Source organism: Roseateles koreensis (assembly GCF_028595305.1).
Classification (GTDB): Bacteria; Pseudomonadota; Gammaproteobacteria; order Burkholderiales; family Burkholderiaceae_C; genus Paucibacter_A; species Paucibacter_A koreensis.
Genome location: NZ_JAQQXS010000018.1, coordinates 1 through 57,671 on the forward strand (window position 1 = coordinate 1; position 57,671 = coordinate 57,671).

Here is a 57,671-nt window from a genome sequence, read left to right on the forward strand (position 1 = left end):
CCAGCCCTCCCACCATCAAGATCTCGCCATGCGCGAAATTGATCAGGTTGATGATCCCGTACACCATCGTGTACCCCAGCGCCACCAGCGCGTACATGCTGCCAAGCACCAGACCATTGATGATCTGTTGCATAAAAGTTTCCATAGCCGGCTTCCTTTAAAAATATATCTGTGGCACAACGCCATGAGCAACGTGCTGATTTGCGTCAAAGCTTGCAATCGACGTGCCAAAAGTCACAATGCGCGGGTATACACCGAGTGCCCTCCAGCGTACACACCCCCGGCCGCGCCGCGCCGCCCCAGGCCTAGAGCGGAAAACCACACCCCCGCACGCCGACATGGGCGGAATTCAGCACGACTTGCCGCCTACGCCCGCCCAAATGTCCGACGCAATGCCTGGACATGCCTCCCATCAACAGGCGACAGCCGCGCCAGCTTTAGGCACACTGCGGGCCTGATGAGCAAGCAGGCCCCTTCCCTCGTACCCCGTATGCCCCGCATACCCAGGCCCGCGCTGTCCGGGCTGGTGCATCGCCTGAGCCACCCCAGCACGGTGGCCGGCATGGCCTTGGGGTTGATGGCCTTGGGGCTGGCCATCGGCCATCACGTGAGTGAGCAATCAGGCATGGAGCAGTTGGCCGCCGTTGCGGCCGAGCGCCTGGAGTTGTACGCCGCGAGCCTGGAAGCTGAATTGGCCCGTTACGACTACCTGCCCCGCCTGATTGCCATCGACAAGGAATTGATGACTGCCCTTGATCGACCGGGCGACGCCGCCTTGCGCCAACGCTGCAGCCAAAAGTTAGCCCGCATCACGGCCCGCGCCGGCCTGGGCCTGATTTTCATCATTGACGATCACCAACGCATCGTTGCCTCCAGCGAAGACTACGCCAGCCCGACGCGCACGGCCGAAACGCCTGCCGATGCCATCATGCGTCGCCTGAGCTCGCATATTTTGGCCAGCAGCGCGCCCTTCTTTGCCGCGACAGAGGCCAACGCCAGCAGCGATTACATCATGGTGCAGCGCCTGCAACAGGGCGAAAGACCTGCCGGCCATGTGGTGGCGGTGCTCAACCTCGCCCCCCTCGAAGCCACTTGGGTGGACCAGGGCTTGCGCTCACAGGGCGAGAAATTGCTGGTGGTGGACAAACATGACGTGGTGATCATGTCCTCCGTACCGGGCTGGAAATATCACTTGATGAAGCCCATTCCATCCGCCGACCGCGACGCCCTGCGCGCAACCGGCCTGTATGCCGGTTCGCTGGACGCCACACTGGGCATCGCGACCGAAGACTTATCGCACCAAGACACCAGTTGGGTGCGCGTGCCTGCCCCGGATGCGCCCACAAACACTGCACAAACCGTCGAGCTCTTGGCCCAAGAGCGTGCGGTAGTTCCACTCGACCTGCGTCTGGTCACCCTGTCGGACCCCACGGAAGTCTGGCGCCATGCCCGTTTTGCGGCCTGGGGCGGCGGCGCTGTCGGGGCCAGTCTTGGGCTTTTGATGCTGTATTTGGCGTACCGCCGACGCGTTCTGCAGCAACTGTTTCGAGCGAGCGAAGCCCTCAAGCGCGCCCACAGCGAGTTGGAGTGTGAAGTCAGTGAACGCACGCAAGAACTGCGCACCAGCAACGACGAATTGAAACATCAGATTGCCCAGCGCCTGAAGGCCGAAGGCGAATTGATTCAGGCGGGCAAGCTGGCTGTGTTGGGGCAGATGTCGGCCGGCATTTCACACGAGATCAACCAACCGCTCACCGCGCTGCGTGCGCTGTCTCGCAACAGCTTGCTCCTTATTGAAAAAGGTCGCAGCCAGACCGTGGCGGAGAACTTGCGTGCCATTGACGATATGGTGGAACGCATGACCCGCATCACGCGGCAACTCAAGAGCTTCGCCCGAAAAACCGAAGCGGCACAGGCCCCTGCCACCTTGGGAAATGCCATCAAAGGCGCCCGCCTTCTGCTGGATCACCGCATCACGGCCGAGCAGGTGACCCTGGACATCGACATCCCCGACACCCTGCGCGTGACGGGTGATGGCAATCGTTTGGAGCAGGTGCTGGTCAATTTGATGGGCAATGCGCTGGACACCATGCAAGCGTGCCCGCAGAAGATCCTGCGCATCAGCACCCGCCCGGACGGCCCGCGCGTTTGGGTGTGCATCAGCGACACCGGCCCCGGTTTACCGCCTCACCTGATGGCTCGGCTGTTCGAGCCCTTCTTCACCACCAAGCCCGCCGGGCAAGGCCTGGGGCTGGGGCTCGTCATATCGTCGAAAATCGTGCATGAGTTTGGCGGGCAGTTGTTAGCCTACTCCAATGCGCCCGACGGCCCCGGCATGCGATTTGAATTTGATTTGGAACGGAGAGACTGATCCCCATGTTCGAGGGCTACAAGATTTTGTTCGTCGAAGACGACCCCCCGGTGCGCGCCAGCCTGACCCAGACCCTGGAGTTGGAAGGGCTGGAGGTTTGCGCCTGCGCCAGTGCTGAAGAGGCCCTCCCCCATATCCAGGCTGGCGCGCAGATCGTGGTGGCCACCGATGTCCGCCTGCCCGGCATGGACGGTTTGAGCTTGCTGAAGCATGCCGTCGCGATTGACCCCGACATCCCCGTGGTGCTGGTTACCGCCCACGGGGATGTGGCCATGGCTGTTGACGCTATGCGCGCGGGTGCCTACGACTTTCTTGAAAAGCCGTTTGCGCCCGAACGCTTCGTCGACACCCTCAAACGCGCCCTCGAAAAGCGCGTTCTGCGCGTGGCGGTGGATGAATTGCGGGGGCAACTGCAGCGCCGCAGTGGCGTGGAGGCGGTACTGCTCGGCAATTCGCCGGCCATGCAGCAGGTACGCGCCCAAGTGCTCAATCTGGCGAACACCTCGGCTGACGTGATGATTCTGGGCGAAACCGGCACAGGCAAAGAATTGGTCGCCCGATGCCTTCACGACCAAAGCAACCGGCGCGACCGCAACTTTGTGGCCATCAATTGCGGCGGGCTCCCGGAGGCCCTGTTTGAAAGCGAATTGTTCGGCCACGAACCCGGCGCCTACACGTCGGCCGGCAAACGCCGAATCGGAAAAATAGAGCATGCCAACGGCGGCACACTCTTGCTGGATGAAATCGAAACCATGCCCATCAACCTGCAGATCAAACTGCTGCGGGTGTTGCAGGAGCGCCGGGTGGAGCGGCTGGGGTCGAACGAAGAGTTGCCGATCAACGTGCGCATCATTGCCGCGACCAAGGCCGACTTGCGGCGATTGAGCGAAGAAGGCAAATTTCGCGGCGACTTGTACTACCGGCTCAATGTCGCCACGCTGCAATTGCCCCCGCTGAGCGCCCGCCGGGACGACATACCGCTTCTGTTCGAACATTTTGTCGGGCAGGCTTGCGCACGGTATGAACGCCCCGCGCCTGAGTTGTCACCCCAACGCCTGCGCGAATTGATGGCGCACGACTGGCCGGGCAACGTCCGTGAAGTACGCAATGCCGCTGACCGCTTTGTGCTGGCGATTCAAAGCGACGAAGGCAGCCAGCCCCTGGATGCTCCCACGCCAGGACACAGTCTGGCGGAACAAATGGATTTGGTCGAAAAAGCCTTGATCGAACAAGCCCTGCGTAAATGCCAGGGCCGTATCCCGTCCGCCATGGAAATGCTCGGCACCGCCAAGAAGACGCTGTACGACAAGCTGCACCGTCACGGCATTGAGTTAGATCGTTTCAGGGAGCCGCCGCGCGACAGTCACCGATAAGCCGCAGGATCAGCGGCGTCGGTGGGTTTTTGAATCACGCGTTTGAAAGCCTCACTCATGCCCAAGTTGAGATTGAATCCGCGCGATGGAATGACCGACTGAAACCACTTCTTGTAAATGGCCTGGATCTCGCCACGCTGATACAGCCCGAAGATGACCGCGTCAACCAAGCCCTTGAAAACAGGGTCACCATGAGGGAGGCCGATGCCATAGGGCTCAACCGAAAACGCCTCGTCAGAAATAACGAACTCCGCAGGATTGGGCGCGGTGATTTTCGCCATACGTAACAGCACATCGTCCATGGCATAGGCAACCGCGCGATCGGTCTGCAGCAGACGAAACGAATCCCGGTCATCAAGCCCCACCAGGATCTTCATGTCCAGTTGACGACTCTGGTTGATCTGGTGCAAAAACTGGATGCTGGTTGTCGCAATGGTGGAGGCAACCGATTTGCCCCGCAAATCCTCCAAGCTGTGCACCGGGGCGGACCGCTTGGACATGATCCGGCTTTCTGCCACAAAGGTGGTCAGAGAAAACGCCTGCGTCTTCTGGCGCTCTATGGTGTTGGAGGTCACGCCGCACTCAAGATCGACCGAACCGTTGGCCACAAGAGGCATGCGCGTTGCGGAGGTGACGGGCAAAAATTTAAGTTCAATATCCGGAAGATCCAGGCGTTTTTTGATGGCGTCGACCACCAACAAACACAGGTCCAACGAATAGCCCGTGGGTTTGAGTTTTGCGTCGAGGTATGAAAACGGTGGCAATGCCACCCGGTAGCCGATGACGACCAGCCCGGCATCATGAATCTTTCGCAGCGTGAGCGACTCCGAAAGCACTGTGCTTACGGCATTCGCTCCATTCACTGCGGACGCCCCCGGCGCCACAGCGCTAGGCGCCGCAGACACACTCGCTGAAGCGCCGCCCGCGCCCTGTCCATTGGTACCCAAACCAGCGCCATACGCGCAGGAAAAATAAGCGCCCGCCGCAATCGCAACGAGCAGGCTACGCGTTAGGCAAGCAATCAAAAAATATCGAAACAAAGGAAACAGCAACGAGCGAGATGAGTGGCAGATTTTCATTCAGCCGCACATTGTCGCCAGGTCTCGGTCCGCCACAAGGGCGAGTGCCCCAATTGCCAACACTTCAGCGAAATGCCAGCGCTAACCCATGTTGACCGTCGCTAGCCCGTGCTCACCAATTTGCGCAGACGGGCTAGGTCTTCCACGGTGTCAACGTCCACCAGCACGCCGGGATCGTCCACCTCAACCGGTTGAGAGGGATAGCGGGCAACGATTCGCCGCGCACCTTCATCGCCATGTAAACCCACCAACTCAGAATAGAGTTCGGCACTGAACCCGACGGGATGGCCTTGGCGACCCTTGTACTGCGCAAAGGCCACGGCGTAATGCGTTAGCGCATCGGCAACTGCCAAGATGCTGCTAGGGCGCAGCAAAGGCATGTCTGCCGGCATGATCAACCATCCCTCGGCATTGCCACTGGCACTGACCCCCGCCGCAATGGAATGCCCCATCCCGACGGGCGCCGGGCGCCCCTGCTTGTCGAAGTCGGGCAACACCACCAAATCAGCCGGGGTAACCCAGCGTTGAACTGCCGCCTGCAGCTTGCTGGTAGTGACGACAACAACTTGCAAACCCGTCGCAACGGCGTTGCGCAAACTGCGCGACAGCACGGTGTCAACGGTCGCGTCATGGGCAGGGTCCGGCGCGAGCACAAGGCCTGCGGCAGCAAGCGGGAACCCCGTGGCGGACGGCTCACCAAGGCGCTGAGCCAACTTGTGCCCTTCGCCTTGAAATCGAATGCCTCGTCCGGCCGCCAAAACGACCAGCGCAGGTTGCGCTTTTTTCATCCCTGCACCTTGATCCCTGTATCTCTCCCGACGCATCGACCAGTCGAACCGCCAGCCTGACACGCACGCACAGCATGCCCCCGTGATTGACATCACGGAACTGGGGCCATTACCTAAGGTATTTCACGTGCCAGCGCATTGGCAACTGAAGAGCCAGGCACGCGATGCAGCGAAAAACACAGCATACTTGCACCTATGAGCAAACTATCTGACATCCGCAAAAGTTACGAACAAGGCGAGCTGGATGAGCACCTCAGCGCGGCAGAGCCGCTGGCGCAGTTCCAACTCTGGCTGGACGAGGCGCTGGCCAGCAAAATTCCTGAGCCCAACGCCATGACGGTCGCAACGGTCGGGCCGAATGGCCATCCCTCGACCCGCATCGTGCTCATCAAAAGCTATGACGCCCGAGGCATCGTGTGGTTCACCAACTACGACAGCCGCAAAGGCCGGGAGTTGGCCGAAAACCCAAACGCCGCGCTGCAATTCCATTGGGTGGAACTGGAGCGGGTGGTGCGAATCGAAGGGCGCGTCGAACGCGTTGACGCCGCGGAGTCCGATGCCTACTTCCATTCACGCCCCTTGGACTCGCGCCTCGGCGCCTGGGCGTCTCCGCAAAGCCAGGTCATCGAAAGCCGGGCCGTTTTGGTCAGCAATGCCGCCAAAGTCGCCCTCACCCAAGGATTGAATCCCGAACGCCCTCCACATTGGGGCGGCTATCGCCTGGTGCCGCAGCGTTGGGAATTTTGGCAAGGGCGCAAATCGCGCCTACACGACCGCATTTGCTACCGGGAAGCTGACGGGCGTTGGATCAAGGAACGCCTGGCCCCTTGAGCGCGTACTCTCCCCGTCATCTCGACACAGGCCTTAGAACCGGATCTGAATACCAGCATGCAGAGACCGCCCCGGCAAGGGGCTGAGATCACGAATGGTCGGCACCGAGGTCGCGCTATATGCCAGCCTGTTGGTGAGATTGTCCAGTTTTAAGTACCACAAGGCGTCAGACTGCCCCAGCATGAATTGCCGGGCGATGCTGGCCTTGAGCATGCCGTAACCGGCCGTTGGCGTGTCCAGCGCCGGCACCCGGTCCTGGCGGGCAACCAAGTGCCACTCCACACGGCCCGACCACGGCCCTTGCTGCGCCTCCACCGTAAAACTGGCGCGCAGCGGCGCAAGCCTTGGCAACGGCTCACCGCTGGCCTCATTGGTGCCACGCACGCCGTCGAGTTGGGCGGAGAGTGTCAGCAGCGCCCCCGGTGCCACGGCGGCAAGCTGAGTCGCCGGCACACTCCAACGTCCTTCCAACTCGAACCCTTGCAGCAAGGCCGGCACCGATTTGAAGGCGTACACAGGCAGGGTGCTACCGCCGTCCTGCGGCAATTGTTCACCCGTTGCAGCCAGGGCGATATAGCTGGAAAACTTGGTGCGGTAGACATTCAGGCGAAGCAAGTTGCCTGAGGCCTTCCATTGCACGCCAAAATCCAAGCCATTGGCTTTTTCAAGCCCAAGATTGATGTCGCCCCGCTCGTAAGCACCGCTGGCCACATGTACACCATTGGCATGCAGTTCGTAGAACATGGGCGCGCGCTCAGTGCTGTTGAGATTGGCGCTTAGGCTCAAACCTTGAGCCACCTCAGGCAACTGATAACTGGCACTGAGCGAAAAACTGTGCGGCTGATACTTGCTGAGCAGGGGCGCGCCAAATTTGGCCTCGACCCCGGCGGCATCGCCGTCCGCGTCGATACGCACAGACTCAGCCCGAGCACCTACGGACAATGCCAGTGGCCCCGCGTCAAGCTCCTCCAGCACGAACAAGGCGCCATTCTCCGTGCGCGAACTCGGCACCAGGGCTTCAGCACCCAATGCCGAAAAATTCGACTGATCCCACTGAACGCCCACCAAGCCATGAACCGGCCCAAGCGGGCCGTGCTGGGCTTCCACGCGCAAATCGGTCCCGGTGCTTTTGAACATCGTGCCGACGGCGCCAGACCCTTCGATCTCTTTATGTTCGTAATCGCTGCGGCTGAGCTGCCAGGTCACGCGCTGCAGCAAAGCCTGGCCGTCACCGGCTTGAGCCCGCCATTCACCCGCCGTGGCCACCCGTTGGCGCTGCATATTGATCTTGACGTCGGGCTCGACCGTAACCCCGTAGTCATTGCGGTAGTCGTCCAGCGAGACCCCGACATACCCATGGGCAAACACATAAGAGCCCCCCAACGCGCCCCCATGGCTGTTGGCCGCTGAGTTGCGCACATGGTCGGTGAGCCCATCCACACTGGTAAAGCTCGGCGTGGCCTGATCGCCCGCGCTGCGCGCCGCGAAATCGGCATGCCAGGCCCATCCCGACTGACCTTGCGCTGAGCCGCCATCCAAAACCAAAGCGCCATTGCGCTCATTGGCGGCCCCCCCGAGGCGAAATTCAGCTGCGCCCCCCACACCCTGGACGAGTTTGCGCGGAATACGGTTGTCCAGCGTGTTGACCACCCCGCCAATCGCGTTGCCGCCGTACAGCAGGGCCCCTGCCCCGCGCAGAACTTCCACCCGGTCGATCACCAGGGGGTCGATTGGAATGGCGTGGTCGAAGCTCAAACTGGACGCATCGACCGACGCGCCCGAGTTGCTGAGCATGCGAATCCGGTCTCCGTCCAGGCCCCGAATGGTCGGGCGATTGCTGTTGGGGCCAAAATAACTCGAAGCCACACCGGGCAGGCCGTCCAGCGTTTCGCCCAGCGTTGAAGCGCGGCGCAGGATCAGGGCATCGCCTTCCAGGACATCAACAGCCTGCGCTTGTTCTTCATGCTGCAGCGGGTTTCCAGTCAGCACAACCCGGTCCAATTTTTCAGCGCTGGCGCCTGAACTCGATGCGCTCAAAGCCCCAGGCGGCGGGTTGTTGGGCTCGGCTTGAACAGAGATGGCCATGAGCCCGGCAAAAGAAAGGCACAACAGGCTGGCGCCGACGGCCAAGGGCCGGCGCGCAAATAAGGTCGTTTGCATAAAAATCTCGGTGGCGGCTTTGAGCGCGTCGCTCAAAGCCGCAAACAATGTGCTGCCCCTCATCACAGATGTGAAGACAAAGGGCCCTGACAGCGTCAAACCGAGAGAGGCGGGCCCCGTGCGCCGCGTTTCCAAAACACGGCAGGACTTGCATTGATGTACGCGGGCATTGCATGCGCCAGCACAGCCGACGACGGCGGTGTTACCACGGCATCAGCGCCCGGCATATGGTCATGAACCATATGGTCAAAAAGCTGACAAAACGCGTCGCCGGCCTGGTGACCCCAGAGATTGGCCTGAGGAGCCATGCCCTTGGGCGTCAGAGACTTGTCGCCCGCCAGCTCATCTACTCGCTCCGCAGCGTCAAGGGACAGTACCGCCGCGTGGGCCACCCGGTGCCACAAACCCAGGCCTTGCGCACCCAGCAAACAAAACGCGCACAGCAACGCCAGCCAAAACTGGCGGGAGGCTTGCGGTTGATGGCGGGCGGCGGCTTGCATCGTTGCTGGAATGAAATCTCAACTATCGTTCAACAGCGGCGAGCCTGTCACCGGCACGCTCGTTGCACAAGCCGCTTATTTTGCCCGCATCTTCATGACAATACGAAAGCTCAGGGCAAGCCGCTTTGGTAACCCGTTATCAACGTGCGCGCTCAATCGCGTAACAAACGCTTGAACGTGCTCGTGAACTTGTCTACTTTGGCAGCGACCACAAAGGCGCAGTAGGCCTGCTCGGGATGGTTGGCGTAGTAGTGCTGGTGATAGCCTTCCGCTGGCCAATAGTTGCGCTCTGGCATTAACTCGGTCACCACTTGACCAGGGTAGGCCCGCCGTACTTCAGCCAGCACTTGCTGTGCTTCGGTCAATTGCGCATCCCCATGCACGTAGATGCCCGAGCGGTATTGCGAGCCCACATCCGCCCCTTGCCGATTGAGCGTGGTGGGGTCATGAATCGCAAAAAACACGTGCAACAAGTCCACCAAGCTCACCTGGGCCGGGTCAAAGTCGATACGCACCACCTCGGCATGCCCGCTGTTGCCGCTGCAAACTTGCTCGTAACTGGGGTCGAGTGACTCGCCGTTGCAGTACCCCGACTCGACATGCGCCACCCCGCGAACCCGCTCAAACACGGCCTCAAGGCACCAAAAACAGCCCCCTCCCAGGGTGATGCGTTGCAAAGGCGTTGGCAGATCGTTCATGCGTCGGGGTCTTTCCTGGGGGGGAGTCAATCAATGGCCAGTTTGAGTTCAGCCATGGGCTTCCAGAGGGCATCTCCATCATCGCTCGTGTGGAGTTTAGGGGCGGCCACAAAAATGCGCTGGTTGGGAAGGCCTTTGGCGATGAGTGCATCACGCACGGCGACGCCACGGGCCACACTCAGCGTCCGTGCCGTTTCAGCGTTAGCTGGGTAACTAGGCAACAGCAGCGCTCGCATCTCGTCGCCAGAAATATCTTTGGCAAACCCCAGCACATTGCGCGGTTTGTTGGGCAGCTTGGTCGCCTCATAAACCAGCTTCAACAAGCGGGCGCGGTCAGCGTCGCTGAGCACCAAAAAACCTGCAGCTTGAGCGTCCGCACCAGCCGTCTGGCGGCGCTGCAACTCAAGCCTGCGCTGGGCCAGCATGGCCGCATCCAACTGCGCCTCTTGCATGGCCAGCCGTTCACGCGCCAGGTCCACTTCACCCACGATGGTCAGGTTCAAGGTTGGCCGGTCGATCAGCATGCGGGCAATCTTGTCCAGCACTTCGGGCGATTTGGGTATCGCACTACCGGGCAAAAATTCAATCTGGCTGTGATCAACGCCACCCTTGCCCGCCAGCAAGGAGAACGGCGAGGTCAGGGCCTTCCCGATCAAATTCAAAATCAGCTTGCCGATCACCCCGCCCACGCTGAACTGCGGGTCGTTGAGGGAGCCTGAAATTGGCAACTCCACATCGATCACCCCATCACTGTCTTTCAACAAAGACACCGCGAGACGCACCGGCAACTTGGTGGCATCCGGGCTGTTGACGGCATCCCCGAAGGTCAACTGATTGAGGATCAATTGATTGTTTGCCTGCAAGGCGCCATTGGCCTCGATCTTGTAAGCAACCTTGCTAGAGAATTTGCCGCGCTCGATGGCATAGCCCGCGTACTTCTCCGAGTAAGGCGACATCGGCGCAAGTTCAATGTCTGTGGCTGAGGCCTTGATGTCCAGTGTCAAAGGCGCCCCCAAAGGGTTGAGCGCGCCATCGATTTCCAAAAGACCGGTGCCAGCCACCCGCCCGCGCAATTGCAGCGGCGCCATCTCGGGATTGCCACTGCGCACGGCACCCAGACTCCCCTCCAACTCGGTCAGCTGAGCACTGTAGTTAGGACGCACAAAATGGTCGGCAAAGTCGACCCGACCTTTACGGACAACGGCTTGGCCCAAGCTGATTTGCACAGGCAGCCCTTGAGCCGATGCTGCGGATGTTGCTACCGAAGCAGTCGCAGGACCATTCGCGCTGGCCAGCGCCGGGCTACTCGCTGCGGCAGGTTGGCCGCCGCTTGACGCTGGCGCGCTGGCCTTCACATCGCGCAGATTGAAGCGCCCATTCTCATTGATCAGCAAGCTGGCGAAGAAGTCGTTCAGGCGCAGTACCTTGATCGCCAATTCAGGTGGGGCGCCCGGCTTCATCTCGAACTGAACGCCGTCCAGATTGAGCGCTTGCCAGCTGAGTAAGTCAGGGCTTGATTCACCGCTGCCGGCAGCCACACGGCCCTGGTGCGCGCTCAAATCAGCCAGCAGCAAATCGCCGCTCACGCTGGCCCGCCAGTCCTTGGCCACTTGGCGAACGTTGAAATCACCCCGCCAGCCCAGATCAGCCCGTTGCAACTGCAGATTCAAGCCGGGGTCCATATAGGCATCCAAGAGTTGAATGGGCAGGCGCTCGGCTCGCAATTTGCCACTTGCCGCCAACGGCGCCAAGGACAGACGACCATCCCACCGGAAATCTCCCGCGGGCCGAGCGGACGCCTGCGCGAGCTTGGGGGTCGCCTTCACACTGGCATTGGAACTGGCACGCCCACCGTTGACAGGCGCTTGTCGCGCCAGGCTGGCTCCGCCCAGGCTGAAGCTCAGCTGCGCACGGCTGGCGCCCACCGTCTTGGGCCAAGCCAGCGGCCCCAAACGCAGCTTCAACTGATCAGCGACCAGGCTGGCCACGCCCGCCGGTGCCGCAGCGTCCTGAAAACGCACCAATCCCCGGTCGACCTGCAGGGCCTGCAAGGCCACTTGCCATTCTGCGGACTTGCCAGAAGCTGGCTTGACCGGCTGAACCGAAGTCGCCACTTGGGCTGCATTTGAACCGGGAGCCAGCGACTCGTCAGGACCCGACAATCGCAGCACGGAGCGGCTGCTTGCCGGTGTTTTGTGCGCGCGCCGATCTACTGCGGACGGGGTCGACGCCTCGGCCACCATTGAATTCTCGGCACGCCCCACGCGCCGTCGATCGGCAGCGTTAGGCGACGGCACCAACGCCTGCCAATTCCAGGCCGAATTTTTGGCACGCGCAAGAGAAACCTGGGGGGCATCGACACTCAGGGTGCCCAGATTCACTAACCTGTCGGCGTAATTCAGATCCAGATGGTCCAAGCGCAGCGCCGCCAACCGCAAAATAGTGTCCGCCGGCGAGGCATGCGGATCGGAGAGCGCCAAGGTGCTCAACTCAAAGTCACTCATCTGCACCGTCAAGCGGCTCAGCGGCTCCGCCGCCAGCGGCTGCGGTACCGCCACGCTCACCTGACCTGCAGCGAGTGCTCGCAACTTCACCGGCAACTGGGCCGACCAATAGGGTTCAAACCATTGCAAGGCGAGTTGCGACCACTGCATGCCAAGCTTCAAATCATCAGGGCTCACGCTGCCTTCGCCCTTGATTGCGGCCGACTCGGCAATTGCGCTGGCATCAGCGCCCCCCGCTTTGCCACGGCCTCTGGCACCCGCTGCCTCAACGACGAGCGGCTGAATTTGCATTGAAAATTTCAACGCGGCAGGCTTTTCCAAAGGCCATTGCATTCCACTGAGCGCAATCCTCAGGTCCTTGACTTGCAGACGAGACGCCCCCGGCACGGCGGCGTCGGCCCAGCTCATGCCGCTGTCGCTCAGGGTGAATTTCGTGACGCTGAAACCCCAGGGCATTGACGCGCCAGCGGCGGCGCTCGGCGCCGGCTTGGCAACCGCTGAGGCACCCCGCCCGGCTTTGCTGACCCCACTGCCCCCGGCAGCAGGTGGCACAGGCAACCAGACAACGCCGTTGGCATCGCGGTTCAAGGCCAGTTGCAGTCCTTGCCAGTTCACTTCACCCAGAGCGATTTTGCGTTGAACTGGCTGAACATCGTCCAGAGCGATGTCCAATTTTTGCCACTTCAGCCAGGGCTCACCCGTGGGCTTTTGAAGCACAAATTCGCGCAAACCAAGCTGCCCTCGAATGTCCACCTTGGGCGCTTGCTTGGGCGGCTGCCTGAAATTCAGGGACAGGTCGGCATCTACCCAACCGCTCACCAGTTGTAAGGGCAGGGATTTGGGTAGATAGGCGATGTAAGGCGTCAAGTCCAGCGCATTCAGCTTGAATGAAAGTTGCGCCTCCCGCTGTTCAGAGAAGGGCAATGCGGCGCCTTCGCTACCAAACGACACCCCGTTCAAAACACCAGACACAGCAGGTTGAACCTTGACCGCAATGTCCGCATGGCGCGTCGAGACAAACGGCAAACCTACATGCAACTGCTTCAACACATGCACACACCCGACCGGCTGATCGTCCAACACCAACTCGCCGTCGGTGACCGAGATGTTGTAGATGGCCAGGGCCAGCGGCTCCGACGAAGGTTTGGCGGTGGAGGGGCCACTGAACTTGGTGATCAGGTCGTCCACGTCATAAGCGCCGGGCCCCGTGCGGCTCACATGCAAAACCGGGTGGGTGACCGAAATCTCCTGCACCACGGGGCTGAAATACCAAAGCGACCGCGCCGACAAGGCCAGATCAAGTTTGCCCAGCGTGAAAAGTGGCTGGCTTTGTCCGGGCAAGCCGGCAATCTGGACATCATCCACGACAAGCCCCAAACGCCAGGGCTGGACGGACACGGCGCCAATCTTGACTTCACGTCCCAAAGCCTCGCCAGCCGCGCGCGCGCCCATTCCCTGGATCAAGCGAGGTAGGGCGAAAACACTCAACAGCAGCAAAATCACGAGCACCGTAAACAACCCGATGAGCCAGCGTTGCCAGGATTTCATGCTTGAGTGAGTGGGAGTTTTTGCTTGTGTGGGCACGTCAAAGAAATTTCGCTGATCAAGAAGAAAATGGCTCACGATGCCATGCTCGCGGCCTGCTGCTGAGGCTATTTCCAGCCCCACGACGGCGCGCTGCGATGATCGGGTTGCCGGATATCGCTTACGCATAACTCCAGCCCCAATCGCCACAGGGACAATCATGCCAGCGCCCTACATCATTCTCGGAATTTTTCGTGAACCTATTCAACTTCGCTCAAGATTTAAAGCCATTATTCTTGACGCTGCTGCTGCCACCGACCCCCTTTCTCGCCCTGCTGTTGCTGGGCGCCGTGGCGATGCGGCGTGGCCGCTGGCCAAGCCGACTGGCCCTGGGCCTCGGCGCTTTGGGCATTTGGCTCAGTTGCACGGAAGGATTCGCACAATTCTTGGCAGAGAAGTTGATCCACGTTCCGCCCCCCTTGAGTGCGGAGGCACTCGAGGACTTGAAAACCCAAGCCAAAGGCGAACGAAAAGTTGCAGTCCTTGTGCTCGGAGGGGGCGCACGCAATCTATCGCCGGAGTACCATGCCCCCGCCCTGAAACCCATTACCGAAGAGCGACTGCGATACGGCGCCTGGGTGGCCAAAACAATTCAAGCCCCACTCGGATTTTCCGGGGGGATTGGTTGGGGTGCGGCGCACCTGCGTATCGCGGAAGCAGTTGTGGCGCATGAGTCCGCCCAAAACACCTACGGCGTCCCGCTGCGCTGGTCTGAAAGCCGCTCGCGCGACACCCGAGAAAATGCAGAATTGACGCTGCCTATGCTTCAAGCAGATGGCGTGCAGACAGTCATCCTGGTCACGCATGACCTGCACATGCGCCGGGCAATGCGCGCCTTTTCAAAAGCCGCAACCGGCCAATTCACCTTCATCGCCGCCCCGGTCGGGCTCCGCAGAGAAACCGAATTTTCTTGGCAAGATTGGTGTCCAAGCGAAGAAGGCTTGCCCCGAGTCCGCTACGCGGTCTATGAATGGCTGGGGCTATTGGCTGGGCATTGAGCGGTGTCGCCATCGCCCTGTGCATTGAATGCGCCACTCAGCAGTTCCGGCAAGCGCGCCACGCTCATCCTGAAGCCGCAGGCCTGAGCATGCCCGCCGCCGCCTAAGCTTTCGGCCAAGGGAATGCAATCAAAGTTGCGCTGTGAGCGCAGCCCGCATTTCACCGCACCGCCCTGCCCCGCACTCCACATCAAAGCAAAAGTGCCGGATTTCGCTGACAGCAAATCCCCCACGAAGCTGTGGAACATGCCTGGGGCATTGACCATCAAGCCCTCAATGCCATTGAATGTCAGCGGCTGGGCTCCTTCGGCCAAGTCAAAACACAGCTTGCGGTATTTCTCGTCCATCGCAGCGCCACGCGCCATGAAGGCCGTCAACTCCGCTTGATTGAACGCCGAGATTTCCTGCCAACGAACAAACTCCCTGGGCTCCATGTCCAGCGCCGACAAAAAGGCGCCGCTCTCGGGATACTGCCAAGCCCAAATGTCCCGGTCTTCGATGTAACGCACCAGATCGGGCAAAGGCTGTTCGGGATGGAAGAACTCCCATGCCAAACGCGCACCCGACTTGCTCATGTCAAAGTGAACCACGCCGCAGCGGCAGCGGAAGCCTGTGAGCTTTTCAGCCGCGCTCTTGTGATGATCCAAGAGCACCAACTTGGCGGCACTCGCATCGATACCGCTCAAAATTTCAGCGGAAAACGAAAAGTCGAGCACATAGACCGCCCGCCCCGCCACAGGCGGCAAATCGGCCAGCGTCTGAACCTGTCCGTGATCAAGCCCAATAAATTCGGCGTTCCCCGCGTAATAGATCCAGGCTGCAAGTGCCGCCGCAAAGCCATCGGAACAGCCTTTACCGTGGAAAAGAACCAAAGGCCTGGGGTCATCAAGGCACGGTGCGAGCAACAACTGCAGAGGAAGAATAGATTTCATAGGGCGTGAATTGTCACCGCACTTGACCCTCACCGGGTGTCTCCAGGACGAACGGTTGCACTCAACCCCAAGAAGCCCAAAAGCAGCCTGGTTACTCGCCCCCCATATATGCCCCCAAGGCCCATCGGATACCCGCAGCGTGCGCCGCCTGGAAGCGCCATCACCCAGCGTGCGCACCGCAACCTGGGCGTGCCTCTGCGGTCAGTAGGCTTTGCCGCAGTACGTGGTCGAACATCGCTGTGAAGTCTTCAACGGGGCGCGCTGCGATCGCCTCACGTCGAACGCAAACTCCGAAAACGGGTTCACGATCACCCAGAGCTGAACACCCACCATACCCTTAAGAATTCGACTACTGTCAAGTCTTACACACCCTATTGGGGGGGGGTTGGCTAAATTCTGGAACTCCATATCAAAATAGAAATCGTGTAATTTCGCGCAGGTTAATTTAAAATTTTCTGGAAAATTATAAAAAATACCCCCACTACAGATCGCTGATCTCGAGTATAACGTGCTGCCAAAGGGCACATCAGACTCAGGAGTCGGCCACATTTGTGGCGTGATCATTCTTCTCTGAATACTTTATTAACTAGCTTAAATAAATAGGTAGATGGTGGAGGCGATCCATGTTGCCACCCTCCTTTTCTCTGCAACGATGGTAAGCAATAACATTTCTTGAGTCTCAACCTGCTTGTATCGATTCCAGAAAATTTTTTGCCGCCTCAATTTTATATCGATGAGGATTCTCTGAAGATTATTTTGTTTCCTGAAGTAAATACAGCTTCGAAGCGACTGACCTTGCTTAAACTGGCAAGTTTAATCGGCAATATAAATACTTTAGATTTACTAACGGAAACCATTTCAGGAACCAATTGTTTTAGAACCAAGGTGGGCGCGGCAAAAGCTGCAATGGCGCTTATGCCGATTGAGTCTCATGATTCATTCAAGGGAAGCCTCGGCTTCGATCCAACCTCGCTGGATGTGTCGATCGCATCTGGATATGGACGTGAACAAACAATTCCTCGTCAGATTTGAAAATATCTGACTCTGAAATTTGATGCCACCTCCATTCAATTCAGTCGCAATGACTTCATTTGTACTTTTTTCCACCTATTCAGGGCATTATGCGAAAATCTTTAGTTTCCTGGATAAAGGCGGTCTTCAGTATCTCGAAGGATGTAGTACTGAATACTTGCCCAACTTTGATGGCAACCCCTCTGGAGATTGGAGCAATGGTTTCATTGTTGGCTGCCGACGGCATTCGTCAAATTGATGATCAGACATGGAAGGATCTAGATCTTGATTGTTTTACCAAGCGCGCCTCACAAGATTTGAGCGTTACCGGGCAGATATTCCTGCACCTGCGACTTCGCAACGGAGGCACAGTGGAGGATATTGCCCGCTTTCGTACCATCTTAGAGTGTTCGATAGATGTTCCTGTATTCTTGGATATATTCACCAAGATGCGTGCTGCTCCCGTTAACATCTGCACTCCACTTTTTGTCTCGAATTTTTTCGCTGCCCCTGCATTAGGCAGGTTAGCGTGGATTCCCATCCCGCTGCTAGCCGCCTCTATGTTGCTATTAAAATTCTCGCTGTTTGGCTGGCTGGGTGTGGTATGTTCACTCACCTTCTCCGCACTCATTTCTATTCGACTCCATCTTTCGATGAAGTCTTGGCATCAGCAGCGAGAAGTACTTTTGAACGCAATTGTCGCAGCTCGTCTGATTAGAGTTCAATTACCTGGTGAAATACTGTCTCGATTGAATCTACCCACAGAAAATCAGCTTGACGAATTGCAGAGTCAATTTCGTTCGACTATCTGGGGCCGTTTTGATGGCGTAGCGGAGTACGCCAACCTTCTATTTCTTACTCAATACACGGAGATGTACCGCCAACTAAAGGCCATCAAAGTTCAAAAACAAACGTTTCGCGAACTTGTAAAATCGCTCAGTGCCTTTGAGGCTGACTTGGGTATCCTAAATGACGCACAGAAGAATAGTTTGACTCTTTCTTTGGTTGGTTCGGCAACTCTGGATCAGATTGTTCTATGTGGCCTCCAAAACCCTTTGCTGCCATCTGGTGCGCCCATGTCTATTGAGTTTAATAACAAAGGAATGTTACTTACAGGCAAGAATGGTATCGGCAAGAGCACACTTTTGCGAACGATTGGCATCAGCGTTGTACTTCATCGAGCCTTCGGCGTTGCGTATGCAAACCAAGCTCGAATTGGCTGTAATTTTGTGATGAGCAGTATGCGTATTGATGACAGCCTAGTTTTTGGCGATAGTTCTCATGTTGCTGAAGCCAAAAGGATTCGGGACATGATTGCGTTTGACGGCGCTGAAAACGGTTGTTTGTACATCATCGACGAAGTCTTCAATGCGACGAATTATATCGAGGCCGTTGCAGCAGCTGTCCCGGCACTTTATCGCCTGGCGAATCGCGGGCTTTTGTTAGTCTCGACTCATAACCTTATTTATGTACCTCTTTTACGCGGAATTCTGCAGCCGATGAAACTAGAAGCTGCGCATGACGGTTTCCGCATTTTGGAGAATGGCGTCATGGGTGAGACCAATGGACTCGACATTCTTGAGGAAATTGGCTTTGATGAGCGCCTTGTTCGGCAATCTCGGCTGCTAGCTGCTAGGCTAGAGGAGATGCTGGTAAATCCAGACGAAGCACATTTGCTCACCATTGGTAAACTTGTACAGCGCTGAACATGCCCCTCGCGCGCAGCCAATCCACCAAACTTAAACCATTCCTGGACATAATATATTTTGCAAGCTGTTGATTTATTTGAATAAATTTCACTCAACAAGATTGCCTCAGACGGTTTTAATACTGTGAATTCATCCCGTGCCCTACGCTGGAGTTGTTGGATCGCATTCATTCGGACGAGTTCGCGCAATTGGCGCGGCACCCCAACTAGAAACAAGGCAAAGGACAGCCGCAAGGACTGCCCGTAGCTCCAAGAAGATTACGCTGTACTGTGCGCACGCCATTTTTACTTCAAGCTTCTCGGCCAGGATCAGGACTCATTCCTCGTCCATGAGAACGTCTACCTGATCGAGGCCGAGGATGATGATCAAGCCACTAAGGCAGCGGCTGAGATTGGCAAGAACAACGAAGATGCCGGCGACGATGGGCACCTTGAACTCAACGAGCAAAAAGCGGCTTATCTCTTTGCTGGCATCCGAAAGGTCATCGAGGTAGAACCGAGCCCTGTCCCGGCAAGTGCAGCGGGGCTGATCGGGTTGGAGTTGAGCTATTCAGAGTTCGAGGTCGATACCCTAGACCAGGTTCTCGCTCTTGCCTGTGGCGACATGATTGAAGTCTTGTACAGGGAATGATGTTCACACCCAAGGCATCCGCCTCGAAGTCGCGCAGGACGTTCTGGGCGCACTTCTCGCCCACTAGTCCGAAGCAGCGGCGCAAGCGCTGGAGGCCGCAAACCCCGAACCCGACCATCTGGCCGAGATTAAGGTCAAGCAGCGCAAATTGCGCGCCCTGCCCTTGGGGCCAGTTACCCGCAGAGCTACCCACACGCATGCTGGATGTATGGGCGTCGATATGACCCTATGCGGACAAGAAAAAGGCCCTAAGTCGTTGATTTACTTAGGGCCTTGGTCGTTTACGCACCTATGCGTGCGGGTAAGTGGTGGAGCCGGCGGGAATTGAACCCGCGTCCGCAAACCATCACCGGGCAGTTCTACATACTTAGCCGTCTGATTTAAATCTCACGGGCCAGATCGCGCAGCGGCACGCTATCTTTCCCGCCAGTCACTTAATCTCGTTCTGTACCGAGTAACCCGATCCAAAACCAGCCCATGTGAATGACTTCTCAGCCTGTTGTCTTACGACTTGGGCCCGGCCCATGGGCCAACCGTTGAGAAGCTCACGCGCAATTAAGCGGCGAGTGCGAACGTAGAGTCGTTTGCAGTTACTTTGTTTCCAGTGGTTTTACGAGCGAACTGGTGCTCGGTATGCCCTACTCCGGATCCGCATCCACGTCGAAACCTGGTCGGCCCCAGAACTTGCTATTTTAGGCCAGTCCGAGCACTTGCAAGAGCTCAAGAGGACTGGAAAGCACAATATCTGCGCGCCAATCGGCAATTGAGGCGCCATTTCCGAGATAGCCCCACGCTGCTGCAGCGGTTTGCATCCCTGCAGCCCGACCCGCAACGATGTCCCGCTCGTCATCACCAACGTAAATGCAGCACGCCGGAGTCACGTCCGCACGCCGCGCGGCCTCCAACAAGGGGGCCGGATGAGGTTTGGCATGGGGCGTGGTATCGCCGCCAATGATGACGCAAGCGTGGGTGTGCAAGCCCAAGGCCGTGACCAAAGGGATCGCGAATCTTTCCACTTTGTTGGTCACCACCCCCCATGGGAGCCCCGTCTGATCCAAGGCGTGGAGCATGCTTTGGACATGGTCAAACATGGCGGTTTCACGGGTCAAACGTTGTTCGTAACGATCTAAAAATTCTTGTTTGAGTGCCTCGTATTCGTCGTGCTCAGGCGCGACGTTGAGCGCCGCACCCAGCATGCCGCGCGCGCCAGCCCCCACAAGGGGGCGCAATGTCGCCAAGCTCAGGGGTGCCAAGCCACGGATTTGGCGCATTTCATTGGCAGCACCCGCCAGATCTGGGGCACTATCGACCAAAGTACCGTCCAGATCGAACAGCACCGCAGCCACGCCTGAAGGTTTGAACGCCATCGTTTGCGCTGCCTCCGCCATATCTGCCGACTCGCCGCCCCGTCGAACCGTCATACGATCACCGGTTTACGACAGGCCAGCATGTAGTTGACGTCGGTATCGGCCCCCAGGCTGTAGCGCTGGGTGAGCGGGTTGTAAGTCAGCCCGCGGCTGCTCTGCAATTCAAGCCCGGCGTCGCGGCAAAACTGAGCAAGTTCAGAGGGGCGAATGAATCGGGCATATTCGTGCGTGCCTGCGGGCAGCATCTTGAGCATGTATTCAGCACCCACAATGGCCAACATGAAAGACTTCAAGTTGCGATTGAGTGTGGAGAAAAACACCCAGCCACCGGGTTTGACCAAGTCAGCGCAGGCCTGAACGACAGACGCCGGGTCTGGCACGTGTTCCAGCATTTCCATGCAGGTCACCAGATCGAAGCTGGCGGGGCGCTCCTGTGCCAGTGCCTCCACCGCAATTTCACGGTACTCCACACCTTCGGTTCCGGCCTCCATGGCATGCAACTGCGCGACCTTCAAGGGCTTGGTCGACAGATCAATGCCCAAAGTCTGAGCGCCGCGCCGCGCCAGTGAGTCGCTCAGGATGCCGCCGCCGCAGCCCACATCCAGGGCCGTTTTACCCGCGATCGAGGAATGGCCGGCGATCCAGTCCAAGCGCAGCGGATTAATTTGGTGCAGCGGCTTGAATTCGCTGTCGACATCCCACCAGCGGTGGGCCAATTCGCCAAATTTGGCGAGCTCTTGAGGGTCAGCATTGATCATGGTATGAATGGTAAACGAAGCGGAACCGTTGGGGCTTCACGAATAAAACACCGGGTCGCGCCGCGTTGATTCAACAAAGGTCAGGCAAAAAAAAGCCCCGCATACGCGGGGCCTTGCCGTGCAAAACGCCCGAAGGCGTTTGCAGACTGATTACTTCGTGCGGGTACCGACGACTTCGATTTCCACGCGACGATTCTTGGCGCGGCCTTCCTTGGTCTTGTTGTCGGCAACAGGAGCCTTCTCGCCCTTGCCTTCGGTGTAGACGCGGTTCTTTTCAGCACCGGCGCCAACCAAGTAGGCCTTGACAGCTTCAGCACGCTTGACCGACAGCTTCTGGTTGTAAGCTGCAGTGCCAACGGAGTCAGTGTGACCCACGGCAATGATGACTTCCAGGTTCAGACCCTTGGTCTTGGCCAGCAGGTCGTCCAGCTTAGCCTTGGCTTCGGGTTTCAACGTAGCCTTGTCGAAGTCGAAGAATGCGTCAGCAGCGAAAGTCACCTTCTCGCTGACCGGAGCCGGGACGGGCTTCGGTGCGGGAGGAGCCGGAGGAGCCACCACTGCAGGAGGAGCAACAGGAGCCGGTGCCTCGACCTTCGGGGCAGGCTTCAGTGCGCCGTCGCAATCGGCCGCTGCCGTAGCAGGCGTCCAGTTGGCATCGCGCCAGCAATATTCATTGGTGCCGTTTTTCCAAACGGTGCCATCAGTTGCGCGCCAGTTGTCGACCGTTTGCGCGAATGCGCCAGACGCAGCAAAAGCAGCGACCACAGCGACAGACATCAGCGACGCCACTCGATTCAATTTCTTCATGATTCTCCTCTCAAGGAATGCCGCAGTTGCCCTGCGAGTGCCCAGTAAGTGCTTGAACAAAACCTTAGATAGATCCGCTAATGCGGGTTTCTCCTAGGGACTCATCGATTGTGCCATAGGGCACCGATAGCTTCGTATTGTGGCGGCCTGAAGTGAATCAGTTGGCGAGAATGTTGCGCTGCTGCTACAGCCGCAGGCCTTTAGAATCCACGTTCCCGTCCTCTAACGATGCAGGCTCACCTGATGGGTGTGGCCGCGCACAAGCGCATGACCCAGTTCGCCAAGGAAACATTGCCCATTAGCCTCGAAGAGGAAATGCGGCGCTCATACCTCGATTACGCGATGAGCGTGATCGTCGGACGTGCTCTCCCCGATGCTCGCGACGGCTTGAAGCCGGTGCACCGTCGTGTGTTGTTCGCAATGCACGAGTTGAACAACGATTGGAACCGGCCTTACAAGAAGTCGGCCCGTATCGTTGGCGACGTGATTGGTAAATATCACCCGCACGGCGACACCGCCGTTTACGACACCATCGTGCGTATGGCGCAGGACTTTTCTCTGCGCCACATGTTGGTGGACGGGCAAGGCAATTTCGGCTCGGTGGACGGCGATAACGCCGCAGCCATGCGGTATACCGAAATTCGCCTGGCCAAAATCGCTCACGAGATGCTGGCCGATATTGACAAGGAAACTGTCGATTTCGGTCCCAACTATGACGGCTCGGAAAAAGAGCCCCTGGTGCTGCCGACCCGCTTGCCTAACCTGTTAATCAACGGGTCGACCGGCATCGCCGTGGGTATGGCCACAAACATCCCGCCGCACAACCTCAACGAGGTCGTGGATGCCTGCCTGCACGCGCTGAAGAACCCGGACTGCTCGATTGACGAGTTGATGGAAATCATCCCCGCGCCCGACTTCCCCACCGCCGGCATCATCTACGGCCTCTCGGGCGCCCGCGATGGCTACCGCACCGGCCGCGGCAAGGTGGTAATGCGCGCCAAGGTGCATTTCGAGGACATCGACAAGGGCAACCGCCAAAGCATCATCGTTGACGAGATCCCCTACCAGGTCAACAAGAAGACCTTGTTGGAGCGCATCGCCGAGCTGGTGCACGAGAAGAAGATCGACGGCATCAGCCATATCCAGGACGAGAGCGATAAGTCCGGCATGCGCGTGGTGATCGAGCTCAAGCGCGGTGAAGTGCCCGAGGTGGTGCTGAACAATCTGTACAAGCAGACGCAGCTGCAAGACACCTTCGGCATGAATATGGTGGCGCTGATCGACGGTCAGCCCAAACTGTGCAATTTGAAGGATCTGGTTACGGTGTTCCTGGAGCACCGCCGCGAGGTTGTCACGCGCCGCACGATTTTCGAGTTGCGCAAGGCCCGCGAGCGCGGCCATGTGCTGGAAGGCCTGGCCGTTGCGATGGCCAATATCGACGAGTTCATCGCCACCATCAAGGCATCGCCGACTCCGCCGATTGCCAAGGCAGCACTGATGAGCAAGAGCTGGGACTCGTCCCTGGTGCGCGAGATGTTGGCGCGTGCCGAAGGCGAGACCGTCGGCGGCCGCAATGCCTACCGTCCAGACGGATTGGCGCCTGAGTTCGGCCTGCAGGGCGATGGCCTCTACCGCCTCTCGGAAGACCAAGCGGGCGAGATCCTGCAGATGCGCCTGCAACGCCTGACCGGCCTGGAGCAGGACAAGGTCGTTGGCGAGTACAAAGAAGTGATGTCGCAGATCGCCGACCTGCTGGACATCCTGGCCAAGCCGGCCCGCGTCACCGCCATCATCAGCGAAGAGCTGATTCAAGTGCGTCAGGAATTTGGCCAGACCAAAATCGGCGCACGCCGCAGCGCCATTGAGCATAACGCCCAAGAGCTGGGGACTGAAGACCTCATCACGCCGACCGATATGGTCGTGACACTCTCGCACACCGGCTACATCAAGAGCCAGGCTTTGAGCGAGTACCGTGCCCAGAAGCGCGGCGGGCGCGGCAAGCAAGCCACCCAGACCAAGGACGACGACTGGGTCGACCAACTCTTCATCGCCAACACGCACGACTGGATTCTGTGCTTCAGCAACCGCGGCCGTGTCTACTGGCTGAAGGTTTGGGAAGTGCCGCAGGGCTCGCGCAACTCGCGCGGCAAGCCCATCGTCAATATGTTCCCGCTGCAGCAAGACGAAAAAATCACTGTCGTGCTGCCACTGACGGGTGAGTTCCGTGCCTTCCCTGAAGGCCATTTCATCTTCATGGCCACGGCCCTGGGTACAGTCAAGAAGACCTCTTTGGAAGACTTCGCCAACCCGCGCAAGGCCGGCATCATCGCCATCGCCCTGGACGACGGCGACCACCTGATTGGTGCCGCCCTGACCGACGGCAAGCATGACGTGATGCTGTTCAGCGACGGCGGCAAGGCCGTGCGATTTGACGAGGACGACGTGCGCTCACTGGGCCGTACGGCTCGAGGTGTGCGCGGCATGATGCTGGAACCTGAGCAGCGCCTGATTGCCATGCTGGTAGCCGAGGACGAGAACCAAAGCGTGTTGACCGCCACGGAAAACGGTTATGGCAAGCGCACTGCCATCACCGAATACACCCGCCACGGACGCGGTACCAAGGGCATGATCGCGATCCAGCAGACCGAGCGCAATGGCCGTGTGGTGGCCGCCACCCTGGTGCGCGCGGAAGACGAGATCATGCTGATCACTGACCGTGGCGTGCTGGTACGCACCCGTGTTTCTGAAATCCGCGAACTGGGCCGTGCCACCCAGGGCGTCACTCTGATCGCACTGGACGACGGCAGCAAGCTTTCCGGCCTGCAGCGTATCGTCGAGAACGATGCCAACGACGGCAACGCAGCAGAAGCCAATGCTGAAGACGCCGGCGATAACACCCCCACCAACGATGCGGCCGATACGGCCGGCGACGACGCCACCAAGGAATAAGCTTGAAAACGAAATCCACGAAGATCATCGTCGCCATCAGCCTGGCCCTTTGCGCCAGCGCGAGCTTTGCGCAGGCGGCCAATTCGACGTCATCAGCGGCAAAAAAAGAGCTGATAACCAAACTGCTGAATATGCAAAAGCCCAGCTATGACATGCTGGCGCGCAACCTGATGCAGCAACCCATCGGCAATCTGATGCAGGGCGCCAGTGCCGCCATGCAGCAAGTGCCGCCGGAAAAGCGGGAAGCAACGGCCAAGGCCATCGAAGCAGACGTCAAGAAATTCGTCGACGACAACACCCCGCTGATTCGCGACAAGGCCGCCAAGCTGGCGCCCTCCACCGTTGGCGCGGTACTGGACGAACGCTTCAGCGAAGATGAGTTGAAGCAGTTGTTGGCTTGGCTGGAATCGCCGGTGAACAAGAAGTTCGGCGAGTTGAATGTAGAGATGCAGAAATCTCTGGCCGACAAGTTGCTGGCCGATTTGGGCCCGACACTGGAAACCCGCTTCAAGACACTGCAGCAGGCCATCGGTAAGCAACTGGGCGTCAGCCCGGCTGCAGCGGGCGCATCTGGCAGCACCGCCAAGCCCGCCAAGAAGTAAGCCGTTTTGGAGTGGCCGTACCGCTGCGGCGGTACGGCCCGTCTGGTTTCACCCCGTTAAGCAGCCCTTTTTAAGCCCATGATTCAGCGTCCCTTCAATTTTTCGGCCGGCCCGGCTGCCCTTCCTGAAGAGGTTTTGAGCCAGGTCGCCGCCGAGATGCTGAACTGGCATGGCTCGGGGATGAGCGTGATGGAGATGAGCCATCGCGGACCCGAATTCACCTCGATCTGCGAAACCGCCGAACAAGACCTGCGCGACTTGCTGCAGGTGCCGGCCAACTTTCGCATCTTGTTCATGCAAGGCGGCGGCTTGGCTGAAAACGCCATCGTGCCCATGAATTTGTCGAGCGGCGGCGCCGTTGACATGGTCGTCACCGGTTCCTGGTCGACCAAGAGCGCCGATGAAGCTAAGCGTTATGCCGACGTGGCCATCGCAGCCAGCGGTGATTCGAGCAAATTCACCCGCATTCCTGATCCCAGCACCTGGGCCTTGCGCAAGAATGCAGCCTATGTGCATGTGTGCAGCAACGAAACCATCGATGGCGTGGAGTTTCATGCCCTGCCAGACCTGAAAGCGCTGGGCTGCGACGCACCGCTGGTGATCGATTGTTCGTCACACCAACTGTCCCGCGGCATCGATTGGGCCAAGGTCGGCCTGGCCTTTGGCGGCGCGCAGAAAAACATCGGCCCTGCGGGTTTGACGCTGGTGTTCGTGCGTGACGATCTGCTGGGCCGCGCCCTGCCCGTCTGCCCATCAGCCTTCAACTACAAAACCGTGGCGGCGGCGCAGTCCATGTACAACACGCCGCCGACCTTCTCCATCTACGTGGCGGGCCTGGTGTTCCAGTGGCTGAAGCAATTCAACTACGCCGGCAAGACCGGTGTGGCCGCCATTGAGCAGCGCAATATCGACAAGGCCAACTTGCTCTACGGCGCACTGGATCAATCGAATCTGTTTGAAAACCGCGTGGCGGCTGACTGCCGCTCACGCATGAATATCCCGTTCTACCTGCGCGGCGACTACAACACGCCGGAACTCAATGCGGCCTTCCTGACAGGAGCGAAGGCGCGCAATCTGCTGCAACTCAAAGGCCACAAGTCGGTGGGCGGCATGCGTGCATCGATCTACAACGCCATGCCCCTGGAGGGCGTACAAGCCCTGGTGGCATACCTGAAGGACTTTGAGGCACAACATGGCTGATACCCCCGCTGGCGCTGGCAGCGCGCCGGCCCCCGACCTGCTCGCCCTGCGCGACCAGATCGACGCGCTCGATCAGCAATTGCTGGATGTTTTGAATCGCCGCGCCAAAGTGGCGGAGTTGGTGGGCGAAGTGAAGCGCCGCGAAGGCACGCCCTTCTTCCGCCCCGACCGGGTGGCGCAAGTCATCGAAAAGATCAAGACCGCCAACCCCGGCCCGCTCAAGGGCGAGCATGTGGCCGCCATCTGGCGCGAGATTATGTCGGCCTGCCTGGCTTTGGAGTCCCCGCAGCGCGTGGCCGTGCTGGGCCCGGTCGGCACCTTCTGCGAGCAAGCCGCGATTGAATATTTTGGCGGTGCGGCCGACCTGATCTACTGCAACAGCTTCGACGAAGTGTTTCACGCCACCGCCAGCGGCAGTGCGCAGTATGGCGTCGTGGGCGTTGAGAACATGACTGAAGGCGTGGTCACCCGCTCGCTCGACCTGTTCCTGCACACACCCACGCACGTTGTAGGCGAAGTCAGCCTGCTGATCCGCCATGCCCTGATGCGCAAGGACAATTCCTTGCAAGAGATTGAGGCGGTATTGGCGCACCCGCAGGCGCTGGCCCAATGCCAGGGCTGGCTCAACAAACATTTGCCCAATGCCGAGCGCCGAGCGGTGTCCAGCAACGCGGAAGGCGCACGCCTGGCCGCCAGCAACCCCGCCTGGGCGGCGATTGCGAGCGAGCGAGCGTCCACCATTTTTGGCCTGCACGTCGTCGCCCACGCAATTCAGGATGAAGCCTACAACCGCACGCGCTTCGCCGTGATCTGCCTGCCCCAGACAATGGCTGCGCCACCTGCCACCGGGCGCGATTGCACCAGCCTGATCGTGTCGGTGACCAATCGCCCCGGTGCCATGCACGATCTGCTGGTGCCGCTAAAGACGCATGGCGTGTCCATGACCCGGCTGGAATCCCGCCCTGCGCGCACCGGCCAATGGGACTATTACTTCTACATCGACCTTGACGGCCACCCGAGCCAGCCTAACGTCGCAGCTGCACTGGCTGAGTTGCGTGAGCTGTGCGCCTTCTACAAGGTCATTGGCGCCTACCCCTTGAAAGCCTGAGGCGGCCGCGTATGTACAAGCAACTCGGCGTGATCGGATGCGGCCTGATGGGCGGCTCGTTTGCGCTGGCCATGAAAAAGGCCAAATTGGTGAAGCGCGTGGTGGGATACAGCAAATCGCCCTCCACCACCGAAGCCGCCAAGCGGCTGGGCGTGATTGACGTTGTTGCCGAATCGGCACTGTTGGCCGTGGCAGGCTCTGACGTGGTGTTGCTGGCCGTGCCGGTGTCAGCCACGGAGGCCACCTTGAAAGCCATCCGCGACCTGGTCACGCCGCAAATGCTGATCATGGACGTGGGCTCGACCAAGTGCGATGTATCGGAGGCGGCACGCAGCGCCCTGGGCGACCGCCTGCCCAGCTTCGTGCCCGCCCACCCCATTGCAGGCAAGGAAAGTGGTGGTGTCCAGCACGCAGAGGCCACGCTGTACCAGGGCCGACAAGTCATCCTGACACCGCTGCCTGAAACCCTGCCGCAGGCCGTGCAGGCGGCCACCGACATCTGGTCCAGCCTGGGCAGCCAGGTGCTGAAGATGACGCCCAAGAATCATGACGCGGCATTTGCCGCCGTGAGTCATCTGCCGCATCTGCTCGCCTACGCGTATTTTCAGTCGGTAGCCACCCAACCCGCTGGGCGGGATTTTCTCAGCCTGGCCGGCCCCGGCTTTCGCGACTTCACCCGCATTGCGGCGAGCGAACCCGCCGTCTGGCGCGACATCCTCATGGCCAATAAGGCTGAGGTGCTGGTGCAGGCCGGGCGCTTTCGCCAGACACTGGACGCGCTGGAAGCCCTCATCAAGGCAGATGATGCCAACGCCCTCGAAGCCCGCATCCGGCTGATCTCCGAAGCCCGTGCCGAATGGCAGATGGGCGCCCCCCGCCTGCCCAAGTAGCCCCTTCGACGCAAGCCAGTTTGCCCTGCCGCTTGCGCCACAACCCTCGCTCGTCATGTTCAAGATTCCATTCCTCGATCTGCCCCCTTTGCGAAGCGCTGGCGGTACCGTCCGGCTGCCCGGCTCCAAAAGCATCTCCAACCGGGTGCTGCTGCTGGCGGGCCTGTCGGAAGGCACCACGCATGTACATGACCTGCTCGACTCCGATGACACCGCGGTGATGCTGGCCTCGCTCAAGGAGTTGGGTTGCGATTTGCGCACCGACACCGACGGTGTGCTGCACGTCACTGGCATCGGCGCGCAACTGCGCACAGCCGACACCAAGCTGTTTCTCGGCAACGCCGGCACTGCCATGCGCCCGCTCACCGCCGCCCTGGCCCTGCTGGTAGCCACACAAGGTGGGCAATTCGAGTTGAGCGGCGTGCCACGCATGCATGAGCGCCCCATTGGAGATCTGGTGGATGCCTTGCGGGGGCTCGGTTGCCAGATCGAATGCACTGGCCAAGAGGGCTACCCGCCGCTGAAGTTGACCGGCCCGTCTGCCTTGCAGTTAGATCAGCCCGTGCGCGTGCGCGGCGATGTTTCCAGCCAGTTCCTGACCGCCCTGCTGCTGGCCCTGCCCCTGGTGGCGCAAGACCGCCCGGTGGTGATCGAGGTGGTGGGGGAGTTGATTTCCCGCCCCTACGTTTTCATCACCCTGGCGTTGCTGGCCCGGTTCGGCATTGAGGTCCAGCAAGAAGGTTGGCAACGTTTCACCATCCCCGCGGGTTCGCGCTACCGCTCGCCGGGCGCCGTACATGTGGAAGGCGACGCTTCATCCGCATCCTATTTCGTGGCTCTGGGCGCGATTGCCGCTACGGGCGATCCCCTGCGCATTGAAGGAGTCGGCCACGCCAGCCTGCAAGGCGATGTGCGCTTTGTTGAAGCGGCCCAAGCCATGGGCGCCCGTGTGGAACAAGGCCCCAACTGGCTTGAAGTGCGACGCGGAGCGTGGCCGCTGCACGGCATCGACCTCGATTGCAACCACATTCCTGATGCCGCCATGACCCTGGCGGTGATGGCGCTGTACGCCGACAGCCCCACCACCTTGCGCAATATCGCCAGCTGGCGGGTCAAGGAAACCGATCGCATTGCCGCCATGGCCACCGAATTGCAAAAACTCGGCGCCCAGGTGGAAGAAGGCCCCGATTGGATTCGCGTGCATCCCCTGCGCGACTGGCAGGCCGCCAGCATCCACACCTACGACGACCACCGCGTGGCCATGTGCTTCTCGCTGACCGCCTTCAATGGCCTGGTGACGCCGAATGCCGTGTCAGTGCGCATCCTCGACCCGCAATGCGTGGCCAAGACCTTTCCGGACTATTTTGAAACCCTGTTCGAGGTGGTGGAAGCGCACGCCGAAGACATCCCCGTCATCACCATCGATGGCCCCACCGCCTCCGGCAAAGGCACATTGGCAGACGTCGCGGCCCACGCGCTCGGCTATGTGGTGCTGGACTCCGGCTCGCTCTACCGGGCCTGCGCCCTGGCGGCCGACCGCGAAGACATCGACCTGAACGACGCCAACGCCGTGGCCGCCATCGGCGCCAATCTCAATCTGAGCTTTAAACGCGGGCGCGTCTGGCTGGATGAAGACGACATCACCGACGCCCTGCGCCTGGAAGCCACCGGTTTGATGGCCTCGCAGGTGGCGGCCCATCCGGCTGTGCGCGCGGCCTTGAATCAGTTGCAGCTCAACTTCCGCCGCCTGCCGGGCCTGGTGGCGGATGGGCGCGACATGGGCACTGCGGTATTCCCCGACGCCGCCTTGAAAGTGTTTCTCACAGCCAGCGCGGCCACGCGCGCCGAGCGACGCCATAAGCAATTGATTTCCAAAGGAATTTCGGCTAATATCGAAAGCTTGCGTCAAGATTTGGAAAATCGGGATGCGCGCGACAAAAATCGCGCCGCCAGCCCGCTGCATCCGGCACTTGACGCCCGGATGCTCGACAACTCGCTGCAGACGATTGAGGAATCGGTCGAACTGCTGCTGAATTGGTGGGCTGAAACAAGACCTTTTGCTGCTCAGCGTTGAGCGAGAAAGGTCGGTTGGGGCTGAATAGGTATCGATGATTCGAGAACTCAAGGCCCCAACCAACAACGCCGCCCGACCCTTTGGCCGGGTGGAGTCATCAACCTTAACCCGCAAGACGCTCCAACGACTTGCACCCACCGCCTGCGAACAAACGCTTGTTGCAGCAGGTCCAGGAAACCTCATGTCCCAAACCCAAACCGCAGCTTTCGCTCCTGACTCTTTTGCCGCCATGTTCGAGGAGTCGCTGCAGCGCTCCGACCTGCGCGCCGGTGAAGTGATCTCGGCCGAAGTCGTGCGCGTTGAGCACAGCTTTGTGGTTGTGAACGCCGGCCTCAAGTCTGAAGCCTACGTGCCAATCGAAGAATTCAAGAACGACCAGGGCGAACTGGAAGTTCAAATCGGCGACTTCGTTTCCGTGGCCATCGACGCCATCGAAAACGGCTACGGCGACACCATCCTGTCGCGCGACAAGGCCAAGCGTCTGGCCTCGTGGCTGTCGCTGGAAACCGCACTGGAGTCGGGCGACTTCGTGACCGGTACCGTGTCGGGCAAGGTCAAGGGCGGCCTGACCGTTCTGGTCAACGGCATCCGCGCCTTCCTGCCGGGTTCCCTGCTGGACACCCGTCCGGTCAAGGACATGAGCCCGTACGAAGGCAAGACCATGGAGTTCAAGGTCATCAAGCTGGACCGCAAGCGCAACAACGTCGTGTTGTCGCGTCGTGCTGTGGTTGAAGCTTCGATGGGCGAAGAGCGCGCCAAGCTGCTGGAAACGCTGGCCGAAGGCGCCATCGTTCAAGGCGTGGTCAAGAACATCACCGAATACGGTGCGTTCGTGGACCTGGGCGGTATCGACGGCCTGCTGCACATCACCGACATGGCATGGCGCCGTGTCCGCCACCCTTCGGAAGTTGTGACTGTCGGCCAAGAGCTGACCGCCAAGATCCTGAAGTTCGACGCCGAGAAGAACCGCGTTTCGCTGGGCCTGAAGCAATTGGGCGACGATCCTTGGTTCGGTGTGGCTCGCCGCTACCCCACCAGCACCCGCCTGTTCGGCAAGATCACCAACATCGCTGACTACGGCGCATTCGTTGAGATCGAACCCGGCATCGAAGGTCTGGTGCACGTCTCCGAAATGGACTGGACCAACAAAAACGTTGCGCCTTCCAAGCTGGTCAGCCTGGGCGACGAAGTCGAAGTCATGGTCCTGGAAATCGACGAAGACAAGCGTCGCATCTCCCTGGGCATGAAGCAGTGCAAGGCCAATCCTTGGGAAGATTTCGCTGAAACCGTCAAGCGCGGCGACCGCGTCAAGGGCCCCGTCAAGTCCATCACCGACTTCGGCGTGTTCGTTGGCCTGGCTCAAGGCATCGACGGTCTGGTGCACCTGTCCGACCTGTCGTGGAACGAAACCGGCGAAGCTGCTGTGCGCAACTTCAAGAAGGGCCAGGAAGTTGAAGCCCTGGTGCTGGCCGTTGACGTCGAGCGCGAGCGCATCTCCCTGGGCATCAAGCAGCTGGACAGCGACCCGTTCACCACCTACACCACGGTCAATGACCGCGGCATGACGGTGACCGGCAAGGTCAAGACTGTGGACGCCCGTGGCGCCGAGATCGAACTGGCTGACGAAGTGCTGGGTTACCTGCGCGCCTCCGAAATCAGCCGCGACCGCGTTGAAGACGCACGCAATGTGCTGAAGGAAGGCGACGAAGTCTCCGCCCTGATCGTGAATGTGGATCGCAAGACCCGCAACATTCAGCTGTCGATCAAGGCCAAGGACAACGCCGACAACCAAGAAGCCATGCAGCGCCTGAGCGCTACTGCCGAGCGCGAAAGCGCCGGCACGACCAGCCTGGGCGCCCTGCTGCGCGCCAAGCTGGACAACCAAGGCTAATTGGCAGAAACGGCCGAAATGGCCAGACGAACAGGCCCCCGGGCCTGTTCCCTGTGCTAATCTCGCGTCGCTCAAAAAGGGCTCGTCACTTCAGGGTGCGAGCCTTTTTCAATCCAGCCCAAGGCTTTGCGCAAGATCGCCCGCCCGTGCGCCCAACTGGTCGTCAATGGCATCTTGCGCAAGTCCTCGGACCCCACCACCCGCCCCCGCTTCACGCCACACAACATGACCCGCTCCGATCTGGTTGCTTTGCTGTCAGAGCGCTTTGGCCAACTGGCCCAGCGCGACACCGAATTCGCCGTCAAGACGATTCTGGACGCCATGTCCGACGCCCTGGCGCGTGGGCACCGCATCGAGATTCGCGGCTTCGGCAGCTTCTCTGTCAACCGCCGCCCGCCCCGCAAAGGCCGCAACCCACGCAGCGGCGAGCAAGTCATGATCCCCGAGAAGCTGGTGCCCCATTTCAAGCCGGGCAAGGCTCTGCGCGAAGCGGTGGATGCCAAAGGCACGGACACCGCCGAGCTGGGCTGAGATGCCCTCGCGTGGCGCTTAGAATCAAGCCTCCATGCGAATCCTCATCTGGCTCTTTCGAGCATTTCTCTTCTTCACGCTTTTCGCCTTTGCGCTGAACAACAGCCAAGAGGTGGTCGTGCGCTGGTTCTTCGGCCATGAGTGGCAAGCGCCCTTGGTCATCATCGTGCTGCTGGCTTTTGGCCTCGGCTGCGCACTGGGGGTTTTGGCCATGGTGCCCGCCTGGTGGAAGCACCGCCGCGTGGCCAAGCGCGCCAAATCCGACGCCGAGGCGCAAGCCCCTGCCTCCGAACCCCTGACCCCACCCGCGATTCACGATGGAATTTGACCCCCGCTGGCTGCTGTTCGTTCTGCCCGCAGCCTTTGCCCTGGGCTGGCTGGCCTCCAAGCTCGATACCCGGCAATGGAAGCGCGAGCAACGTGACGCCCCCAAGGCCTATTTCAAAGGCCTGAACTTGCTGCTCAACGAGCAGCAGGACAAAGCCATCGACGCCTTCATCGAGGCGGTCCAGAACGACCCCGACACCTCCGAGCTGCACTTTGCGCTGGGCAATCTGTTCCGCCGCCGCGGTGAATATGAACGTGCGGTGCGCGTGCACCAACACCTGTTGCAGCGCGGCGACCTGCCCCGGCAGGAGCGCGACCGAGCGCAACACGCGCTGGCGCAAGACTTCTTCAAGGCCGGCCTGTTCGACCGGGCGGAACAAGCCTTCGCCGCCCTGCGGGGCACGCCGTTCGAAAACGAGGCCGAGTTGGCCTTGCTCTCCTTGTTCGAGCGCTCACGCGAGTGGCGCAAGGCCGTGGAGGTGGCCCGCCATCTGGAGCAAACCGGCACGGCGTCGTTTGCCGCTCGAGTAGCACATTACCTGTGCGAACTAGCCCTGGAATCTCTCGCCCGCGAGCAGGTGGGCGAAGCGCAAGCTCTGCTGCTGGAAGCCCGCAAAGCCGCGCCACAAGCCGCCCGCGCCCACGTGCTCACCGGCCAGTTGCTGGCCAAGCAAGGCCAGGCGGAAGCCGCCATGGCCGCCTATGCGGAGCTCTTGGCCCTCAACCCTGAGGCCTTCAATCTGGTGGCCAAAGACTATGCCGAGGCTGCCATCGCCTGCGGCGCTGCTGAACGTGCACTCACCGCCCTGAGCCTGCAATACCACCGCGTGCCGGGCATGCATCTGCTGGGTGCCATCGCCAAGCTGGAGCCTGCCGCAGCGCAACAGCGCGCTCGCTTGGTTGAGCACCTGCGCGATCAGCCCAGCCTGGCTGCCGCGCGCCGCCTGCTCACGGTCAGCAACTCACAGCTCAGCGACGAAGAAGCCCCCTTGGTGGGCCGCGCCATGGATCAGGCCGTGCGCCCCTTGCAACGCTATCGCTGCGCCGCCTGTGGCTTCGAAGCCCAGCACTATTTCTGGCAATGTCCCGGCTGCCTGAACTGGGACACCTACCCGCCGCGCCATGTCGACGAATAGGCCAGCCCCGACGTCGCCTCAAAGCCCGCGCCACATCCTGATCGTCCGCCTGAGCGCTTTGGGCGACGTGGCCTTGAGCTCCGGGCTCATCCCCGCCCTGCACAGCCTGTGGCCCAACGCCCGCATCAGCTGGCTGGTCGAAGCGCCCGCGGCGCCCTTGCTTCAACACAATCCACACCTGCATGAAGTGATCCTCATGCCGCGCCAGAACTGGCTCAGCCTGTGGCGAGGCGGCCAAAAGCGCCAAGCACTGCGCGAGGTCTGGCAGTTCCGCAAAGCACTGCGAGCGCGAGCCTTCGATTGCGTCATCGACCCCCAAGGTTTGCTTAAAAGCGGCCTGATGGCGTGGTTCACGGCGGCGCCGCGACGGGTCAATCTCAAACCCCGCGAGGGCAGCCAATGGCTGATGCACGAGAGCGTTCAGCCCCAGGACACCGAGACCCGCCCCTTGATCGCCCACGAGTACCGTGATCTTGCGGTCTACCTTGGCGCTGCCGCTACAAGCTATCGCATGGATCTGGCTGTCGGCGCCCAAGCCCGGGTGCAGGCCCAACAACGCCTGGCACAAGTCGGCATCAAGTGCGAGCAGGGCCAACGTTATGCGGTGCTCGCCGCCTTCACCACCCGTCCACAAAAGCATTGGATCGAAGGCCACTGGGCCGAGTTGGCGGAGGGTTTGAGCCGCCAAGGTTTCACGCCGCTGTTGTTGGGTGGGCCGGGTGATGTGGAGGCTGCGGCGCGCATTTGCCAAAGCCAGCCCTTGATCCACAACCTGACCGGTCAGCTGAGGTTGGATGAAACGGTGGCTGCCATTGCAGACAGCCATCTGCTGATCGGCGTCGACACCGGACTCACCCACATGGGCATTGCACTGGGCAAACCCACCGTGGCCTTGTTTGGCTCCACGGCGCCCTACCTGCGCGGCCCGGACGACACCACCCAGGTTCTCTACGACGCCCTGCCTTGCTCGCCCTGCCATCGCCACCCCACGTGCAATGGTCGTTTCGACTGCATGCAGCAATTGACCGTAGGCCGCGTGCTGAGCGCGGCCACCCAGGTGCTGCAAACCCAAGTCCAAGCACACACCGGGGGCGCGGTTCACACCCCAGTTGATCACGGCGGCGCTAGCGCACGCCCCGAAACCATTTGACCGCTACCATGACCCACAGCAGCACATCCGCCGATCAACGACCGTACACGGCGGTCCTGCACCAATTTGTCGGCATGGGCGATCTGGTCTGGCACGCGCAATATTTTCGCGAGATCGCCAAACAAAGCCGCGATGGGCAGGTCTCGGTGATCGCCTCGCCCACCACCTTTGCCCGTGAACTGCTGGGGCACGAGCCCTGGGTGCGCGAAATCATCGACTTTGACCGCCGCCCCCGGCGCAGCGAAAAGCGGGCCGGTCGCCACAGCGGCGTTGCCGGCCTGTTCCGCATGGGTGCGGAGTTGAAGCCCCTGGGCTTCGATCGCATCGCCCTGTTCACCCATCACGCCAACCGTGCCATCGTCGCCTGGCGTGCCGGCATCGCGCAGCGCATCGGCTATGGCACCAGCGTGCTGCAACGCCTGCTGCTCAGCAAAACGCCCTGGATCACCGGCTACAAAGGCCCCGCCGTGGCTGTCTATAAAGACGCCACCGCCTTCATGTTGGCGCAAGGCTGGTGCGATGCACCGATCGTGCCCCGCCTGAGCGTCAGGCCCGATGCCTTGGCACGCATGCAGGCCCGCTTGGCGCAATTGCCGCACCCGCTGCACGCCTTCACCATCGGCTCGTCGGAGCCCTTCAAACAATGGGGGGCCGCCAACTTCTCCGCCCTGGCCAACGCACTGGCAGGGCAAGGCCACGGCATCCTCATCCTGGGCGGCCCGGTTGAAACGGAGTTGGCGCAGGCCATCATTGCCGGCATCGAACCAGCCTATCGCCACCAGGTAATGGCCATCACCGACGGCACAGTCAGTGAAACCGTGGCGGCCTTGTCTTTGGCCCAAACCTGTGCAGGCAACGACACCGGGGCCACCAATATCGCGGCCGCTGTCGGCACGCCCACTCAGGTCATTCTGGGCCCGCGTCCCGACCTCGAGCACGACCCCAAGCATCTGCACATGATCAAGGCCACGCATCTGCTGGACATCACGCCGGCCGACGTGCAAAAGCGCCTCCTGAAAAGCCTCGCCATCACGATCTGACACGATGAGACCCTTGACCGATACCCCTCCCAGCGCCTATATCGACGTCAGCGACATGCGGCTCGGGGACCGCATGGCCTGTGCCTGGTGGGCCCAGCAGCGCCGCATGAACGAGGGCCTGCGCTTCGCCCTGCTCGACCGCAATTTCAAGCTTGCCGAGCGCTTCTCGCTAGCCCTGTTCTTTCCCGCCACGTTCACCGAAATGAGCGAGGCTGAAATTAAGGCGGCAAACCTGCCCGAGTGGCACCAAAGCAATCTGTGGCTGACGGTCACCAATGCCTTCGCAAAGACACAGCTGGCCGGCCACTTCGAATACCTGCCCCCTGAAGTCTTGCAACGCGCCGAAGAAATTCGCCGCCAGAAAACTCCCGGCAAACCCCGCGTGTTGATCCACCAACTCAACGACGCGCCTTACAACCGCGTGCGCAACTGGAAGCAATGCGACGCTGACGCCTTGCCACCCGCGCTGACTGCTTTGGGGTTTGACGTGCTGCTGCTCAACCCCAAGGCCAAGCAGTTCATCGGCGGTTACACCGAAATGCTGGCACAGATGCTGGTGTGCGATGCCTTCATCGGCGGCGACACTGGCCCCAGCCACGTCTTTGCGCTGCTCTGCGCGGACAAGCCGCAGGTCGCCATCTACCCTGACATGACGCGCAACGAAAAGATGTACGAGTGGCAGCGCGTCGAGTTGGGTGTGGAGCTCCCCTGGAGCAGCATGCCGCTGCGCCCAGACTTGGCCAAGCTGACCTTGCGCCATACACGTCACTGGGTGTTCGAACGCGGGTTGCCACGCTGGCACCGGGTGGGCCGCTTCAAGGTTGAAGACGCGGTGAACACCTTGCTGTCGGTCATGCCGGCGCCCCGATGACCCGCCCTGCCCTATATCTTGATCTGACCGACCTGGTTCAATGGGTGCGCCGCAACCCGACCGTGACGGGCATCCAGCGGGTGCACATCAACTATGCCGTGCATGCGTTGGATCTGGGCGTCAGCTGCATCATGTTCCACGGCCGCGGCTGCCGCGAGGTGGAGCTTCTCAGCGCTGAGTTTGTCCGTTATGTTGCCGACGTCCTGGCGGGCCGGCGGATGATGGACAAACGCCGTTTCTACGCCCTGTGTCCCAACGCACGCCTTGACCCCTGGGCGGACTATCGCCACAAATACGGCAGCAAACCGCTCAAATACGCCTGGCATACCCTCGGCAGCGCAGTGCAGTTCTACGCCCGACAAGCCTTGTTCAAGCGCATTGCGGCGCCCGTGCAATTCCAAGCTGGCGACATGCTCATCAACGTTGGGCGCAGTTGGACGATTGCCGGCTACGTGACCCGCATCCAGCAACTCAAGGACAAGTACGGCATCGCGGCGCTGCTGTTTCTGCACGATCTCATTCCGATCCGCAACGCGGCGGAGCGGCGCGCCAATTCGCAATTTTTGGATTTTGTAACGGCAGCCTTGCGCACCTTCGACCACTTCTTCACCAGCTCCGACTACAACCGGGGCGAAATAGCGCGCTGCATGCAGGAGTTTCTCGGCCATGAGAAACCGGTCGAGAAGCTCAGCTTCGGCCAAGACCTCGATGACCGCAGCCAACCCGACGCCCCCTTGCCAGAGGGCCTGGAACCTGGGCGTTACCTGCTTTGCGTAGGGCGCATTGCCCCCTCAAAAAACCAGTTGCGCCTGCTGCACGTGTGGCAGCGCATCGTTGAAGCCGGACAGCAGCACGGTGTGAAGATGGTCTTTCTGGGTGAACTCAGCGCCAACTACCGCGAATTTCACCAAGCCTACCGGGCTGCCCCCGGTCTGGCCCAAGCGCTGATCCTGCTGAGCAATGCCTCAGACGCCACGCTCAACACCTTGTATCGGCACTGCCTGTTCACGGTTTTCCCGTCGACGCTGGAAGGCTATGGCCTGCCCGCCGCGGAGTCGATGGCTTACGGCAAGTTCTGCCTGGCCTCCAACGCGACTGCCATCCCGGAAGCGGCGGGCCCCTACGCCGACTATTTCGATCCGCTGGACGACGCCGAAATGTCAGCGCAAATTGTTCGTTATCTGGCGGACCCAAACGCGCTGCAGGCTCGTGAGGCCTTGATACGCAGCGCACCTCTCAAAACCTGGGCGCAGGCCAGCGGAGCCTTGGTGGCACGCGCCAACCAACTGGCAGGGGGCGATCAGCCTGCGGGTTGAACCAAGGCTGGAACCGCCTCGGCCAGACTGACAAAACGCAACGCCGTCAGGTGCGCGGGTGATCGGGCAGACTCGCCTTCACCGTTTTTCGCCAGCAGCACGCAGCGCCCCACACCGGCGGCCACGGCGGCCTCCATGTCAGACACTTTGTCACCAAACATGAGTGAGGCCGGCAGGTCAAGCTGCAAGGCCTCAGCGGCGCGCAGCAACATGCCCGGAGCGGGCTTGCGGCAATCGCAATCCCGGGTGAACTCGGGCACTTGGCCATCGGGCAGGTGCGGGCAGTACTCGATCGCGGCAAGTGGCACACCCTGCGCCTGCAGACTAGCGCGCATTTGCACGCTCAAGGCCAAAAAATCGGCCTCACTGTATTTGCCCCGGGCAATGCCCGATTGATTGGTCACCACCACCAACACATAACCCGCCTCATGCAGGGTGCGCATCGCATCGACGGCGCCTGAGACAAATTCAAAATCACGCCAGTGACCCACGTAGCCATGGTCGATATTGATCACCCCGTCGCGGTCCAGAAACGCCGCCTTTTTGCGGCCAGCCGTGCCCGTCATCCACCGGCCCTCAGGCTGCGCACCAGAGCGGTGGTGGAGAAGCCGTCCACAAAAGACAAGGCCTCTGAGCGGCCACCCCAGGAGCGCACCAAGCGTGTTTCTTCGAGGGTTTCCATGTCGTAGTCGCCGCCCTTGACGTAGATGTCAGGGCGGATGCGCGCCAGCAGAGCCACCGGCGTGGGCTCGGCAAAAAAGGTCACGCAATCAACCGAAGCCAAGCCGGCCAAAACCAGGGCGCGGTCTACGTCGCGGTTGATCGGGCGCTCCGGCCCTTTGCCCAGGCCGCGCGCCGAGGCGTCGGTGTTGATGGCCACAATCAGGCTGCCGCCACGCTGACGCGCTGCATGCAGATAGCTCACGTGGCCGCGATGCAAGATATCGAAAACGCCGTTGGTGAACACCAGCGGCCGCGGCAAGGCGGCCAGGCGGGCTGCGAGTGCAGCATCATCCAGGCTGGCGGCGTCCAGCAATTTGTCTTGCAGTGCCCAGTCCAAGCTCGGTACGCCGCTCATGCCTGCAATTCCTCGTAGCTGACGGTGGCGGTGCCAAACTTGCCCACCACAATGCCACCGGCCCGATTGGCCCAGCGCATGGCCTGATCCTGCGACAAACCCGCCGCCATCATCACGGCCAGCGTGGCAATCACGGTGTCGCCCGCGCCAGTCACGTCGAACACTTCACGGGCTTGTGCCGGTTCATGGCAGACACCTTCTTCGCCGAACAAGGTCATGCCTTCTTCAGAGCGGGTCACCAACACGGCCTCAACGTTGATGGCCGCGCGCAGCGCGTCCGCCTTGGCTTTTAATTCAGCCTCGCCGCGCCATTGCCCCGTCACCAAAGCCAGCTCGGCCCGGTTGGGCGTGATCATGGTGGCACCGGCATAACGCTGAAAATCACTGCCCTTGGGGTCAATCAACACCGGCTTGCCGGCAGCACGGGCCAAGGCAATCATGCGCGGAATATGCGCCAAACCACCCTTGCCATAGTCAGAAAACAGCACCAGGTCGTGCTGCGGCAGTTCTTGCTCGAATGCGTCCAGCATCTCGCCCAGCACTTCGTGATCAGGCTCATTCTCGAAGTCGATGCGCAGCAACTGTTGAGCCCGGCCGATCACCCGCAACTTAACGATGGTGTGCAGTTTGGGGTCGTCACGCAGCACCGTCTCGACGCCTTGCGCATGCAGCAACTCGCGCAGCTTGACGGCAGGCTCGTCGCGCCCCACCACGGTCAGCAGCGTGCAACGCGCACCCAGGGTCTTGACGTTGAGCGCCACGTTGGCGGCGCCGCCCAAGCGCTCTTCCTCTCGGTCGACTCGCACCACCGGCACGGGTGCCTCGGGAGAAATGCGCTCCACCACGCCGTGCCAGTAACGGTCCAACATGACGTCACCCACCACCAGCACACGGCGCTGCCCGAGCAACTCGCGCGAGGGTAAGGCCTGCAGCGAGGTCTTGTCTGATTCCTGCACCATGTCAGTCCAGCCCCAGCTGCGACTCGATCAAACCGCACAAGGTGTGGCCGATCAAAATGTGCGCCTCTTGAATGCGGGCGGTCACCGTATGGGGAACCACGATGCTGGCATCGCAGACTTGGCGCAGTTGCCCCCCGTCGCGGCCCAACAAACCGAGGGTGTAAACGCCCGCAGCCTTGGCGGCTTCAACCGCGCGCAAAACATTGCCCGAATTGCCCGAAGTCGAGATGGCCACCAACGCATCGCCGGAGCGCGCCAGGGCAGTGAGTTGGCGTGCGAACACCTGATCGAAGCTGTAGTCGTTGCCGATGCAGGTGAGCGCGGAGGTGTCGGTACTCAGGGCGATGGCAGCCAGCGGGCGCCGATCTTTGATGAAGCGCCCGGTCAATTCGGCGGCCAAGTGCTGGCTGTCGGCGGCCGAACCACCATTGCCGCAGAACATCACCTTGCCGCCCGTCGCCAGCACCTGCGCCAAACGCTCACCGGCGGCAGCAATGCTGCCGTCCAAGGCGTGAAGGACGGACATCAGTTGCTGGTGCTCAGCAAGATTGCGAAGAAACAAAGTGCTCATGAAGGATTGACCTGTGAGAAGAGGTGCGCGGCGGCACCTGCCGCCACGCGAATTTCGTTGGATCGATGCGCCTATTATCAGCGTTTGGTCGGCCCGCATGGGCGAGCGAATCCCGGCGACAATCACGCTCCTTCATCATCGCACCGCCCCATCCCCCCATGAGCGAACCTCAGGATCTGAAAACCATCGCGCGTCGTCTGGCGGTGCATGTCAAGCCTTACACCAAAGGGCTTGTCTTGACGGGCGCAGCCTATATCGGCGCGGCCGTGACCGAGCCCCTGATTCCCAAACTGATCAATACGGTGTTCAGCGACGGCTTCACCAAAAATGCGTTCAGCATCTGGTGGGTGCCGGCGGTCTTGATCGGTCTGTTTGCGCTGCGCGGGTTTTGCAGCTTTGTGGGCCAGTACATGTTCAACTGGACCCTGCTGCGCAGCGTGATGGACTTTCGCGCCGCGCTGCTGGACGCGCTGCTTCGCGCCGATGCCCGCGTCTTCACCAGCCTGCAACCCGGCACCGCCGTGACCAAGGTGGTGAACGACCCGCAGCAGATCATGAGCCTGATCGGCAACAGCGCCATCAATGTGCTGCGCGATGGCCTGCCGGCCCTGGCCATGCTGATTTATCTGTTCTACCTGAACTGGCAACTCACGCTGCTTTCACTGGTCACCACGCCCCTGATGGCCTTGGTCGTGCAAAAGGTCAATCAACGCGTGCGCGCTATGGGCAGCCGCACCTATGACGCGCAATTGCAACTGGTTAACAAGGTGGACGACGTGACGCGTGCCTGGCGCGTAGTGCGCACCTTCAACGCCGCGGACCACGAGCGCGCAGTCTTCGGCAAGCTCGCCCAAGACGTTCAGCGCAACGCCTTGAAGACCAACGCCGCAGGCGCCCTGAGCCAGCCGCTCTCGCAACTGGTGGCCAGCGTCGGGCTCTCCATCATCATTTGCCTGGCCTTGCTGCAGGCCCGGCAAACGCATACGGGCGTGGGCGAATTCGCGGCCTTCGTCACCGCGCTGCTGCTGTTGACCTCGCGGCTGCGCCACCTGAGCGACCTGATGCCGCCCATCTCCAATGCCTTGGTGATCGCCCGCGGTTGCTTGAGCCTGATGGACATGCCCACCGAGCCCGACAACGGCCAACGCAGCCTGAGCGCGGTACGGGGGGACATCTCCCTGCAAGACGTCACCCTGCAATACCCCGGCGCCGAGCGCCCGGCCCTATTGGGTTTGAACATGCACTTCAAGGCCGGGCAAACCACCGCACTGGTGGGCAGTTCGGGCGCGGGCAAGAGTTCCATCATCCATCTGCTGCTCGCTTTTGGGGAGCCGGACAAGGGCCAGATCCTGCTCGACGGCGTACCGATTTCAGAGCTGCAAAAGTCCAATCTGCGTCGTCAGTTCGCCGTGGTGTCGCAAGACATCGTGCTCTTTGACACCTCAATCGCCAACAACATCGCCTATGCCCAGCCCCGCGACGAGGCCCGCTTGGAGCAGGCCCTGCGTGCCGCGCATCTGTGGGATTTTGTGCAGAAAGAACTGCCGCAGGGCCTGGACACCCTGGTGGGGGCCAACGGCAGCAAGCTGAGCGGCGGCCAGCGCCAGCGGCTGGCCATCGCCCGTGCGCTGTACCGCGACGCCCCGATCTGGATCTTTGACGAAGCCACCTCCGCCCTCGACACCGAGAGCGAACGCGCCGTTCAACAAGCGCTGGAGCAATGGCAAGGCCGCAAAACCCTGATCGTCATCGCGCACCGTCTGTCCACCATCCGCTCAGCCGACACCATCCAGGTGATGAGCCAGGGCCGGGTGATTGAAGGCGGCACCCATGCCGAATTGCTGGCCACCGACGGCGCCTACGCGGCCATGGTGCGGGCGCAGAACGGCGAATAGTTTCCTAGCGCCAGGCTCCTGGCTCAGCCCGGCAGGGTTTCAGCGAAGCCGGCCTTGCGCCGGCGCATGGCCGCGGCGTCCACCTGCGGAGGCTGGGTGGGCCAACCGAAAAACTTCTGCACCTCGAGCCGTCGTGCCAAGGTGTCACTCATGCCCAGATTGATCAACTCGTTGGTGAATGAGGGCTCGAACAACAAGTAGCTAGTCAGCGCAGAGCCGCTGGCGCCCTTGCCCTCACCCGCCACGCCCACGCTGCGCAGCAAGCCCTTGATGGCGGGCGGCAGGCTGCCCTGATGTTCGGCCGCCAACTCATCCAGCCGCCGGCTGGGCGCAATCACCAAAATATCCACTGGGCGCAGCGGCGTGGATTGACGAGCACTCGCCGTCAGCAGAGACAAGGTATTGTTGATGCGCTGCAAACGCTCCACATCGACGGCGAGCGAATCCAGAAAGATGTTCGACAAGGCATGGCCGGCAATCTGCGCCATGCTGGGCGCACCTTCTACCAAAGTGCGTTGAGCCTGCTCGTCAGCCGGCTCATTCATGCGGCCTGCGCCAATCACCAGCACGCGCTCGGCGCCCAGATGCACGGCCGGTGAGATCGGGGCGCTCTGGCGCATCGAGCCATCGCCAAACCATTCTTTCTTGCCACCCAGCTCGAGCGGCTCGGCCGGGAAAATGAAAGGAATGGCCGAAGACGCCAGCAGGTGCTCAACCGACAGCTGTGTCGGCACCGCAATGCGCTGCGAGCGCAACCAAGGCGTGACGGCCTGCCGGGCTTGAAAAAACGTCACATGCTGCCCCGAGGTGTAGCTGGAGCCGCTGATGGCCAAAGCCTGCAAATGGCCTTGTGTGAGCATCTCCTGCACCCGGTCCATCTTGACCCATTTGTGCAGCAGCCGTCCAAGCGGCGCGTTATCCAGCAGGCTGCGCGGGCGCGTGCGGCGCCACCGCGCCACGGCCCAACCCAGGCTCATCATGGTCATCCAGCGTGCGCCGGTGCGAATCACGCCAAAGGCATCCGCGCAATAGACGTCGCTCACATGCAGGTTCTGCCACAGATGAACCAAGCCATCGACCGCGGAGTCGAAGTCGTCGGCATAACAGGCCAAGGTGCCGGCATTAATGGCCCCCGCCGACGTGCCCGCCACGATGGGAAAGGGGCTGCCATTGCCACCCATGCCCGCGTCGCGGCGCAACTGCGCCAGGGCGGCCAGCACGCCAACCTGGTAAGCAGCGCGCGCCCCCCCACCGGTCAGGATCAGACCCGTGGGGCGTGCCGCATCAAGGTTGGCGCGAGGCAAAGGGGGCGATGACATAGGGGGCATCATTGCTGCGCATCATCGCCCAAATGCCAGCCCTTTTTTCAAGGGAATTGCGGGGAAAGCCCTCGGTAAACTTGAATTCGATGCGTACCCGAGACACCGCCCGAGACGCACCGGCCCCGTCATTCAAAGGCAATATGCGGCTGCGCGTCGTCCACGCTTTGGCCGGGCTTCTTGCCTGGCACGGGTGCGGGGTGATCTTGCCCAAGCCGAGCCAGCGCTTCATCGCAAGGCCAGAAGCGGCTTTCTTCCCCCAACTCGATCTTGAACTCCGCCCCCGCCGCGTCGCCGCCGAGAAAGTGATGGGTCATGATCTTGAGCCCCTGCGTCACCACGCCAGCGTCGGTCTCCAGGCGCTTGGGCGGCCAGAGCTTGACGATGTCTTGCAGGGGCGGCAGTTTGTCGCGCACCGGCATATAGAAGTGCTTGCCGAATCGCGCCCGTGCGCCGGCCAAGTCCCAAACGCCCTGCACATTCAGGCGGAAGCCGCCCGAAAAACGGTCCATCTGCACCTTGCCCTGGATGATCAGTAACTCGTCATCCACCAACAAGTCCTTGTTGGCGTTGAGCATCTCCTCATTGGCCACGCACTCGATCTGGTCGCTCTTGTCGTCAAGTTTGAAGATGGCCACCCGACCGCGGTTGCCGTTGATGATGCGCAGATCGCTGACGATGCCCGCCACCATCACCGGCTCCCGGCTGTCGGTGCAATCGGCAATGCGCCGCCGAACCATGCGCCGCACTTCCTCGCCGCTTTGGTCGAACATATGGCCGCTGAGGTAGAAGCCGATGGCGGTCTTCTCCAGCGTAAGCCGCTCCTTGATGCTCCAAGTCGGCATCTCCACCAGATCTGGCTCGGCGGTACTGGAGGCATGTGAGTCGCCAAAATCGAACAAGCCGCCTTGGTCCGCATTGGCTTCCAGCGTTTCTGCATGCGTGTAGCCCCGGGCCACGCTGGCCAGCAGGCGGGCTCGGTCGGCTTCCAGTGAGTCAAAGGCACCGGCTTTGATGAGGGCCTCAACCACGCGTTTGTTGCAAGCCTTTCTGTCGATACGAGCACAAAAATCGAAGAAACTCTTGAACGCCCCCCCTTCATTGCGCTTGGCCACGATGGAGTCAATAGCGCCCTTGCCCGTTCCCTTGATGGCGCCCAGGCCGTAGTTGATCCGTTTGTTGTGGATGGGCTCAAAGCGGTGCACACCCAAATTGACGTTAGGCGGCTCAAACTCGATGCCGAACAGCTTGGCGTCGTTCAACAACACCTTGAGCTTGTCGGTGTCGTCCATTTCGATGGTCATGTTCGCGGCAAAGAACTCCGCCGCGAAATGCACCTTCAACCAACCCGTGTGATAGGCCAGCAGCGAGTAGGCCGCCGCGTGCGACTTGTTGAAGCCGTAGCCTGCGAACTTCTCCATCAGGTCGAACACTTCGTCGGCCTGCTTTTCATCCAGGCCGTTGACCGCCGCGCCCTTGCGGAAAATGGCTCGGTGCTCGGCCATCTCCTCGGCCTTCTTCTTGCCCATGGCTCGGCGCAGCATGTCGGCGCCGCCCAAGCTATAGCCCCCCAGCACCTGGGCAGTCTGCATCACCTGCTCCTGATAGACCATGATGCCGTAGGTCTCGGCCAGCACCGGCTCCGTCAGCGGGTGCGGGTACTCCACCACCTCCTTGCCATGCTTGCGCGCCACAAAGGTGGGGATCAGGTCCATGGGACCCGGGCGATACAGGGCGTTCAGGGCAATCAGGTCTTCAAGGCGAGAGGGTTTGGCGTCTTTCAACATGCGCTGCATGCCGGGGGATTCAAACTGAAACACGCTCTCGGTCAAGCCGTCGGAGAACAGCTTGTAGACCTTGCGGTCGTCGAGTGGAATTTTCTCGAAGCTGAAGTCTTTCTGCTCCGGAAAACGCGCGACGATGAAATCTTTGGCCAACTCAAGAATGGTCAGCGTTGCCAGGCCCAAGAAGTCGAACTTCACCAGGCCGATGGCTTCAACGTCGTCCTTGTCGTACTGGCTCACCGCGCTGGTGGAGCCGGGCTGCTGGTACTGCGGGCAGAAGTCGGTGATCTTGCCCGGCGCAATCAACACACCCCCGGCGTGCATACCGATATTACGCACCATGCCTTCAACGCGGGCGGCCAGCGTCAGCAACTCGCGCACCTCTTCTTCTTGCTCCTCGCGCTGCCCGATCTCCGGCGCCTCGTGGCGGGCGTAGATCATTTTCTCTTTGTCGGGATCGAAGTCCGGCGGCAATTTCGCCAACGTCACCGTCTTGCCGGGTGGCGCCGGAATCAACTTGGCGATGCTGTCCACCTGGCCATAGCCCATGCCCAGCACCCGGCCGATATCGCGCAAGGCAGCCTTGGCCGCCATGGTGCCAAACGTCGCAATCTGACTGACCGCCGGCAGGCCGTATTTGCGCTTGACGTAATCGATCACCCGATCGCGGTTGCCCTGGCAGAAGTCGATGTCGAAGTCGGGCATGGAGACCCGTTCCGGATTCAAGAATCGCTCGAACAGCAGGTTGTACTGCAGCGGGTCCAGGTCGGTGATCAACAACACATAGGCCACCAGCGAGCCGGCACCCGAACCCCGCCCCGGCCCCACTGGGCAGCCATTGAGCTTGGCCCACTTGATGAAGTCACCCACGATCAGGAAGTAGCCCGGAAAGCCCATCTTGATGATGGTGCCCAGCTCAAACTCCAGCCGCTCCACATACCGTGGACGCTCGGCGTCACGCTTGGCGGCGTCTGGGTAGAGCATCTGCAGCCGGTCTTCCAGCCCTTCGTAAGAGAGCTGACGGAAATACTGCTCCATCGGCATGGAGGTGCCGTCTTCCAGCAGCGGTGTCGGAAAGTTGGGCAACTGCGGCTTGCCCAGCACCAGGCTGATGGAGCAACGGCGGGCAATCTCCACCGTGTTTGCAAGCGCCGAGGGAATGTCGGCAAAGAGCTTTTCCATGTCCGCCTGGCTGCGGAAATACTGCCCCGGCACAAAACGCTTGACGCGTTTGGGGTTGGCCAGCGTCTCGCCCTCCGCCACACAGACCCGCGCCTCGTGGGCCTCGAAATCATCTTCACCCAGAAATTGAACAGGATGCGTCGCCACCACGGGCAGTTTCAGCCCCGCAGCAAAGGGCACGCTGGCCTGCACCAGCGCTTCTTGGCCGAGCAGACCGGCGCGTTGCAACTCGATGTAGAAACGCCCCGGGAAAATGTCCGAAAAACGCTGCGCCCAATCGAGCGCGCGGGGCTTGTCACCCGCCAGCAGCGCAGCACCCAGACCACCGAATTGAGCGCCAGAAAGGCAGATCAAGCCCTCATTGAGCTCACGCAACCAGTCCCACTTCAAACAGGCCTGATTGCGCTGCACGTTCTGAATCCAGCCACGTGACAGCAACTCACACAGGTTCAGATAGCCCTGCTTGTTCTGCACCAGCAGCAGCAACCGGGAGGGCTGTTTGTCCGAGCCCTCGGGCTCCAGCCAGCAATCAGCCCCCAGGATGGGTTTGACGCCCTTTTTCCGGCAAGCGTTGTAGAACTTGATGGCGCCAAACATATTGGCAAGGTCGGTCAAAGCCAACGCCACCTGTCCGTCTTTGGCCGCAGCAGCGGCTGCATCGTCGGTTCGGAGGGTGCCGTCAACGACGGAAAATTCAGTGTGCGTGCGCAGATGTACAAAAGCCATGGGCCATTGTAAAGACCGTACAGACCGGCCCGCTGTTCTCAGCCCAAAGCACGCCGCAAGCGATCACTCGTCCAGTCAACCGCCAGCACCAACAACACCATCGCGCCGACCAAGGTGGCTGTTTTACCCATCTGGAACAAGCCCAGGTGAAACGCCAGCATCTGCCCCAGCCCACCTGCGCCCACCACGCCTAACACCGTGGCTGCACGGATGTTGTTTTCCCAGCGGTACAAGGTGTAGCTGATCAACTGCGGCAGCACCTGAGGCAGGCTGGCGTACAAAAACACCTTCAAATTGCCAATCCCCTGCACGCGCAAAGCCTGTGCGGGACCGGGCGGCAAGCGCTCAAGCGCTGAGGCGAACAATCGACCCAACACGCCGCTGGTATGCAAGGTTAGAGCCAAGGTCCCGGCAAACGGCCCCAAGCCTACACAAACCAGCAGCAAGGCGGCCCACACCAACTCGGGCACGGCACGCAGGGCGTTCAACAACCAAGCAGTGGGGCGCCGCACCCTAGCCCGGTCCTGCGCATGCAGCCGAGCGCCGGGCACGGCCAGCAGCAAGCCCGCCACCGCCGCCAAGCCGGTACCCATGGCAGACATGGCCAGTGTTTCCATCGCCGCCGCCGCCACACGCGGCAGAAACTCAGGACTCAAATCGGGCGGAAAGAACTCGCCAATGAAGCGGCCCATGCTATGCGCCGCCTCCAGCGAGAACAACTGCGCCCATTGCAAATCCAACGACCAAAAACTGAGCAGCACCAAGGCCAGCAAGCCGACACCCATCCACAAAGCCTGACTGCGTTTGCGCAGGAAGGGCGGCGGCACGCAAGGCGGCAAGTTGGGCTGCAGACCGAACGGCCCAGAGGTCCCAGAGGTGCTGGCGTTTGACTTGTTCATGCGAGATTACGCCGCAGCCAGGCGCTGAAACTGTCGGCCAAAGCCACCAGTGCGATAAACACCAACAGCATGGTGGAAACCTCCTGGCCCTGAAACATCTTCAAGGACGAATCAAGTTGCTGGCCCAGGCCGCCAGCCCCCACAAATCCCAAGACCACGGAGGAGCGAATGGCACACTCCCAGCGGTACACCGTATAACTACTCAGTTCAGCGGCATTCTGCGGCAGCAGCCCATACGCAAAGGCCTGCAGACGCCCGGCACCGTTGCGCAGCAAGGCCTGGCTGGCTTCGGCTTCACCGCTCTCCAGCACCTCGGCATAGACCTTGCCCAACATGCCGGCGTAGGTCAGCGCAATCGCCAGCACACCGGCCGTCGGGCCCAACCCCACCACACGCACAAAGATCAAGGCCCAAATCAACTCCGGCACGCTGCGCAGGACCGTCAGCAGACCGCGCACGCCCTGACGCAGAACCGCTGGCCCCCAGGCCATGCGGCCACTGAGCGCAGAGATCGACAAACTGCGGGTGGCCAACAGCGCCAACGGGATGGCCAGGACCAGCGCCAGGCTAACACCCACTGTCGCCATGGCCACCGTGCGCCAAGCCTCCTTGGCGACCAGGGTCAAAAACTCCGGCGCGCTGGCGGGCGGGAAGAACTGCGAAAGATAGCGCCGCGTCACCGCCAGATTGCTCGGGTCGAACAAAACCCAGGGTTTGAATTCCGTCGCAGCACCCAAGGGCCAGCACAGCGCCAGCACCGCCAGGCACCCAAACAAGCGCCCCAGCCAGGCTGGATCACGCAAGGCGGGATGCGGGCGCGTCGTCACAGCAGTCTCCCCGACATCACCGGCATTGCAAGGGAACTTCGGGCGGGTTGAACAGGGCAGCGTCCTCCACTCGCTCGACCGCCTCGGCTTGCGGCGGATCGAGCAACTCCGACTCATGCTGGGCATAGAGCCGAGACAGCAGCGCAGGCGTGACCGCCGTGGCGGGCAGGTCAAACACCAAGCGCCCCTCCCTCAGGCCCAGCACACGCGGAAAATGCGCCAGCGCCATCTCCACCTGATGCAGCGAGCACACCAGCGTCACCCCGCGCGCCCGGGCCTCACCGCACAGGCTGGCCATGGCTTGCTGGGCACGGTGCGGGTCCAGGGCCGACAGCGGTTCATCCACCAGCCAAAGCCGGGCATCGCTCAACAAGGCACGCGCCAGGCCGACACGCTGACGCTCCCCCCCCGACAAATGATCGACCCGGTCAAACAGCTTATCTGCCAGATCGAATCGATGCAGGGCGGCCTGCGCCGCCTCAAGTTCGGTGGGGTAGAACAAAGACGCAATGCTGCGCGCCAGACTCCACCGGGCGAGGCGCCCCGCCAAAACCGCCGTCACCACCCGCTGACGCGGGGGCAATGGTGGCGTTTGTGGCGCCAGAAACAATTGCCCGCGCCAGCGCTGCAAGGCGCGGCGGGGCATACGCCAAGGCTGCACGGCCTGCCATGTCAGGGTGCCGCTGTCGGGCCGCACTGCGCAGGCCAGCACCTGCAGCAGAGTCGTTTTTCCGGCGCCCGAGGGGCCGATGACCGCCACCTGCTCACCTTCGGCGAACTGAATGCTCAGGTCCTGAAGAATCGGCGCGACGTTAGCGCCCCACTTCCCGGGCTGCTGTGCACGCGGACCAAGGGGCCGGTCGACACGCAGTTGTTGAAGCTCAAGCATGAATCAAGAAATCCGGCTCACAGCAGTCCCGCGCTACGGGCTGCGGCCTCAATGCCCTTGTAGTTATCCGCCTGAGTCGGCACGAAGCGGGTGGCGCGCTGGAGATCCAAAATCTCTTTGCCGACCGCGGTGTCGCGGTTCAGGTTCAAGAGCGCTGCTTTGAGTTTTTCGCGCTGTGCGGCGGGCATGTCAGCATGTACGCTCCAGTTGTAGTCGAAATAGGCCGGTGTGGTGTAGAACACGTGCAACTTGTCGGCGTCAACCTTTTTCTCAGTGACGAATTTTTCCCATACCGAGATATTCAAAGCCCCGGCCTGAACCTTGCCGGCGGCCACGGCGGCGATGGTGGCGTCATGCGCGCCGCTGTAGGCTACTCGGCGAAAATCCTTCTCCGGGCTGAGCCCTGCCTGCAGCACAAAATTGCGCGGCATCAAGTGGCCGGAGGTCGAGCTCTGCGAGCCAAAACTCACATCGCGGCCTTTCAGATCGGCCAGGGATTTGATGCTGGGGTCGGCGGTGATGAACACCGAGCGGAACTTGCTGTCTTCTTCACGCTGCACTAACGGAATAATCTTGCCGCCCGAGCGCACATTGGCCTGCACAAAGGTGAAGCCCCCGAACCAGGCCATGTCCACCTTCTTGTTGACCAAGGCCTCCACAGCGGCCGCGTAGTCGGTCACCGGGGTGTACTCCACCTTCACGCCGTTGCCCAACTGCGCTTCGATGTAGCGCATGAGGGGCGCGGCTTTGCGGGCCAACTCGGTGGGGGATTCATCAGGGATCGCCGTGACGCGAAACACCGTGGTCTGAGCTTGGGCATGCAGCCCGCTGACCAGCAGCACCGCAGCGCACAAGCTTTGGGCGATGAGTTGACGACGACGTGACGATTCTTTGGGCATGACAAATCTCGATGGCGCGGATGAAGGCGAATGAATTCGGGCGAAGTACGCGCACTGGCGCGCAGACATTCGCGTTCGGTCTTTCAGCAAGAGCGCGATTATCGGAGCCAATCGCCCACGGCAAGCGCAGGCGCGGCAAAAAGTACCCGGCCGTTGCCGCTATGCTGGCACCATTTGCAGACCACCCATGTCTTCTGCGTCTCAGGTTTGCGCCTCGTTGGCCCGCCTGAAATGTGCAGCGTATCCAAAAAGACAGGGGCGGCTCGATTCCGTTTTTTGGGAGCGCCAGCATGGCCAACATGTCAACTTCTCATGGCGAACCTCGCCTGACTTCACTTTCACACGGCGGCGGCTGCGGTTGCAAGATTGCGCCGGGCGTATTGTCCGAGATTCTCAAGGGCACCACCGCCTTACCCATTCCGCCCGAGTTGATGGTAGGCATCGAAACCGCAGACGATGCGGCGGTCTACAAACTCAATGACGAACAAGCGCTGATCGCGACGACCGACTTTTTCATGCCCATTGTCGACGATCCCTTCGACTTCGGGCGCATTGCCGCCACCAATGCCATCAGCGACGTGTATGCCATGGGCGGTCGCCCCATCATGGCGCTGGCCCTGGTGGGCATGCCGATCAATGTGCTGTCCACCGACACGATCGGCCGCATCCTGGAGGGCGGTGCCTCCGTGTGCCGGGCGGCAGGAATTCCCATCGCCGGGGGGCATACCATTGATTCGGTCGAGCCTATTTATGGCTTGGTCGCCTTGGGGCTGGTTCACCCCAAGCGCGTCAAGCGCAACGCGGATGCGCGCGCCGGTGACGTGCTGATCCTGGGCAAGCCCCTGGGCGTGGGCGTGATGTCTGCCGCGCTGAAAAAAGAACAACTCACGCCCGAGGCCTACGCGCTGATGATGAGCGTAACCACCCAACTCAACACACCCGGCCCCGATCTGGCCGCCCTGCCCGGCGTGCACGCCATGACAGACGTGACGGGATTCGGGCTTGCGGGCCATGCCTTGGAATTGGCCCGGGGCTCAGGTCTGCAAGTGCAACTGGCGTGGCCGCAAGTGCCGTTGCTGGATGGCGTTGCTGCCTTGGCGGAGCGCGGCCTGGTCACCGGTGCCTCGGGCCGCAATTGGGCAGCCTACGGGCATGACGTCGAACTGACTGGTCAACTCAGCGGCACGGCGCAAGCCTTGCTGAGCGATCCGCAAACGAGTGGCGGCCTATTGGTGTCGTGCAAGCCAAATGCCGTCAGCGACGTTCTGACGCTTTTTGCCCGGCACGGCTTCAGGCAAGCCGCCGTGGTGGGCCAGGTGGCCGAGCGGGCGGCAGGCGCCCCTGCCCTGCGCGTGATGGGCTGAGCAGCACCGCCCTTCTGTTGAGCGCCCAAGAAAAAAGCCGCCCGAGGGCGGCTTTTTTATGATCTGACCACGATCAGTCGATCAGTCGAATCTCCACACGGCGGGCCTGCTCAGCGGGGCCGTCAGCCAATGCCGACTCAGGCTTGCGCAGCAGCACGCGCGCAGGATCCACGCCCGCGTCCTTCAGGGCATTGCGGGCCGCCACAGCACGGGCCTTGGCCAAGGCTGCATTCTTGGCGGGATCGCCGCTGGCATCATGAAAGCCAGCAATCACGACCTTGCGGCCGGGTGCAGCCAGCAGCGCCTCAACAGCCCTCGCCATTTCAGCGCCAGCTTCTGCCGGCACGGCAGCAGCTGCCGTTGCAAAAAACACGGTGCCCACCAGATCGCCACCCAAGGGGACGTCGATCATCACGACTTCTTCTTCAACCATCACTTCAACGGCCGGCTTGACCGCACTGCGGTGCATCTGGTTGAAAACGACCCGGCCTACCAGGACCAGCAGCACGGCGGCAACCACCAGGCCCACGATCCAAAGCGCTGCGCGCTGGTTGTCGTCTTGTTGTTCAGCTGACATGAAAACTCCAAAGAAGAAAAAGTTGCGGATTCAAAAAAATGGGTTGCGCGCATTCTAGAGGCCACCGATGACCTGCTCACAGGCCACACACAGAACGTGTTGGCCTTCTAACGCCGACTTTTGCCCTCGTCTTGTCCCAAAGCATTCATGGAGCGCGCGCGGCGTTGCGCCTTTTTTTCATCCATCTGGCGCATGGCCTGACGCTGCGTCCAGCCACTGGCGTCGGCCCAAGACCACCACACCACGGCCAAGGCGAAGGGAAGGCCCACCCACCACCAACTCCAAGTGGCCACCGGCGTCCACTCCAACAATTTCAAGATCAACAGGATCACTCCGATCGACACAAACCACATGACTTTTCTCCCGTCTCAAGGCATCGCCTGGCCCTAGAATCAATTCGAACAGCTTGCGGCGGACTTTAGTTCACATCAAGCTGCGGGAAATAGATGTTCTCACCGCCTTTTGAAAGGAAAAGTTAAAGATGCGCTCCATCAAGCAGAACTTGTTGCTCCTGTCTGCCGGCCTGACGGTCAGCCTGCTGGCCAGCCCAGCGTTTGCCAGCCTCGAATTGGCCCAGAAAAAGAACTGCCTGGCTTGCCATGCCGTAGACAAGAAGGTTGTCGGCCCCTCCTACAAGGATGTGGCTGCCAAGTACGCCAAGGACAAAGACGCTGTGGCCAAACTGTCAGGCAAAATCTTGAAAGGCGGTTCCGGCGTTTGGGGCCCCGTGCCCATGCCCGCCAACACGCAGGTCAATGAAGCCGAAGCCAAGCAATTGGCCACCTGGGTACTGAGCGTCAAGTAAGACCTTCCCAGAACGAACAAAAGGCCCGCGAGGGCCTTTTGCTTTTTGTGCGACCGCTGATTGGGCCGATTGTGTTCGACTGCTTGTGCGACCGCTTTTCAGCGATCGCTCGGTCTTCGGTCTGTCTTGCGTAAATACGCTCAGTACGCCTGCCCCAATTGCTCCAAGATGGCCGGGTTCTCCAATGTGCTGGTGTCCTGCGTCACGGACTCGCCCTTGGCAACGTTGCGCAGCAGGCGGCGCATGATCTTGCCGCTGCGGGTCTTGGGCAGGTTGTCGCCGAAGCGGATGTCCTTGGGCTTGGCGATCGGGCCAATTTCCTTGGCCACCCAATCGCGCAATTGTTTAGCGATGGCCTTGGCCTCATCTCCATGGGGGCGCGCACGCTTGAGCACCACAAAGGCGCAGATGGCCTCGCCCGTGGTGTCGTCGGGGCGGCCCACCACAGCCGCCTCGGCCACCAACTCGGTGCAGCTGACCAGGGCCGATTCGATTTCCATCGTACCCATGCGGTGGCCGGACACATTGAGCACGTCATCGATGCGCCCGGTGATGGTGAAGTAACCGGTGTCGGCATCGCGGATCGCACCGTCGCCGGCCAAATAGTAACCCTTGAGCTCAGCAGGGTAGTAGCTGCTCTTGAAGCGTTCGGGATCGTTCCAGATAGTACGGATCATCGAGGGCCACGGCTTCTTCACCACCAGGATACCGCCTTGGCCATTGGGCACATCGTTGCCCAGTTCGTCCACGATGGCCGTGGTGATGCCCGGGAACGGCAGCGTGCAAGAGCCCGGCACCAGCGGCGTGGCGCCCGGCAACGGCGTGATCATGTGGCCGCCGGTCTCGGTTTGCCAGAAGGTATCCACGATCGGGCAACGGCTGCCGCCCACATGCTTGTGGTACCACTCCCAGGCGGCCGGGTTGATGGGCTCGCCCACGGAACCCAGCAGGCGCAAGCTACTCAGGTCATAACGGGCCGGATGCACGGCCTCGCTGCCTTCAGCGGCCTTGATCAGCGAACGGATGGCCGTGGGCGCTGTGTAGAACACGGTGACCTTGTGCTTCTCGATCATCTGCCAGAAGCGCCCGGCATCCGGGTAGGTGGGCACGCCTTCGAAGACGATTTCGGTGCCACCCAAAGCCAACGGGCCGTAGGTGATGTAGCTGTGACCGGTCACCCAGCCTATGTCGGCGGTGCACCAGAACACATCGCTGTCTTGCAGGTCGAAGGTCCACTTCGTGGTCAGCGCCGCGTGCAGCAGATAGCCGCCAGTGCTGTGCTGCACGCCCTTGGGCTTGCCGGTAGAACCGGATGTATAGAGCAGGAACAGCGGATGCTCGGCCTCAACCCATTCGGGCTCACAGGTGCTGGCCTGGCCTTGCGTCACGTCATGCAGCCAGAGGTCGCGACCTTCCACCCAATTGATCTTGCCGCCGGTGCGTTTGTAAACAATCACGTCTTTCAGGGTCGGGCAGCTACCGCCTTCCAGCGCCTCATCAACAATTGCTTTCAACGGCAAGGCCTTGCCACCGCGTTGTTGTTCGTCGGCGGTGATCACCATGACGGCGCCAGCGTCTTGAATGCGGTCGCGCAGGCTCTGCGCCGAGAAGCCTCCAAACACCACCGAATGGGTGGCGCCGATGCGCGCACAGGCTTGCATGGCGGCCACGCCCTCGACGGACATGGACATATAGATGACCACGCGGTCACCCTTCTTCACGCCACGCGCTTTGAGCGCATTGGCCAATTGCGCCACACGCGTCAGCAATTCGCTGTAGCTGACCCGTGCCACAGCGCCGTCGTCAGCCTCGAAGATCAGCGCCGTTTTGTCACCCTTGCCGGCCTCGATATGGCGGTCCAGGCAGTTGTAAGACGCATTCAGTCGGCCATCGGCAAACCATTTGAAGAAAGGCGCCTCGCTGCTATCCAGCACCTGGGTGAACGGGGTTTTCCAGCTGATGAATTCACGGGCCAAACGCGCCCAGTAGCCTTCATAGTCTCGGTCGGCCTCGTCAACCAGCGATTGGTAGGCGGCCATGCCTTTGACATGAGCGTTAGCCTGCCATTCGGCACTGGGCTGATAAAGGGCGGTCTGAGTCATGAGTCTGTCTCCTCTGAAGGGGGTAATTGGCAATAAGCAATGGCCCCGAACGCCGGGCGTCCAACTTGGCCTTGCCGCAACTGTGCCTCGTGTCTCTGACGAAGCGCTTACTCAAAGCCTGATCGGCGTCGGCGGGCCCGAAAAGTATCGAAGTCGGCCAGCGCACGGCGCCCCCCGTGCGCCTCACTAGAATCGCCCCACATCCATTGCAAGAAGCCTCCCACCATGCCGAGCCCCAAGCTGCCTCACGCCGCGCAACGCCTGCGCCCCCTGCCCAAGCTGATGTTTGCCAGTCGCTGGCTGCAGTTGCCGCTTTATCTGGGCCTGATCCTGGCGCAGGCGGTATATGTCTACCAGTTCTGGACAGAGTTGGTCCACTTGATCGAGGCCGCATTCGGACACCAGGAGGCACTGGCAACACTCGTCAAAAGTATCGGCTACAAGGCCGCGGCCATCAAGGATGTAGCCGGTGCGGTGATTGGTTATGAGCCCATCGCCAAGCTCAACGAGACCATTTTGATGCTGGTGGTACTCGGGCTGATCGACGTGGTGATGATCTCCAACCTGCTCATCATGGTGATTGTGGGCGGCTACGAAACTTTCGTTTCAC

General features: G+C 60.9%; 48 protein-coding genes and 1 other RNA gene (1 of these 49 running past the window's edge). 24 read left to right on the top strand and 25 right to left on the bottom strand.

What is annotated here, in order from left to right:
• A partial coding sequence (locus PRZ01_RS17175) for an ABC transporter permease subunit (protein ID WP_409993870.1) occupies nucleotides 1-145 on the bottom strand: 145 nt, incomplete at its 3' end.
• Nucleotides 146-490: 345 nt separating this feature from the next.
• Between PRZ01_RS17175 and PRZ01_RS17180 the strand changes: the two genes are divergently transcribed.
• Together PRZ01_RS17180 and PRZ01_RS17185 are read left to right on the top strand one after the other, a co-directional pair.
• Nucleotides 491-2,371, top strand: a complete 1,881-nt coding sequence (locus tag PRZ01_RS17180) for a sensor histidine kinase (protein WP_273598067.1) — start codon at nucleotides 491-493, stop codon at nucleotides 2,369-2,371.
• 5 nt (nucleotides 2,372-2,376) lie between these two features.
• Nucleotides 2,377-3,744, top strand: a complete 1,368-nt coding sequence (locus PRZ01_RS17185; RefSeq protein WP_273598068.1) for a sigma-54-dependent transcriptional regulator — start codon at nucleotides 2,377-2,379, stop codon at nucleotides 3,742-3,744.
• Here the strand turns inward: PRZ01_RS17185 and PRZ01_RS17190 are convergent.
• Both PRZ01_RS17190 and PRZ01_RS17195 read right to left on the bottom strand, forming a co-directional pair.
• Entirely contained in the window at nucleotides 3,735-4,628 is an 894-nt protein-coding gene (locus PRZ01_RS17190) for an amino acid ABC transporter substrate-binding protein (RefSeq protein WP_273598069.1), read from the bottom strand. The two genes, PRZ01_RS17185 and PRZ01_RS17190, sit on opposite strands and share 10 nt — an antisense overlap.
• A 296-nt stretch (nucleotides 4,629-4,924) precedes the next feature.
• Complete coding sequence (locus PRZ01_RS17195; protein WP_273598070.1) at nucleotides 4,925-5,611, bottom strand: nucleotidyltransferase family protein; 687 nt, start codon at nucleotides 5,609-5,611, stop codon at nucleotides 4,925-4,927.
• A 195-nt stretch (nucleotides 5,612-5,806) separates the two neighbouring features.
• On the opposite strand from PRZ01_RS17195, the gene pdxH reads away from it, so the two are divergent.
• Nucleotides 5,807-6,442: a pyridoxamine 5'-phosphate oxidase gene (gene pdxH, locus PRZ01_RS17200; RefSeq protein ID WP_273598071.1), complete on the top strand. Its 636-nt coding sequence runs from the start codon at nucleotides 5,807-5,809 to the stop codon at nucleotides 6,440-6,442.
• 33 nt (nucleotides 6,443-6,475) lie between these two features.
• Here pdxH and PRZ01_RS17205 read toward each other — a convergent pair whose 3' ends face one another.
• The 4 genes from PRZ01_RS17205 to PRZ01_RS17220 form a co-directional block, all read right to left on the bottom strand.
• Nucleotides 6,476-8,665: a TonB-dependent receptor gene (locus PRZ01_RS17205; RefSeq protein WP_273598072.1), complete on the bottom strand. Its 2,190-nt coding sequence runs from the start codon at nucleotides 8,663-8,665 to the stop codon at nucleotides 6,476-6,478.
• A gap of 32 nt (nucleotides 8,666-8,697) precedes the next feature.
• Complete coding sequence (locus PRZ01_RS17210; protein WP_273598073.1) at nucleotides 8,698-9,102, bottom strand: hypothetical protein; 405 nt, start codon at nucleotides 9,100-9,102, stop codon at nucleotides 8,698-8,700.
• Nucleotides 9,103-9,254: 152 nt separating this feature from the next.
• Nucleotides 9,255-9,800, bottom strand: coding sequence for a peptide-methionine (S)-S-oxide reductase MsrA (gene msrA / locus PRZ01_RS17215; RefSeq protein WP_273598074.1), 546 nt, complete (start codon nucleotides 9,798-9,800; stop codon nucleotides 9,255-9,257).
• Between the two features lie 26 nt (nucleotides 9,801-9,826).
• Nucleotides 9,827-13,852: a DUF748 domain-containing protein gene (locus PRZ01_RS17220; protein WP_273598075.1), complete on the bottom strand. Its 4,026-nt coding sequence runs from the start codon at nucleotides 13,850-13,852 to the stop codon at nucleotides 9,827-9,829.
• Between the two features lie 479 nt (nucleotides 13,853-14,331).
• On the opposite strand from PRZ01_RS17220, the gene PRZ01_RS17225 reads away from it, so the two are divergent.
• Nucleotides 14,332-14,886: a YdcF family protein gene (locus PRZ01_RS17225; protein ID WP_273598076.1), complete on the top strand. Its 555-nt coding sequence runs from the start codon at nucleotides 14,332-14,334 to the stop codon at nucleotides 14,884-14,886.
• On the opposite strand, the gene PRZ01_RS17230 is transcribed toward PRZ01_RS17225, so the two are convergent.
• Complete coding sequence (locus tag PRZ01_RS17230) at nucleotides 14,853-15,818, bottom strand: DHH family phosphoesterase (protein ID WP_273598077.1); 966 nt, start codon at nucleotides 15,816-15,818, stop codon at nucleotides 14,853-14,855. The genes PRZ01_RS17225 and PRZ01_RS17230 overlap by 34 nt on opposite strands.
• A gap of 672 nt (nucleotides 15,819-16,490) precedes the next feature.
• On the opposite strand from PRZ01_RS17230, the gene PRZ01_RS17235 reads away from it, so the two are divergent.
• Both PRZ01_RS17235 and PRZ01_RS17240 read left to right on the top strand, forming a co-directional pair.
• Nucleotides 16,491-16,850 (top strand): hypothetical protein, encoded by a 360-nt coding sequence (locus tag PRZ01_RS17235; protein WP_273598078.1) that lies wholly within the window; start codon nucleotides 16,491-16,493, stop codon nucleotides 16,848-16,850.
• Nucleotides 16,851-17,020: 170 nt separating this feature from the next.
• Nucleotides 17,021-18,535 (top strand): MutS-related protein, encoded by a 1,515-nt coding sequence (locus PRZ01_RS17240; RefSeq protein WP_273598079.1) that lies wholly within the window; start codon nucleotides 17,021-17,023, stop codon nucleotides 18,533-18,535.
• Nucleotides 18,536-19,474: 939 nt separating this feature from the next.
• Here PRZ01_RS17240 and ssrA read toward each other — a convergent pair.
• From ssrA to ompA, 4 genes are all read right to left on the bottom strand, one after another.
• Nucleotides 19,475-19,847, bottom strand: a transfer-messenger RNA (tmRNA) gene (gene ssrA / locus PRZ01_RS17245).
• A gap of 13 nt (nucleotides 19,848-19,860) precedes the next feature.
• Complete coding sequence (gene gph / locus PRZ01_RS17250; RefSeq protein ID WP_273598126.1) at nucleotides 19,861-20,535, bottom strand: phosphoglycolate phosphatase; 675 nt, start codon at nucleotides 20,533-20,535, stop codon at nucleotides 19,861-19,863.
• Between the two features lie 50 nt (nucleotides 20,536-20,585).
• Nucleotides 20,586-21,293 (bottom strand): bifunctional 2-polyprenyl-6-hydroxyphenol methylase/3-demethylubiquinol 3-O-methyltransferase UbiG, encoded by a 708-nt coding sequence (ubiG, locus tag PRZ01_RS17255; RefSeq protein WP_273598080.1) that lies wholly within the window; start codon nucleotides 21,291-21,293, stop codon nucleotides 20,586-20,588.
• Between the two features lie 150 nt (nucleotides 21,294-21,443).
• Nucleotides 21,444-22,100: an outer membrane protein OmpA gene (ompA, locus tag PRZ01_RS17260; protein WP_273598081.1), complete on the bottom strand. Its 657-nt coding sequence runs from the start codon at nucleotides 22,098-22,100 to the stop codon at nucleotides 21,444-21,446.
• Nucleotides 22,101-22,367: 267 nt separating this feature from the next.
• Here ompA and gyrA point away from each other — a divergent pair, with 267 nt between their 5' ends.
• The 14 genes from gyrA to PRZ01_RS17330 all read left to right on the top strand — a co-directional run bounded on the left by gyrA (nucleotide 22,368) and on the right by PRZ01_RS17330 (nucleotide 39,185).
• Entirely contained in the window at nucleotides 22,368-25,049 is a 2,682-nt protein-coding gene (gyrA, locus tag PRZ01_RS17265; RefSeq protein ID WP_273598127.1) for a DNA gyrase subunit A, read from the top strand.
• Nucleotides 25,050-25,051: 2 nt separating this feature from the next.
• Nucleotides 25,052-25,651, top strand: a complete 600-nt coding sequence (locus PRZ01_RS17270; protein ID WP_273598082.1) for a DUF2059 domain-containing protein — start codon at nucleotides 25,052-25,054, stop codon at nucleotides 25,649-25,651.
• Nucleotides 25,652-25,732: 81 nt separating this feature from the next.
• Nucleotides 25,733-26,851 carry a 3-phosphoserine/phosphohydroxythreonine transaminase gene (gene serC, locus PRZ01_RS17275; protein WP_273598128.1) on the top strand — a complete coding sequence of 373 codons (1,119 nt, stop codon included), beginning with the start codon at nucleotides 25,733-25,735 and terminating at the stop codon, nucleotides 26,849-26,851.
• Nucleotides 26,844-27,959 (top strand): prephenate dehydratase, encoded by a 1,116-nt coding sequence (gene pheA / locus PRZ01_RS17280; RefSeq protein ID WP_273598083.1) that lies wholly within the window; start codon nucleotides 26,844-26,846, stop codon nucleotides 27,957-27,959. The genes serC and pheA overlap by 8 nt, the downstream gene beginning before the upstream one ends.
• A gap of 11 nt (nucleotides 27,960-27,970) precedes the next feature.
• Nucleotides 27,971-28,849, top strand: coding sequence for a prephenate dehydrogenase (locus PRZ01_RS17285; protein ID WP_273598084.1), 879 nt, complete (start codon nucleotides 27,971-27,973; stop codon nucleotides 28,847-28,849).
• A gap of 55 nt (nucleotides 28,850-28,904) precedes the next feature.
• Entirely contained in the window at nucleotides 28,905-30,923 is a 2,019-nt protein-coding gene (locus tag PRZ01_RS17290; protein WP_273598085.1) for a bifunctional 3-phosphoshikimate 1-carboxyvinyltransferase/cytidylate kinase, read from the top strand.
• 181 nt (nucleotides 30,924-31,104) lie between these two features.
• Nucleotides 31,105-32,814: a 30S ribosomal protein S1 gene (gene rpsA / locus PRZ01_RS17295; protein ID WP_273598086.1), complete on the top strand. Its 1,710-nt coding sequence runs from the start codon at nucleotides 31,105-31,107 to the stop codon at nucleotides 32,812-32,814.
• Between the two features lie 225 nt (nucleotides 32,815-33,039).
• Nucleotides 33,040-33,345, top strand: a complete 306-nt coding sequence (locus PRZ01_RS17300; protein ID WP_273598129.1) for an integration host factor subunit beta — start codon at nucleotides 33,040-33,042, stop codon at nucleotides 33,343-33,345.
• 34 nt (nucleotides 33,346-33,379) lie between these two features.
• Nucleotides 33,380-33,673: a LapA family protein gene (locus PRZ01_RS17305; RefSeq protein ID WP_273598087.1), complete on the top strand. Its 294-nt coding sequence runs from the start codon at nucleotides 33,380-33,382 to the stop codon at nucleotides 33,671-33,673.
• Nucleotides 33,663-34,808: a lipopolysaccharide assembly protein LapB gene (lapB, locus tag PRZ01_RS17310; RefSeq protein ID WP_273598088.1), complete on the top strand. Its 1,146-nt coding sequence runs from the start codon at nucleotides 33,663-33,665 to the stop codon at nucleotides 34,806-34,808. The genes PRZ01_RS17305 and lapB overlap by 11 nt, the downstream gene beginning before the upstream one ends.
• Nucleotides 34,795-35,958: a glycosyltransferase family 9 protein gene (locus PRZ01_RS17315; RefSeq protein WP_273598089.1), complete on the top strand. Its 1,164-nt coding sequence runs from the start codon at nucleotides 34,795-34,797 to the stop codon at nucleotides 35,956-35,958. Before lapB ends, PRZ01_RS17315 begins: the two co-directional genes overlap by 14 nt.
• Nucleotides 35,959-35,966: 8 nt before the next feature.
• Entirely contained in the window at nucleotides 35,967-36,998 is a 1,032-nt protein-coding gene (locus tag PRZ01_RS17320) for a glycosyltransferase family 9 protein (RefSeq protein ID WP_273598090.1), read from the top strand.
• Between the two features lie 4 nt (nucleotides 36,999-37,002).
• Nucleotides 37,003-37,869: a glycosyltransferase family 9 protein gene (locus PRZ01_RS17325; protein ID WP_273598091.1), complete on the top strand. Its 867-nt coding sequence runs from the start codon at nucleotides 37,003-37,005 to the stop codon at nucleotides 37,867-37,869.
• Complete coding sequence (locus PRZ01_RS17330) at nucleotides 37,866-39,185, top strand: glycosyltransferase (RefSeq protein ID WP_273598092.1); 1,320 nt, start codon at nucleotides 37,866-37,868, stop codon at nucleotides 39,183-39,185. The genes PRZ01_RS17325 and PRZ01_RS17330 overlap by 4 nt, the downstream gene beginning before the upstream one ends.
• Here PRZ01_RS17330 and gmhB read toward each other — a convergent pair.
• From gmhB to PRZ01_RS17350, 4 genes are read right to left on the bottom strand one after another with little or no spacing between them, the layout of a single operon-like run.
• The gene (gene gmhB / locus PRZ01_RS17335) at nucleotides 39,170-39,751 is read right to left on the bottom strand and encodes a D-glycero-beta-D-manno-heptose 1,7-bisphosphate 7-phosphatase (RefSeq protein ID WP_273598093.1); all 582 of its coding nucleotides are present in this window, start codon (nucleotides 39,749-39,751) and stop codon (nucleotides 39,170-39,172) included. The genes PRZ01_RS17330 and gmhB overlap by 16 nt on opposite strands.
• Nucleotides 39,748-40,263, bottom strand: coding sequence for an adenylyltransferase/cytidyltransferase family protein (locus tag PRZ01_RS17340; RefSeq protein ID WP_273598094.1), 516 nt, complete (start codon nucleotides 40,261-40,263; stop codon nucleotides 39,748-39,750). Before PRZ01_RS17340 ends, gmhB begins: the two co-directional genes overlap by 4 nt.
• Nucleotides 40,260-41,222 (bottom strand): D-glycero-beta-D-manno-heptose-7-phosphate kinase, encoded by a 963-nt coding sequence (gene rfaE1 / locus PRZ01_RS17345; RefSeq protein WP_273598095.1) that lies wholly within the window; start codon nucleotides 41,220-41,222, stop codon nucleotides 40,260-40,262. The genes PRZ01_RS17340 and rfaE1 overlap by 4 nt, the downstream gene beginning before the upstream one ends.
• 1 nt (nucleotide 41,223) lies before the next feature.
• Nucleotides 41,224-41,793 carry a D-sedoheptulose-7-phosphate isomerase gene (locus PRZ01_RS17350; RefSeq protein ID WP_273598096.1) on the bottom strand — a complete coding sequence of 190 codons (570 nt, stop codon included), beginning with the start codon at nucleotides 41,791-41,793 and terminating at the stop codon, nucleotides 41,224-41,226.
• A gap of 158 nt (nucleotides 41,794-41,951) precedes the next feature.
• Between PRZ01_RS17350 and msbA the strand changes: the two genes are divergently transcribed.
• Entirely contained in the window at nucleotides 41,952-43,688 is a 1,737-nt protein-coding gene (gene msbA, locus PRZ01_RS17355) for a lipid A export permease/ATP-binding protein MsbA (protein WP_273598097.1), read from the top strand.
• Between the two features lie 23 nt (nucleotides 43,689-43,711).
• On the opposite strand, the gene PRZ01_RS17360 is transcribed toward msbA, so the two are convergent.
• The 6 genes from PRZ01_RS17360 to PRZ01_RS17385 form a co-directional block, all read right to left on the bottom strand.
• Entirely contained in the window at nucleotides 43,712-45,016 is a 1,305-nt protein-coding gene (locus PRZ01_RS17360; protein ID WP_409993871.1) for a patatin-like phospholipase family protein, read from the bottom strand.
• Nucleotides 45,017-45,135: 119 nt separating this feature from the next.
• Nucleotides 45,136-48,699, bottom strand: a complete 3,564-nt coding sequence (gene dnaE / locus PRZ01_RS17365; protein ID WP_273598099.1) for a DNA polymerase III subunit alpha — start codon at nucleotides 48,697-48,699, stop codon at nucleotides 45,136-45,138.
• A 38-nt stretch (nucleotides 48,700-48,737) separates the two neighbouring features.
• Nucleotides 48,738-49,598, bottom strand: coding sequence for a phosphonate ABC transporter, permease protein PhnE (gene phnE, locus PRZ01_RS17370; protein ID WP_409993869.1), 861 nt, complete (start codon nucleotides 49,596-49,598; stop codon nucleotides 48,738-48,740).
• Nucleotides 49,595-50,425: a phosphonate ABC transporter, permease protein PhnE gene (gene phnE, locus PRZ01_RS17375; RefSeq protein WP_273598100.1), complete on the bottom strand. Its 831-nt coding sequence runs from the start codon at nucleotides 50,423-50,425 to the stop codon at nucleotides 49,595-49,597. Before phnE (PRZ01_RS17375) ends, phnE (PRZ01_RS17370) begins: the two co-directional genes overlap by 4 nt.
• A 16-nt stretch (nucleotides 50,426-50,441) precedes the next feature.
• Nucleotides 50,442-51,314 carry a phosphonate ABC transporter ATP-binding protein gene (locus tag PRZ01_RS17380; protein WP_273598101.1) on the bottom strand — a complete coding sequence of 291 codons (873 nt, stop codon included), beginning with the start codon at nucleotides 51,312-51,314 and terminating at the stop codon, nucleotides 50,442-50,444.
• A gap of 17 nt (nucleotides 51,315-51,331) precedes the next feature.
• Nucleotides 51,332-52,213, bottom strand: a complete 882-nt coding sequence (locus PRZ01_RS17385) for a putative selenate ABC transporter substrate-binding protein (protein ID WP_273598102.1) — start codon at nucleotides 52,211-52,213, stop codon at nucleotides 51,332-51,334.
• A gap of 299 nt (nucleotides 52,214-52,512) precedes the next feature.
• Here PRZ01_RS17385 and selD point away from each other — a divergent pair, with 299 nt between their 5' ends.
• Nucleotides 52,513-53,577, top strand: coding sequence for a selenide, water dikinase SelD (selD, locus tag PRZ01_RS17390; protein ID WP_273598103.1), 1,065 nt, complete (start codon nucleotides 52,513-52,515; stop codon nucleotides 53,575-53,577).
• 73 nt (nucleotides 53,578-53,650) lie between these two features.
• Here selD and PRZ01_RS17395 read toward each other — a convergent pair whose 3' ends face one another.
• Together PRZ01_RS17395 and PRZ01_RS17400 are read right to left on the bottom strand one after the other, a co-directional pair.
• On the bottom strand, nucleotides 53,651-54,154 hold the full coding sequence (locus tag PRZ01_RS17395) for an OmpA family protein (RefSeq protein ID WP_273598104.1): 504 nt from the start codon (nucleotides 54,152-54,154) through the stop codon (nucleotides 53,651-53,653).
• A gap of 107 nt (nucleotides 54,155-54,261) precedes the next feature.
• Nucleotides 54,262-54,507, bottom strand: a complete 246-nt coding sequence (locus PRZ01_RS17400; protein WP_273598105.1) for a TIGR04438 family Trp-rich protein — start codon at nucleotides 54,505-54,507, stop codon at nucleotides 54,262-54,264.
• Between the two features lie 128 nt (nucleotides 54,508-54,635).
• Here PRZ01_RS17400 and PRZ01_RS17405 point away from each other — a divergent pair, with 128 nt between their 5' ends.
• Complete coding sequence (locus PRZ01_RS17405) at nucleotides 54,636-54,959, top strand: c-type cytochrome (protein WP_273598106.1); 324 nt, start codon at nucleotides 54,636-54,638, stop codon at nucleotides 54,957-54,959.
• Nucleotides 54,960-55,099: 140 nt separating this feature from the next.
• Here PRZ01_RS17405 and acs read toward each other — a convergent pair whose 3' ends face one another.
• The gene (acs, locus tag PRZ01_RS17410) at nucleotides 55,100-57,061 is read right to left on the bottom strand and encodes an acetate--CoA ligase (protein ID WP_273598107.1); all 1,962 of its coding nucleotides are present in this window, start codon (nucleotides 57,059-57,061) and stop codon (nucleotides 55,100-55,102) included.
• Between the two features lie 225 nt (nucleotides 57,062-57,286).
• On the opposite strand from acs, the gene PRZ01_RS17415 reads away from it, so the two are divergent.
• On the top strand, nucleotides 57,287-57,671 hold the 5' portion of the coding sequence (locus PRZ01_RS17415) for a TIGR00645 family protein (protein WP_273598108.1). 272 nt of this gene lie beyond the right edge of the window; only the first 385 of its 657 coding nucleotides appear in the window; the start codon lies at nucleotides 57,287-57,289; the stop codon falls past the right edge of the window.

What these genes read in the sequence shown, in the direction of transcription:
- PRZ01_RS17180 (WP_273598067.1), top strand. Translation starts at nt 491, where the DNA reads ATGCCCCGCATACCCAGGCCCGCGCTGTCCGGGCTGGTGCATCGCCTG.
- PRZ01_RS17185 (WP_273598068.1), top strand. Translation starts at nt 2,377, where the DNA reads ATGTTCGAGGGCTACAAGATTTTGTTCGTCGAAGACGACCCCCCGGTG.
- PRZ01_RS17195 (WP_273598070.1), bottom strand. Translation starts at nt 5,611, where the DNA reads ATGAAAAAAGCGCAACCTGCGCTGGTCGTTTTGGCGGCCGGACGAGGC.
- pdxH (WP_273598071.1), top strand. Translation starts at nt 5,807, where the DNA reads ATGAGCAAACTATCTGACATCCGCAAAAGTTACGAACAAGGCGAGCTG.
- PRZ01_RS17205 (WP_273598072.1), bottom strand. Translation starts at nt 8,665, where the DNA reads ATGAGGGGCAGCACATTGTTTGCGGCTTTGAGCGACGCGCTCAAAGCC.
- PRZ01_RS17210 (WP_273598073.1), bottom strand. Translation starts at nt 9,102, where the DNA reads ATGCAAGCCGCCGCCCGCCATCAACCGCAAGCCTCCCGCCAGTTTTGG.
- msrA (WP_273598074.1), bottom strand. Translation starts at nt 9,800, where the DNA reads ATGAACGATCTGCCAACGCCTTTGCAACGCATCACCCTGGGAGGGGGC.
- PRZ01_RS17220 (WP_273598075.1), bottom strand. Translation starts at nt 13,852, where the DNA reads ATGAAATCCTGGCAACGCTGGCTCATCGGGTTGTTTACGGTGCTCGTG.
- PRZ01_RS17230 (WP_273598077.1), bottom strand. Translation starts at nt 15,818, where the DNA reads ATGAAATCTATTCTTCCTCTGCAGTTGTTGCTCGCACCGTGCCTTGAT.
- PRZ01_RS17240 (WP_273598079.1), top strand. Translation starts at nt 17,021, where the DNA reads ATGGCAACCCCTCTGGAGATTGGAGCAATGGTTTCATTGTTGGCTGCC.
- gph (WP_273598126.1), bottom strand. Translation starts at nt 20,535, where the DNA reads ATGGCGTTCAAACCTTCAGGCGTGGCTGCGGTGCTGTTCGATCTGGAC.
- ubiG (WP_273598080.1), bottom strand. Translation starts at nt 21,293, where the DNA reads ATGATCAATGCTGACCCTCAAGAGCTCGCCAAATTTGGCGAATTGGCC.
- ompA (WP_273598081.1), bottom strand. Translation starts at nt 22,100, where the DNA reads ATGAAGAAATTGAATCGAGTGGCGTCGCTGATGTCTGTCGCTGTGGTC.
- gyrA (WP_273598127.1), top strand. Translation starts at nt 22,368, where the DNA reads ATGACCCAGTTCGCCAAGGAAACATTGCCCATTAGCCTCGAAGAGGAA.
- pheA (WP_273598083.1), top strand. Translation starts at nt 26,844, where the DNA reads ATGGCTGATACCCCCGCTGGCGCTGGCAGCGCGCCGGCCCCCGACCTG.
- PRZ01_RS17285 (WP_273598084.1), top strand. Translation starts at nt 27,971, where the DNA reads ATGTACAAGCAACTCGGCGTGATCGGATGCGGCCTGATGGGCGGCTCG.
- PRZ01_RS17290 (WP_273598085.1), top strand. Translation starts at nt 28,905, where the DNA reads ATGTTCAAGATTCCATTCCTCGATCTGCCCCCTTTGCGAAGCGCTGGC.
- rpsA (WP_273598086.1), top strand. Translation starts at nt 31,105, where the DNA reads ATGTCCCAAACCCAAACCGCAGCTTTCGCTCCTGACTCTTTTGCCGCC.
- PRZ01_RS17300 (WP_273598129.1), top strand. Translation starts at nt 33,040, where the DNA reads ATGACCCGCTCCGATCTGGTTGCTTTGCTGTCAGAGCGCTTTGGCCAA.
- PRZ01_RS17305 (WP_273598087.1), top strand. Translation starts at nt 33,380, where the DNA reads ATGCGAATCCTCATCTGGCTCTTTCGAGCATTTCTCTTCTTCACGCTT.
- lapB (WP_273598088.1), top strand. Translation starts at nt 33,663, where the DNA reads ATGGAATTTGACCCCCGCTGGCTGCTGTTCGTTCTGCCCGCAGCCTTT.
- PRZ01_RS17315 (WP_273598089.1), top strand. Translation starts at nt 34,795, where the DNA reads ATGTCGACGAATAGGCCAGCCCCGACGTCGCCTCAAAGCCCGCGCCAC.
- PRZ01_RS17320 (WP_273598090.1), top strand. Translation starts at nt 35,967, where the DNA reads ATGACCCACAGCAGCACATCCGCCGATCAACGACCGTACACGGCGGTC.
- PRZ01_RS17325 (WP_273598091.1), top strand. Translation starts at nt 37,003, where the DNA reads ATGAGACCCTTGACCGATACCCCTCCCAGCGCCTATATCGACGTCAGC.
- PRZ01_RS17330 (WP_273598092.1), top strand. Translation starts at nt 37,866, where the DNA reads ATGACCCGCCCTGCCCTATATCTTGATCTGACCGACCTGGTTCAATGG.
- gmhB (WP_273598093.1), bottom strand. Translation starts at nt 39,751, where the DNA reads ATGACGGGCACGGCTGGCCGCAAAAAGGCGGCGTTTCTGGACCGCGAC.
- PRZ01_RS17340 (WP_273598094.1), bottom strand. Translation starts at nt 40,263, where the DNA reads ATGAGCGGCGTACCGAGCTTGGACTGGGCACTGCAAGACAAATTGCTG.
- rfaE1 (WP_273598095.1), bottom strand. Translation starts at nt 41,222, where the DNA reads ATGGTGCAGGAATCAGACAAGACCTCGCTGCAGGCCTTACCCTCGCGC.
- PRZ01_RS17350 (WP_273598096.1), bottom strand. Translation starts at nt 41,793, where the DNA reads ATGAGCACTTTGTTTCTTCGCAATCTTGCTGAGCACCAGCAACTGATG.
- msbA (WP_273598097.1), top strand. Translation starts at nt 41,952, where the DNA reads ATGAGCGAACCTCAGGATCTGAAAACCATCGCGCGTCGTCTGGCGGTG.
- PRZ01_RS17360 (WP_409993871.1), bottom strand. Translation starts at nt 45,016, where the DNA reads ATGCCCCCTATGTCATCGCCCCCTTTGCCTCGCGCCAACCTTGATGCG.
- dnaE (WP_273598099.1), bottom strand. Translation starts at nt 48,699, where the DNA reads ATGGCTTTTGTACATCTGCGCACGCACACTGAATTTTCCGTCGTTGAC.
- phnE (WP_409993869.1), bottom strand. Translation starts at nt 49,598, where the DNA reads ATGAACAAGTCAAACGCCAGCACCTCTGGGACCTCTGGGCCGTTCGGT.
- PRZ01_RS17380 (WP_273598101.1), bottom strand. Translation starts at nt 51,314, where the DNA reads ATGCTTGAGCTTCAACAACTGCGTGTCGACCGGCCCCTTGGTCCGCGT.
- PRZ01_RS17385 (WP_273598102.1), bottom strand. Translation starts at nt 52,213, where the DNA reads ATGCCCAAAGAATCGTCACGTCGTCGTCAACTCATCGCCCAAAGCTTG.
- selD (WP_273598103.1), top strand. Translation starts at nt 52,513, where the DNA reads ATGTCAACTTCTCATGGCGAACCTCGCCTGACTTCACTTTCACACGGC.
- PRZ01_RS17395 (WP_273598104.1), bottom strand. Translation starts at nt 54,154, where the DNA reads ATGTCAGCTGAACAACAAGACGACAACCAGCGCGCAGCGCTTTGGATC.
- PRZ01_RS17400 (WP_273598105.1), bottom strand. Translation starts at nt 54,507, where the DNA reads ATGTGGTTTGTGTCGATCGGAGTGATCCTGTTGATCTTGAAATTGTTG.
- PRZ01_RS17405 (WP_273598106.1), top strand. Translation starts at nt 54,636, where the DNA reads ATGCGCTCCATCAAGCAGAACTTGTTGCTCCTGTCTGCCGGCCTGACG.
- acs (WP_273598107.1), bottom strand. Translation starts at nt 57,061, where the DNA reads ATGACTCAGACCGCCCTTTATCAGCCCAGTGCCGAATGGCAGGCTAAC.